The organism is Mesorhizobium tamadayense (genome assembly GCF_003863365.1).
In the GTDB taxonomy this organism is placed as follows: domain Bacteria; phylum Pseudomonadota; class Alphaproteobacteria; order Rhizobiales; family Rhizobiaceae; genus Mesorhizobium; species Mesorhizobium tamadayense.
Genome location: NZ_RQXT01000021.1, coordinates 1 through 57671 on the forward strand (window position 1 = coordinate 1; position 57671 = coordinate 57671).

The 57671-nt window shown below is 59.1% G+C and carries 50 protein-coding genes and 10 pseudogenes (1 of these 60 running past the window's edge); 35 read left to right on the forward strand and 25 right to left on the reverse strand.

Annotated features, from left to right (window positions below):
• Positions 1-329: 329 nt before the first annotated feature.
• From ltrA to EH240_RS17690, 4 genes are all read right to left on the reverse strand, one after another.
• The gene (gene ltrA, locus EH240_RS17680; protein ID WP_206075285.1) at positions 330-1652 is read right to left on the reverse strand and encodes a group II intron reverse transcriptase/maturase; all 1323 of its coding nucleotides are present in this window, start codon (positions 1650-1652) and stop codon (positions 330-332) included.
• 724 nt (positions 1653-2376) lie between these two features.
• A complete protein-coding gene (locus EH240_RS40100; RefSeq protein WP_167484070.1) occupies positions 2377-2604 on the reverse strand; it encodes a GNAT family N-acetyltransferase in 228 nt (75 codons plus the stop codon).
• On the reverse strand, positions 2502-2813 hold the full coding sequence (locus EH240_RS39055; protein WP_245436159.1) for a hypothetical protein: 312 nt from the start codon (positions 2811-2813) through the stop codon (positions 2502-2504). Before EH240_RS39055 ends, EH240_RS40100 begins: the two co-directional genes overlap by 103 nt.
• Positions 2814-3178: 365 nt before the next feature.
• Complete coding sequence (locus EH240_RS17690; RefSeq protein WP_125000528.1) at positions 3179-4312, reverse strand: CaiB/BaiF CoA transferase family protein; 1134 nt, start codon at positions 4310-4312, stop codon at positions 3179-3181.
• A 406-nt stretch (positions 4313-4718) separates the two neighbouring features.
• On the opposite strand from EH240_RS17690, the gene EH240_RS17695 reads away from it, so the two are divergent.
• Together EH240_RS17695 and EH240_RS17705 are read left to right on the forward strand one after the other, a co-directional pair.
• Positions 4719-5975 carry a CaiB/BaiF CoA transferase family protein gene (locus tag EH240_RS17695; RefSeq protein ID WP_281035136.1) on the forward strand — a complete coding sequence of 419 codons (1257 nt, stop codon included), beginning with the start codon at positions 4719-4721 and terminating at the stop codon, positions 5973-5975.
• 653 nt (positions 5976-6628) lie between these two features.
• A pseudogene (locus EH240_RS17705) lies at positions 6629-7258 on the forward strand (transposase); the annotation flags it as partial.
• Between the two features lie 327 nt (positions 7259-7585).
• Here EH240_RS17705 and EH240_RS17710 read toward each other — a convergent pair.
• Positions 7586-8271: pseudogene (locus EH240_RS17710) on the reverse strand (IS256 family transposase); the annotation flags it as partial.
• 47 nt (positions 8272-8318) lie between these two features.
• On the opposite strand from EH240_RS17710, the gene EH240_RS17715 reads away from it, so the two are divergent.
• Complete coding sequence (locus EH240_RS17715) at positions 8319-8594, forward strand: ATP-binding protein (protein ID WP_281035133.1); 276 nt, start codon at positions 8319-8321, stop codon at positions 8592-8594.
• 114 nt (positions 8595-8708) lie between these two features.
• Here EH240_RS17715 and EH240_RS17720 read toward each other — a convergent pair whose 3' ends face one another.
• The gene (locus EH240_RS17720) at positions 8709-10061 is read right to left on the reverse strand and encodes an aspartate aminotransferase family protein (protein WP_167484058.1); all 1353 of its coding nucleotides are present in this window, start codon (positions 10059-10061) and stop codon (positions 8709-8711) included.
• Between the two features lie 365 nt (positions 10062-10426).
• Here EH240_RS17720 and EH240_RS17725 point away from each other — a divergent pair, with 365 nt between their 5' ends.
• The 11 genes and pseudogenes from EH240_RS17725 to EH240_RS40105 all read left to right on the forward strand — a co-directional run.
• Entirely contained in the window at positions 10427-11746 is a 1320-nt protein-coding gene (locus EH240_RS17725; protein ID WP_167484059.1) for an aspartate aminotransferase family protein, read from the forward strand.
• An 84-nt stretch (positions 11747-11830) separates the two neighbouring features.
• Positions 11831-12766, forward strand: coding sequence for a zinc-dependent alcohol dehydrogenase (locus tag EH240_RS17730; RefSeq protein WP_167484060.1), 936 nt, complete (start codon positions 11831-11833; stop codon positions 12764-12766).
• Positions 12767-13535: 769 nt separating this feature from the next.
• Positions 13536-14603 carry a KpsF/GutQ family sugar-phosphate isomerase gene (locus EH240_RS17735; RefSeq protein WP_125000546.1) on the forward strand — a complete coding sequence of 356 codons (1068 nt, stop codon included), beginning with the start codon at positions 13536-13538 and terminating at the stop codon, positions 14601-14603.
• Positions 14604-14676: 73 nt separating this feature from the next.
• Positions 14677-15939: a sialidase family protein gene (locus EH240_RS17740; RefSeq protein WP_125000549.1), complete on the forward strand. Its 1263-nt coding sequence runs from the start codon at positions 14677-14679 to the stop codon at positions 15937-15939.
• Positions 15940-15966: 27 nt separating this feature from the next.
• Positions 15967-16782, forward strand: coding sequence for a 3-deoxy-manno-octulosonate cytidylyltransferase (gene kdsB / locus EH240_RS17745; protein ID WP_125000552.1), 816 nt, complete (start codon positions 15967-15969; stop codon positions 16780-16782).
• A gap of 56 nt (positions 16783-16838) precedes the next feature.
• A complete protein-coding gene (locus EH240_RS17750; protein WP_125000555.1) occupies positions 16839-17534 on the forward strand; it encodes a histidine phosphatase family protein in 696 nt (231 codons plus the stop codon).
• A gap of 304 nt (positions 17535-17838) precedes the next feature.
• Positions 17839-18337, forward strand: a pseudogene (locus EH240_RS17755) (IS6 family transposase); the annotation flags it as partial.
• A gap of 571 nt (positions 18338-18908) precedes the next feature.
• The gene (blsG, locus tag EH240_RS17760; protein ID WP_245436162.1) at positions 18909-20198 is read left to right on the forward strand and encodes an arginine 2,3-aminomutase; all 1290 of its coding nucleotides are present in this window, start codon (positions 18909-18911) and stop codon (positions 20196-20198) included.
• 537 nt (positions 20199-20735) lie between these two features.
• Entirely contained in the window at positions 20736-21626 is an 891-nt protein-coding gene (locus EH240_RS17770; RefSeq protein ID WP_125000558.1) for a dimethylarginine dimethylaminohydrolase family protein, read from the forward strand.
• A 51-nt stretch (positions 21627-21677) separates the two neighbouring features.
• A pseudogene (locus EH240_RS39875) lies at positions 21678-22024 on the forward strand (aspartate aminotransferase family protein); the annotation flags it as partial.
• Between the two features lie 249 nt (positions 22025-22273).
• Positions 22274-22591, forward strand: a pseudogene (locus EH240_RS40105) (IS1634 family transposase); the annotation flags it as partial.
• Positions 22592-22808: 217 nt separating this feature from the next.
• On the opposite strand, the pseudogene EH240_RS17785 reads toward EH240_RS40105, so the two are convergent.
• From EH240_RS17785 to EH240_RS17805, 4 genes and pseudogenes are all read right to left on the reverse strand, one after another.
• A pseudogene (locus EH240_RS17785) lies at positions 22809-23370 on the reverse strand (IS630 family transposase); the annotation flags it as partial.
• Between the two features lie 435 nt (positions 23371-23805).
• The gene (locus tag EH240_RS17790; RefSeq protein WP_125000561.1) at positions 23806-25446 is read right to left on the reverse strand and encodes a N,N-dimethylformamidase beta subunit family domain-containing protein; all 1641 of its coding nucleotides are present in this window, start codon (positions 25444-25446) and stop codon (positions 23806-23808) included.
• A gap of 192 nt (positions 25447-25638) precedes the next feature.
• A pseudogene (locus EH240_RS17800) lies at positions 25639-25954 on the reverse strand (acetyl-CoA C-acetyltransferase); the annotation flags it as partial.
• Positions 25955-26093: 139 nt separating this feature from the next.
• Positions 26094-26832 (reverse strand): annotated as a pseudogene (locus tag EH240_RS17805) (CoA transferase subunit A).
• Between the two features lie 103 nt (positions 26833-26935).
• Here EH240_RS17805 and EH240_RS17810 point away from each other — a divergent pair.
• Both EH240_RS17810 and EH240_RS39065 read left to right on the forward strand, forming a co-directional pair.
• A complete protein-coding gene (locus EH240_RS17810; protein ID WP_206075280.1) occupies positions 26936-27481 on the forward strand; it encodes a LuxR family transcriptional regulator in 546 nt (181 codons plus the stop codon).
• 170 nt (positions 27482-27651) lie between these two features.
• Positions 27652-27783, forward strand: a pseudogene (locus tag EH240_RS39065) (IS630 family transposase); the annotation flags it as partial.
• A 748-nt stretch (positions 27784-28531) separates the two neighbouring features.
• Here the strand turns inward: EH240_RS39065 and EH240_RS39665 are convergent.
• On the reverse strand, positions 28532-28666 hold the full coding sequence (locus EH240_RS39665) for a hypothetical protein (protein ID WP_281035134.1): 135 nt from the start codon (positions 28664-28666) through the stop codon (positions 28532-28534).
• Positions 28663-28995: a hypothetical protein gene (locus EH240_RS38015; protein WP_167484056.1), complete on the reverse strand. Its 333-nt coding sequence runs from the start codon at positions 28993-28995 to the stop codon at positions 28663-28665. The genes EH240_RS39665 and EH240_RS38015 overlap by 4 nt, the downstream gene beginning before the upstream one ends.
• On the opposite strand from EH240_RS38015, the gene EH240_RS17815 reads away from it, so the two are divergent.
• Positions 28927-29499 (forward strand): GNAT family N-acetyltransferase, encoded by a 573-nt coding sequence (locus tag EH240_RS17815; RefSeq protein WP_125000566.1) that lies wholly within the window; start codon positions 28927-28929, stop codon positions 29497-29499. The two genes, EH240_RS38015 and EH240_RS17815, sit on opposite strands and share 69 nt — an antisense overlap.
• A gap of 517 nt (positions 29500-30016) precedes the next feature.
• Positions 30017-30622: pseudogene (locus EH240_RS17820) on the forward strand (plasmid pRiA4b ORF-3 family protein).
• Here the strand turns inward: EH240_RS17820 and EH240_RS17825 are convergent.
• Positions 30521-31558 carry an alpha/beta fold hydrolase gene (locus tag EH240_RS17825; protein WP_125000569.1) on the reverse strand — a complete coding sequence of 346 codons (1038 nt, stop codon included), beginning with the start codon at positions 31556-31558 and terminating at the stop codon, positions 30521-30523. The pseudogene EH240_RS17820 and the gene EH240_RS17825 sit on opposite strands and share 102 nt — an antisense overlap.
• The gene (locus tag EH240_RS17830; RefSeq protein ID WP_125000572.1) at positions 31548-33161 is read right to left on the reverse strand and encodes an RcgA family putative transporter; all 1614 of its coding nucleotides are present in this window, start codon (positions 33159-33161) and stop codon (positions 31548-31550) included. Before EH240_RS17830 ends, EH240_RS17825 begins: the two co-directional genes overlap by 11 nt.
• Before the next feature lie 23 nt (positions 33162-33184).
• Here EH240_RS17830 and EH240_RS17835 point away from each other — a divergent pair, with 23 nt between their 5' ends.
• Positions 33185-33640, forward strand: a complete 456-nt coding sequence (locus EH240_RS17835) for a hypothetical protein (protein ID WP_125000575.1) — start codon at positions 33185-33187, stop codon at positions 33638-33640.
• On the opposite strand, the gene EH240_RS38020 is transcribed toward EH240_RS17835, so the two are convergent.
• The 3 genes from EH240_RS38020 to EH240_RS17845 are packed head-to-tail and all read right to left on the reverse strand — an operon-like array spanning position 33637 to position 34956.
• A complete protein-coding gene (locus tag EH240_RS38020; protein ID WP_167484062.1) occupies positions 33637-33801 on the reverse strand; it encodes a hypothetical protein in 165 nt (54 codons plus the stop codon). The genes EH240_RS17835 and EH240_RS38020 overlap by 4 nt on opposite strands.
• Positions 33798-34349 (reverse strand): thermonuclease family protein, encoded by a 552-nt coding sequence (locus EH240_RS17840; protein ID WP_125000578.1) that lies wholly within the window; start codon positions 34347-34349, stop codon positions 33798-33800. The genes EH240_RS38020 and EH240_RS17840 overlap by 4 nt, the downstream gene beginning before the upstream one ends.
• Entirely contained in the window at positions 34336-34956 is a 621-nt protein-coding gene (locus EH240_RS17845; protein ID WP_125000581.1) for a cystatin family protein, read from the reverse strand. Before EH240_RS17845 ends, EH240_RS17840 begins: the two co-directional genes overlap by 14 nt.
• A gap of 88 nt (positions 34957-35044) precedes the next feature.
• On the opposite strand from EH240_RS17845, the gene EH240_RS17850 reads away from it, so the two are divergent.
• The 12 genes from EH240_RS17850 (at position 35045) to EH240_RS17905 (ending at position 48120) form a co-directional block, all read left to right on the forward strand.
• Positions 35045-35722: a lytic transglycosylase domain-containing protein gene (locus EH240_RS17850; RefSeq protein WP_125000584.1), complete on the forward strand. Its 678-nt coding sequence runs from the start codon at positions 35045-35047 to the stop codon at positions 35720-35722.
• Between the two features lie 18 nt (positions 35723-35740).
• Positions 35741-36055, forward strand: coding sequence for a TrbC/VirB2 family type IV secretion system protein (locus EH240_RS17855; protein WP_095488712.1), 315 nt, complete (start codon positions 35741-35743; stop codon positions 36053-36055).
• A gap of 3 nt (positions 36056-36058) precedes the next feature.
• Complete coding sequence (locus EH240_RS17860; protein WP_095488713.1) at positions 36059-36352, forward strand: VirB3 family type IV secretion system protein; 294 nt, start codon at positions 36059-36061, stop codon at positions 36350-36352.
• On the forward strand, positions 36349-38751 hold the full coding sequence (locus EH240_RS17865; protein WP_125000587.1) for a VirB4 family type IV secretion/conjugal transfer ATPase: 2403 nt from the start codon (positions 36349-36351) through the stop codon (positions 38749-38751). Before EH240_RS17860 ends, EH240_RS17865 begins: the two co-directional genes overlap by 4 nt.
• Positions 38735-39895, forward strand: a complete 1161-nt coding sequence (locus EH240_RS17870) for a transglycosylase SLT domain-containing protein (protein WP_125000590.1) — start codon at positions 38735-38737, stop codon at positions 39893-39895. Before EH240_RS17865 ends, EH240_RS17870 begins: the two co-directional genes overlap by 17 nt.
• An 11-nt stretch (positions 39896-39906) precedes the next feature.
• Positions 39907-40641, forward strand: a complete 735-nt coding sequence (locus tag EH240_RS17875) for a type IV secretion system protein (RefSeq protein WP_167484063.1) — start codon at positions 39907-39909, stop codon at positions 40639-40641.
• 35 nt (positions 40642-40676) lie between these two features.
• Entirely contained in the window at positions 40677-41858 is a 1182-nt protein-coding gene (locus tag EH240_RS17880) for a TrbL/VirB6 family protein (RefSeq protein ID WP_245436170.1), read from the forward strand.
• A gap of 81 nt (positions 41859-41939) precedes the next feature.
• Positions 41940-42650 carry a VirB8 family type IV secretion system protein gene (locus EH240_RS17885; RefSeq protein WP_125000599.1) on the forward strand — a complete coding sequence of 237 codons (711 nt, stop codon included), beginning with the start codon at positions 41940-41942 and terminating at the stop codon, positions 42648-42650.
• The gene (locus tag EH240_RS17890; protein WP_167484064.1) at positions 42647-43450 is read left to right on the forward strand and encodes a TrbG/VirB9 family P-type conjugative transfer protein; all 804 of its coding nucleotides are present in this window, start codon (positions 42647-42649) and stop codon (positions 43448-43450) included. Before EH240_RS17885 ends, EH240_RS17890 begins: the two co-directional genes overlap by 4 nt.
• A complete protein-coding gene (gene virB10 / locus EH240_RS17895) occupies positions 43451-44923 on the forward strand; it encodes a type IV secretion system protein VirB10 (RefSeq protein ID WP_125000619.1) in 1473 nt (490 codons plus the stop codon).
• Positions 44920-45942: a P-type DNA transfer ATPase VirB11 gene (gene virB11, locus EH240_RS17900; RefSeq protein ID WP_125000622.1), complete on the forward strand. Its 1023-nt coding sequence runs from the start codon at positions 44920-44922 to the stop codon at positions 45940-45942. Before virB10 ends, virB11 begins: the two co-directional genes overlap by 4 nt.
• Before the next feature lie 12 nt (positions 45943-45954).
• The gene (locus EH240_RS17905; RefSeq protein WP_125000625.1) at positions 45955-48120 is read left to right on the forward strand and encodes a type IV secretory system conjugative DNA transfer family protein; all 2166 of its coding nucleotides are present in this window, start codon (positions 45955-45957) and stop codon (positions 48118-48120) included.
• Between the two features lie 166 nt (positions 48121-48286).
• Here the strand turns inward: EH240_RS17905 and EH240_RS17910 are convergent, their stop codons facing one another.
• Positions 48287-49153 (reverse strand): LysR family transcriptional regulator, encoded by an 867-nt coding sequence (locus EH240_RS17910; protein ID WP_125000628.1) that lies wholly within the window; start codon positions 49151-49153, stop codon positions 48287-48289.
• A 180-nt stretch (positions 49154-49333) separates the two neighbouring features.
• Here EH240_RS17910 and EH240_RS17915 point away from each other — a divergent pair, with 180 nt between their 5' ends.
• Complete coding sequence (locus tag EH240_RS17915; protein ID WP_125000631.1) at positions 49334-50338, forward strand: NADP-dependent oxidoreductase; 1005 nt, start codon at positions 49334-49336, stop codon at positions 50336-50338.
• A gap of 274 nt (positions 50339-50612) precedes the next feature.
• On the opposite strand, the gene EH240_RS17920 is transcribed toward EH240_RS17915, so the two are convergent.
• From EH240_RS17920 to EH240_RS17935, 4 genes are all read right to left on the reverse strand, one after another.
• Positions 50613-52547, reverse strand: coding sequence for a relaxase/mobilization nuclease domain-containing protein (locus tag EH240_RS17920; RefSeq protein ID WP_167484065.1), 1935 nt, complete (start codon positions 52545-52547; stop codon positions 50613-50615).
• Positions 52548-52867: 320 nt separating this feature from the next.
• Positions 52868-53275, reverse strand: a complete 408-nt coding sequence (locus EH240_RS17925) for a MobC domain-containing protein (protein WP_206075282.1) — start codon at positions 53273-53275, stop codon at positions 52868-52870.
• A gap of 503 nt (positions 53276-53778) precedes the next feature.
• Entirely contained in the window at positions 53779-54186 is a 408-nt protein-coding gene (locus EH240_RS17930; RefSeq protein WP_125000641.1) for a hypothetical protein, read from the reverse strand.
• Positions 54183-54962 (reverse strand): nucleotide-binding protein, encoded by a 780-nt coding sequence (locus tag EH240_RS17935; RefSeq protein WP_342634091.1) that lies wholly within the window; start codon positions 54960-54962, stop codon positions 54183-54185. The genes EH240_RS17930 and EH240_RS17935 overlap by 4 nt, the downstream gene beginning before the upstream one ends.
• Here EH240_RS17935 and EH240_RS38025 point away from each other — a divergent pair.
• Together EH240_RS38025 and EH240_RS17940 are read left to right on the forward strand one after the other, a co-directional pair.
• Positions 54951-55151, forward strand: a complete 201-nt coding sequence (locus EH240_RS38025) for a hypothetical protein (RefSeq protein ID WP_167484067.1) — start codon at positions 54951-54953, stop codon at positions 55149-55151. The genes EH240_RS17935 and EH240_RS38025 overlap by 12 nt on opposite strands.
• Before the next feature lie 10 nt (positions 55152-55161).
• A complete protein-coding gene (locus tag EH240_RS17940; RefSeq protein ID WP_245436163.1) occupies positions 55162-55590 on the forward strand; it encodes a hypothetical protein in 429 nt (142 codons plus the stop codon).
• Between the two features lie 288 nt (positions 55591-55878).
• On the opposite strand, the gene EH240_RS17945 is transcribed toward EH240_RS17940, so the two are convergent.
• Genes EH240_RS17945 through EH240_RS17955 form a run of 3 tightly spaced genes read right to left on the reverse strand, consistent with a single transcriptional unit; the run spans position 55879 to position 57198 of the window.
• Positions 55879-56226, reverse strand: a complete 348-nt coding sequence (locus EH240_RS17945) for a hypothetical protein (RefSeq protein WP_125000648.1) — start codon at positions 56224-56226, stop codon at positions 55879-55881.
• Between the two features lie 26 nt (positions 56227-56252).
• Entirely contained in the window at positions 56253-56567 is a 315-nt protein-coding gene (locus tag EH240_RS17950; RefSeq protein ID WP_125000651.1) for a single-stranded DNA-binding protein, read from the reverse strand.
• 55 nt (positions 56568-56622) lie between these two features.
• A complete protein-coding gene (locus EH240_RS17955) occupies positions 56623-57198 on the reverse strand; it encodes a hypothetical protein (RefSeq protein WP_245436164.1) in 576 nt (191 codons plus the stop codon).
• 103 nt (positions 57199-57301) lie between these two features.
• On the opposite strand from EH240_RS17955, the gene EH240_RS17960 reads away from it, so the two are divergent.
• Positions 57302-57671, forward strand: the 5' portion of a protein-coding gene (locus tag EH240_RS17960) for a helix-turn-helix domain-containing protein (protein ID WP_125000656.1). Its footprint extends 188 nt past the window's final position; only the first 370 of its 558 coding nucleotides appear in the window; it begins with the start codon at positions 57302-57304; its stop codon lies off the right edge, out of view.

Genomic DNA, 57671 nt, shown 5'->3' on the forward strand with positions numbered 1-57671 from the left:
GTGTCCCTATGCCGAGGAGTTCGCCCTGGCACACGCCCGAATACGCGCCGCGGCTCTGTGACGCCGCAGAACCTGAACCCTTCCCGCCAACAACACAGGATACATTGCAGAACCCACGGCCGCCGCACACCGCGGCGCCGGCTGCGCTCGTCTTCGAACGCGGGACCTCGAAGCCGGCGTCCGGACCGGCCAAAACGCGGCTTAATGGCGGGTGCGGGTAGAGTCGAGGAAAGGCGCGGTGGCTAGCCCTTGCGGGTATCGCTCCGTTTCCCTTCCCCGCTCATCAAACTGGACGTGCCGATTTCCGGCATCCAGCTTTCCGACTGGCTTCATCGCGAGGCCCGCGGCGGCGGTCCAAGATGCACGCTCCGAAGACGCAACACCCCAAGCTCTCCGAAGACCTTTGCATCGGAGAACCTGTTGCTGCCATGTCCTTGCACCTTGTGCCGTTTGCATAGGAATGCGCGTACCCGGTCGTAGACGTGGCTGTCGACCGCCCGATAGGCAGGCAGACGTGTTCCGTAGCCGAAGTAACCGGACCAGCCGCGCAGAAGTCTGTTTAGCCGGCCGCGCACCTCGGGCCACGGTTCTTTGTTGCCTCTCACCAGGAGATCGCCGATCTTAGTCTTGATCCGTTGCACGCTCTTCTTGGACGGGCTCGCACCCAAGTACCAGTGGCCGTCTTTGCGGAAGCGATGCGGGCCGAAGCTGTAACCAAGGAAGTCAAATCGTTCCGTGCGGGCATCTTTCAGCGAGGTTTTCTCCTCGTTGAGCGTCAGCCCAAGTTTTGTCATCACCGCACGCGTCCACGCCAGCGCCTCACCCGCGTGTCCGCGGCTGAGGATGACGAAGTCATCGGCATAGGAGACGACATGCGCACGGAACGCTTCGCCGCGTCCGGTGAGTCGCCAATGTTTCAGGAAGCGGTTCATGTAAATGACCGAGAGCAACGGGCTTGCGACCCCGCCTTGCGGCGTTCCGCATGTGCTGCTCTTGCCACCGTTCATGTACCGTTTCCCGTCACCGTCCCGCTCTTCAATCGGCGCTTTCAGCCACAGCTTTATCAGCCGCAGCACATGCCGGTCGACGATGCGTCGGGCCACCGATTTGAGGAGGTCCGAATGCGGGATCGTGTCGAAGTATTTCGACAAATCGGCGTCTACAACGTCCGTATAGCCCCGACAGATTAGCCGGTGCACTTCCTTGATGGCGTCGGTCCCACTACGTCCGGGCCGGTAGCCATAGGCACTGTCCTCGAAGTCCGCCTCGAATACCGGTTCCAGCACCAGCTTGGCGGCGGCCTCAACCACCCGATCCCGGATAGTCGGGATGCCGAGCGGGCGCTCACCGCCCCCCGGCTTCGGGATCATCACCCGCCGCACCGGCTGTGGCCGGTAGGTCTTCGAAACGAGTTCCTCGCGCAGGCCCGCCAGCCATGCCTCCACGCCCTCCACCTCGATCTGCGCAAAGGTTACCCCGTCCACGCCCGGCGCACCCGCATTGGCGCGGGCCAGTGCATAGGCATGGCGCAAGATGTCTTCGCGGCAGATCTTGTCGTACAGCACGTAGAAGCGGAAAGCGGGCTCCGCCTTCGCCTTACGATAGAGCTTTCTCTGCAGGGTCCTGATCTTATCGGGTGTTTCGAGGCTCATCGCCAATCACCCCTCCTCTCCAACTTCAAAAGCACACCAGAAGTCAGGGTCCTTTCCTCCGCCGGCATTACCCGGCCTCAACGGTCGTACGACCCTGTCCGACTCCCGCCCGGTCCATCACCAACAGTGATGTCGAAGCCGCGACCTCCGACCGGACGGGTCTCCCCCGATTACCCGCATCACCTTTCCAACGTGCCGTGCCCACTACCCCGGCGGATCGAACGGGTGCCCATGTCGATAGCTTCCCCGCTCATGCTGCCTTCCCCATCTCTCAGCCGGGTCGGCATCCGCTACTTCACTTTCGAGGCCTGCTCAGGCTTCACTCGCGTTACGGCCCGCTGGATCGCTCAGCCGCCCAAGGCGGCCTTTGTCACGAGGCTTCAACCCAACCAGTTACCCGGCCAAGCCGCTCGTCAGCTACCAGACCTATCGACAATTATCTGGGTGGAACCTTCCTCCACTGGTGTTACGCGCCGTCGGGGCGCACTGAGAGAAACGGGCTAGATCAAAGAACTGCTCAAGACACGGGTTCTCGGGACAATTTCGTTCATCGCGACCCCGCTGCCTCATGTGTTGAGAGAAGGAGATTTCGTTCAAGTCCTAAGGGCGAACAGACGGGGGCCGGTGGCCGCGCCATAGCAGCGACTTCGCCTGCGCTTGCTAGATGGGGTAACGGGCCGCCAAGTCGGCCGCTCACTTTGCTACGGCGCTTTGAGTTGCACGCTCAGCTTGCGGCTTGGTTGGAAGGAAGATGGTCGTCAATACGCCGGAATTCCGACCCGTTGTCGGAGATCCATCTGGCGATCAGCGCTCGCGCTGCCATTTCCCCGCCGGCGCCGACCGGACCGATTACATAGCCGTGGCCGAAGCGCCGGAGGAAGGACCATGCGGCGATCTCCCCGTTCTGCTCCCGGATAAGCCCCTGCCGATTTTCTTCCGCGCTCTCAGCAATCCGGCGCGTCGAAAACCCACCGCCCGCTCATCGAGCGCAATCACAGCGGCGAGGTCAGTTTCCTGCATGGACTTAAAGCTGGCGCCTTCCAGCAGTTGCGCGGATGCCGGCACGGCATTTGCCGCCTGGTGCTGGCGTACCGCGCCGATAGGTTTGTAGCCGAACTTTTCGTAGATTGGCAGGCCCTCCACAGTTGCATTGAGAAGCATCGTCCGGTCGCCAGCATCCCGCGAGCAGCCTCCATCAGCGACCGGCCGAGTCCGCGCCGTTGCATTGAAGGTGAAACGATCAACATGCCGAACCTGGCATAATGCTGGCCGAAGGGCCACCAGATGATGGTGCCGACCACGAATCACGCTCCATGGCCGCGAGCCCACGGCCGAGCTTCAGAGCGAAGCTCCAGTCCTGTCGCCGATGTGGCCAGCTCACTGTCGTGGAAAGGACCTGAGCTGCTGCAAGGTTCTTTTCTTCCAGCCGCACTATGGCGATGGCGGATACGGACACATCCCTCATCCTAAAAGCTATCGAGAGGAAGGAGTAAGGGAGGCAGACTGCGACTAATCAATTCTGGCGGTCATTTACTCTCTCCAGGGAGCGCGGTCGCGCTTGATTTACAACGGGACAGAATTTCTTGAGTGTGCTCACCGAGTTGAGGGGGGGGAATCCGAATGCCGGTTTTGTAACAGTCGAATCGTAGCGGTTGGTTCACGTGCCATTCACCGCCTTTTTCGAGGCCAATCCGGACAAATAGGTCTCGTGTGCGCAGCTGTGGATCTCTTGCCACATCATTCAGGTCATGCACATGCCCCCAAGGAATTTCGACAGCGTCGAAAAGATCTGCCCACGCGGCTTGTGTTTGCTTTGCGATCGCGGCTGCAAGTTGCGCGCGATAGTCGGCCGCGTGTTCCACGCGGTCCTGATGGCTTGCCGAGGCGAGATGTGCCACACCAGTACTTTGACACAAAGCCTGCCAGTAGTGATCTTCGTTAGCGATGCTCAGCGTAATCATCTTATTGTCTGCACAAACGAACGTCCCATAAGCTGGTTCCTCCTCGTACACCTCCGCCATTGATCTTCCGTTTAAGGTCGCGTAGTGAGACGCGGTCATCCATGATACCAAGCTATCGGTCATAGCCAGATCGATGTAGCAGCCGTGCCCGGTTCGCTCTCGCGCCAGTAGAGCCGAGACCACACCAAATGCCGCAAGTGTACCCGAGGCGAGATCGGCGACGGGCAATTGAAATGGTTTCTCAATGAGTCCAGTTCGAAGCTGCTGAAATAGAACCCCGGCTAAGCCTTGGCAGGAGAGGTCGTGAACCGGGCGCCTGCGATAAGGGCCATTCTGACCGAAGCCGGTCAACGAGAGATATATCAGACGGCGATTCTTCGGGCTGAGCTCAGCGTAACTCAACCCGAGGTTTTTCATTACGTCGGGCCTGTAGCCTTCGATGAGGACATCCGCAGTTCTGCTCAATTCGAATAGCGATCTCTGGCCGGCCGCTGACTTGAGATCGAGGACAACACTTCGCTTGTTGCGGCTCAGCGAGGAAAAGAGGCTTTTGAGCTTGCGAGCTGGATCACCACCGTTGGGCCTCTCGATAAGAGTGACATCTGCGCCTAAGTCTGCCAGCAGCAGGGTTGCATACGGACCAGGATATTGTTCCGCGAGACTGAGAACTCTCACTCCCTCAAGTGGTGATCCAATCATGAGAACCTCCAGACAATCTTAACAACACTGAGCACAGCATTTTCAGGGCACCACGCAATGTAACGAGGTGGATCTTAGTGGATTCAATGTGACAACAGTGATAAGAGTTCGTGAAGAAAAGTTCTGCGACGCTGACGACATTGCGGCTCCTCGTCGCCATGGCAACGAGAGTCGCCTGAATGTCTTTCAGACCGGGCGACGTAGCAAAGAATTCAATGAAGCTTCACATCCGTGACGCCCAATTCAAGTTATTAGAGGAGTTCAGTTTTCAAGTAGCCGCGTCCTCAACGGTTCGGATACGAACGCGCGGCACCAATGCGCGCCTCGGCAGGCGCGTCGTGTCATCAAGATTCGAGCTCGCGACGCAATGCAGGAGAGAGTTATGGCCGGTAAAGGAGCGAAAGCTATGGCGGGGAGCCGAGCGAAAGGATCACAGGACGGTGACGTGCGTCCACTGACGGGAATTCGCGTCTTGGCATTCACGCACTATGCGGCAGGGCCAATCGCGGCGCAGTATCTTGGTTCTCTTGGGGCGGAGGTCGTCAAGATTGAGGCTCCGACCGGTGACTATCAGCGTAACGGTATCAAGGAGCCCACGGCGGCGGCGGACGCACCCAGTCCCTACTTCCTGGGCTTAAATCGCAACCAGCGTTCACTGTCAATTGATCTGAAGAGGCCGGAGGCGCAGCCGGTCATTCGCGACATGATCTCCCAGGCGGATGTCATTCTCGAGAATTTCCGGCCTGGCGTCTTGGAGCGGATGGGCCTGTGCCGCAGCGAACTTATTGCGGAGCATCCCAGTCTCGTCTATTGCTCGATCGCGGCCTACGATCCGGCCGGTCCCAGCCGCGAAACGCCGGGGCAGGATCTCATCATCCAAGCCCTGTCGGGCATTGCTAGCCTCGGCGGGGCGGCCGATGGTCCCCCCATCCCCGCCGGTGCCTACATTGTTGATACCTATACGGCATCGCAGGCGGTTATCGGCATTCAGGCGGCGTTGCGCCAGCGCGACCATACTGGGCTTGGTCAATGGGTGCGCGTGGACATGATGTCGTGCGCGCTTCACCTGTTGGCATCGGAAACCAGCTATGCGCTGAACGCTAAGGACCAGGCAAGTCGAGGCAGAAATGGCATTAGTCACAGTCACCAGCCAGCGCCTTATGGCATCTATTCGACCTTGGACGGTGCGATTGCTGTTGTGGCATACCCCGAAGCTCTTCCCGATATTGCCACCGCGTTGGGCCTCAGCGACCAGATCATACCGCTGGTGAAGGGGAAGGGCCCTTGGACAAGCCGCGACCAGATCGCCGGTATTCTGTCAGACCGGCTGTGTCAGCTAACAAGCGAGGATGCGCTAGCGCGCCTCGCATCCACAGGAATCCTGTTGGCCCCCGTACGGAGCATCGATCAGGCGCTGGCGGATCCCGCTGTGGCTGGCGAACTAGTTCGCGAGGTCGAGCACAGCTATGGGGGCCGGTACCGCGTGATACTAGAGCCCCTGAAGCTATCCGCTTCGTCGCTCGTCTTCAATCGCCCTGCGCCCGATTTGGGCGAGCATACGGTTGAAGTTCTGCGGGAGACTGGCATCGATCAAGAACGCATTGATGCGCTGATCGCCGGCGGCGTAATTCGTGTCTCCTCCAGGCCTCAGGATCGGAAATAGCGATGCAAACCGAGAAGCAGTATGAACTAGACGTCGGCATTGCGCGACGCGCGATCACGTACCTGTTACCAGGCGGTCGTCTCGTCGCGCGGTCGAATGCAAGCGGAAGCAGTACCTTCTTCGGGGTCGACACACCGTTGCCGCATGATGGGGCTTCGCCGGCGAACTCTCCAGAGTGAAACGCACGCTAGGGGCTTGGCTCGGAGGCAAAACAGCCTAGTCGGAATGGTTCGTCCACGTCCCGGCGGGATGTCTCGACGCGCCTCAGGGCAGGCGCATGTGAGCTTGCTGTCTCAGGGCATGACGCTGGTCGCCCGGCTGAACAGGCCCACTTGCGTGCGACGCTAACGGCGGTACGCTTGAAGCCGATGTTCTCTCTCAGCGTTCCCCAGGAGCGCAGGTCGCATTCGGCGCAGGTGCGCGTCAGGATCACGGTTGGCTGATTCATAGCCCGCGGATCTGGTTGGATAGCTCGGTCGCGATCCTGGCACGGTTGTGTGCGTCAATTTCTTGTGTGGATGCCAGCCGTTTTGCAAGGAAGAACCTGAAGCATTGGACATGTGATCGAGTGCGGTCATGTGTCAGGCCTTGATTTGCGGCCGTTCCATGTGCCGCGGGCCGGTATGGTGATGCGCGGATCAGGTCCAAATCAGCAAAGCGCGGTTGATGATGTGCAAGTCCGGCGGCTTCAGACGATCACCGGCGTCAATGCCATCGTCGCGAGCGGTATCATCGCCGCCATCGGCGATATCCGGCGGTTCCGCGAACCGCAGAAGCTGGTGAGCTACTTCGGCCTCAATCCTCGTGTGCGTCAATCCGGTCTTGGCTTGGCGCAATATGGCCGGATCAGCAAACATGGGCGTTCCCATGCCCGCGCCATGCTGGTCGAGGCCGCGTGGGCGGCGGCGAAGGCGCCTGGACCGCTCAGGGCTTTCTTCCTGCGCATCCGCAACAAGCGCGGCCATCAGGTCGCAGCCGTGGCGCTCGCCCGCAAGCTCGCCGTGTTGATCTGGCATCTGCTGACAAAGGAGCAGGACTACTTCTGGGCTCGCCCGGCGCTGGTGGCGGCAAAGCAGAGGCAGCTGGCTCTCAAGGCTGGCGCGCCGGGCGAGCGCGGTGTCGGTCGCCGCGGTTCGGCTTACGCCTACAACGTGAAGGAGTTGCGAAACAGCGAGAAAGCCGCGGCCGAGAATGCCGAACGTGCCTACGAGCTGATGGTTCGGCATTGGCGGTCACGAGGGCCGAAGCGGCGCACGGACGCCATAAACGAGGAACGACTATAACGGCTGCGCGGCGGCGCTCTCATCCTCTCACGCCGCTCTTTGCCACGTGGTCGTCCGTGCCAGGCGAACATAGCATAAGCAAATAACCCGGTGCGACAATCATCGCCCGGTCCGCTCCAGAATGGCGCCGTGCTCGACGCAGTCAAGGCGTGGCCTGGAAACCTCGCAGCCGGTCGTGGCGCCATCGCACCGGCCAGCCTTGACTGCGTCTCGACACGCTCGCATGGGAAATCCTGTGGGCCGGGACGAAGAAACACGCTCACCTGAGCCGAACAACGAAACGCACAGGAGTCGAGAAAGCCGAAATCACGCTTGTCGATGTCATCCGAGGTGCTTATGGTGCTGGCGCGGCAGGTAAAAGAAGGTCAGCGTGCATTCGATGGTCTCCTCCACCCAGCTCGTCAGGCGCGGATAGCGGCCCGACCATTTGGCAAGCCTGCGGCGAGATCGGCCTTGGCCTCGGCGAGATCGCGCCGGTCATAGAGCCAGCGCAGTTCCTGCAGGCAGTCGTCGCCGTGTTTGCGCGGCAGGTGATCGAGCGCGTTTCTGAGGAAGTGCACGTAGCAGCGCTGCCAGGCGGCTTCCGGGATCGCCTCGCCGATCGCCGCGACCAGGCCGGCATGGTCGTCGGAGACGACCAACTCGACGCCCTTGAGGCCGCGTGCCTTCAGTGAGACAAGAAAGTCTTTCCAGGCCGAGCGGCTCTCGCGATTTGCCATTTCCACAGCCAGGATCTGGCGCCGGCCGTCCCAGTCGATGCCGACAGCAATCAGCACCGCCTGGCTCGTGACGATGCCGGCTTCACGCACCTTCTCATAGCGCGCCTCGAGGATGAGGTAAGGAAACGGCTCTTGAAGGGGGCGCCTGGCAAAGGCAGCGAGGCTCTCGTCCAGCCGCTTGTTGATGGCCGAGATCGACGAGGCCGAGAAGGCATGACCGCACAGTTCCTCGGTGATCGCCTTGACCTTCCTGGTCGACACACCCTGCACATACATCTCCGCAAGCGTCGCCATGGGTTAGCCTGCGCTTCGGTAGTCAAGCGGCGCGGCTCGATGATTCCGTGCTCTATCTGCGCGTGCCGCGCCTGTTCGAGGACCTTGCCCTTGCCTGGCTCGACGGCCGCATTCCCCGCCTCATTGACAAGCTCACCCGCGTGCAACTGCTAGTCCTCGACGACTTCGGAACCGACTCCCTCACCGACCAGCAGCGTTTCCATCTGTTCGAAATCGATCGCCGCGAAGGTCCCACGTCGCCGACGCCATACAGGATCGTCAACGCCCACCGCATCGTCCTCCAGGGCGATACCATGCGAAAGCAAAAGCAGCCTCCCTCTTAACCGGCGCCGCGGAAACTCGGCCTGAGATCGCGCGCGTATTGCCATTGCTTCAAAGGACTCAATCCCTCTCGGGCCCAACGGTCGATAGCTTAAGATGCCCCACTGGGTCTCTTATCACAATGCTTCGACCATCTTGGTGGCTTCACGAACGGACGTCACCATTTCGTCGATATGGTCCTTAGACATAGGAGTGGACAGGCAGAGCTGGCAGGTCGGCGAGACGATCACATTTCTGTCCTGTAGAGCCCGAATGAGTATCTCCATTTTTCTTTGCTGCTCCGCCGCTGCGTAGGCCTCACGGTAGCCTTCAGGAGCTTCGGCCCGCAAGTGTATACGGAACATCGATCCCATGCCCGTCACGGAATATGGCAGACGTTCCCGATGAAACATCTCGATAAGCGAAGAGCGGGCATATTCGCCCAAATCATCGAAAAGTTGAAAACTCTGCTCCGACAGAGATTGCATTGTGGCAATGCCTGCCGCCATTGACATCGGATTGGCACTAAAGGTGCCGGCCTGAGGGACGAGAGGCTTACCATTCGTCGAATCAAAGGGAAGCATGTATCGCGCTGGGCCTCCGACCGCGCCGATTGGCAGGCCGCCACCAATGATCTTGGCAAACGCGCAGAGATCCGCTTCGAACCCAAATCGAGTTATGCCGCCGCGAAAAGATAGCCGGAAGCTCATCACTTCGTCAGAGATCAGAACGATGCCGTAGCGGGCTGTGATTTCGCGCAGAAACGCAAGATAGGAGAGGCTTATTGGAACCAACCCAGCACGTTGCGGAAGTACGTCTATTAGAACCGCAGCTAGCTTGTCCCTGTTCCGTTCAAGAATTTCCCGGGTTGCTTCGACGTCATTGAATGGCAAGACTACTGTGTCGTCAGCAACGGCCTGAGAGTTCCCGGCAGAATAAGGTATCGCGTTCGGTGCCGACCGCGATCCCCAGTTCGCCGGCGCGGAATCGAGGCTGACTTCAACCGGATCATAACTCCCATGAAAAGCACCTTCGAGCTTAGCAATTTTCACCCTTCCCGTTAAGGCACGTGCTGCCTTAATAGTATACATGACCGCTTCAGTTCCTGAATTCACGAAGCGTACCTGGTCAAAATAGGGAACCCTGCCACAAAGCAGTTCGGCTAATTCAACTTCCAGCTCCGTTGGGCCACTGAAGCTTACGCCCAATTCTAACTGATGATGAAGTCTGTCCAACACTGGGCGAAAGCCGTGGCCGTGAATCAGGGCGGTAAAGTTATTCATAAAATCGAGATAGGTGTTCCCGTTAACATCGAGTAGATGAACCCCTGTGCCTTCAGCAAAATATACCGGGTGAGGGCGCTGGAACAGAGATAGACGAGCATTTCCTCCGGTAATAACGCGCTGACCCCTTCCGAATAGTTCGGCCGAACGGTGCAGCCCCTGGAATGTCGAATTCGATGTTTTATCAATATCCGTTGTTGTCGACATGGGATTACTTGTAGCTCGCTTGCTTAGGATCGCGTTCCTGAGAACACAAGAACTAACAGTGGCACGACATTGAGCAAAAGCGCCCCCCAGCGGCGGCGCTAAGCCACACGACCGGAGCCGATCTCTTTCGCAGTCACGATCCATACCTAGCGCCCCAAGAGCCAGTGGTCACGTTAAAGTTTTCTTGCATCATTGCGAACAAGAACTTCACACATGACCGCCACGGGGTGATGTAAGGTGTGAAAACTCATCTGGGTTCCTGCGTCGCCGCAATGACAGGTACACCTGCGCAGGCAACATTCTGTTGCGCCAGTATATCGGATAGATCGGCGCAAAGCGCTGAGCCAATGTCGTTGGGAGGCAAAATGAGCAATTCGTTTACTCGGTCCGAGGCTCTCCTCCTGAGAGCGCGTGCTGTCATCCCAGGAGGTGTCTCGAGCGGAAATCGAGCCAACTGGACTCCATTTCCCCTCTACTACGCTCGAGGTGATGGTGCTCGAGTGTGGGATGTGGATGGCAACGAATACATTGACTACGTGTTGGGCAGGGGACCACTGATCCTTGGTCACGGAGAGCCAGACGTCACAGATGCAATATACCACCAACTTAAAGTAAGCCAATTTTTTGCAGGCCAGATCGAAGGGGAGATAGAGCTTGCGGAGTTGATTTGCTCGCTTGTGAAGAACGTCGAAATGGTCAGGTTCTGCAACTCTGGCTCAGAGGCAATACATGCGTGCATTCGACTGGCTCGGTCGGCAACGGGTCGGGAGAAAGTCATCAGATTCATTGGCCACTATCATGGATGGTATGATGGCATTGCGTGGGGATTTTCGGGCGTGAGCGCCAAACCTGACGCTCCACCTCTGCCCCTGCCCATGTCTCTTGGCCAGCCCTCCTCTGATGCCGCGAATATAGTAGCCGTTGAGTGGAATGACCCGGAAGCAGTAGCAAACGCCTTTAAGAATTGTCGTGGAGAAATCGCCGCAATCATTACCGAGCCGATTATGTTCAACGGATTCTGGAGCAATATCCAACCGATCGAAGGATTCCTCACATTTCTTCGCGAACAATGCGACGCCAACGGCGCGCTGTTGGTTTTCGACGAGGTCCAAACCGGCTTTCGAGTTTCGCTCGGAGGAGCTGTAGAGCACTTCGGCGTGGCCGCGGATCTAAGCGCGTTTGCGAAGGCACTAAGCGGAGGCGTCTGTCTCGCTGCCTTTGCTGGCCGAAGGGAGCTTATGAAGCGCCTAGTTGAAACCAATACCGTGCACACTGGCACCTATAATGCCTACCCGCCGGCCGTGATGGGAGCGTTGAGGCATCTGACCCTCCTAGCGGTGAACGCCGGCGCAAAGCTCCAGCGTATACATCACCATGCAGCATTACTGGAGCGGGGCCTTAGAGATTTAGCAAGCCACACTCAGCTACCCCTTCTTGTTCGGTCGAGTCCAGGCGCAGTCACGACAGCCTTCCGAGTTGCGCCCACGCAAGTAATCGACCATCGCTCCGCAGCCGAAGGTCTGGATCTCGGCCTCCAGCGCGCATGGCACCTCGCATTGCAGGATCAGGGCATCCGGATCACGCCAGAGGGCCTCTGGTACATGTCCGCAGCGCACTCGGCCAACGACATAGCAACCACTCTCGATGCTGCGCAGGATGCGCTTCAAAGCCTCTCGTCGCGATAACATTGGGGACGCATTATGCCCGTACTACACAACCGTGTCGCTCGCCTCATTTCTCCGCGTCGTTTGATCCTCACGTGCGACGCAGTGAGCGAAGACCTCCCCCAGGATTTCGTACGAATCCGAATCGAATTCTGTGGGGTCTGCGGGACAGATAGATCGTTCTATCTGGGCCACCGCGATGAAGGCTATCCGATCAGTCTCGGCCACGAGCACTGCGGCACCGTTGTCGCCGTCGGAGACCAGGTCACGCCCTATCGGGTCGGAGATTTTGTGGCGATAGATCCGAATTTTCGATGCGGTTCCTGCGTTTATTGCAGGACAGGCGCCGGTCATCTGTGCGAGAGCTCGACGGTTAATTGGTATTCAAATCGGGGTTATGCTAATTTCATAGACATAAAAGCCTCATACCTTCTTAAGCTTCCAGAATACAGATCCCGCCATCTAGGCGCATTGGTCGAGCCATTATCCGTTGCGATTCATGCGGCAGACATCTCCAAATGCACGCTAGCTAGCGAGGCTACGCTTGTACTTGGCGTCGGTGGTATCGGCACGTTACTGGTATTCAATCTACTTGAAACACAGGATGGTGAAATCTGGATCTATGACAAGGAGCGCCACAAGACGGCTGCCTTGAAGGAACTTTATCCGAGCCGGATTAAGATATTAGATAGCGCCGATGACCGAGTTTTCAAAGTGATTTTCGAAACAACTGGCAGTTCGGATGGGTTCCTTCACGGGTGCGCTCTATTAGCGAAGCTCGGCAGGCTGATTGTCGTGAGTCGGTACCATTCCGATGAGCCTGCTATCCCCGATAGGCTCTCATGGAAGCAGCCTAACATCTACTTTGTCCATCTGAATGGACATGGTGATTCCTTTGCCAGAGCAGCTGCTTTGATAAAAAGGAAGTGGGAACCGGATCACGACTACCTGCTCAGCTTCCACCCCCTCAGCAGTATCGACGATGTATTCACAAAATACGAATATCTCCCCGCGAATAAAAAGATAATCTCTATGGAATGAGCATTGGTCATCATAGCGCATCGTCATCGAATCTGCGGCAAAAAATTTAGACGCGACCATAACGGCTGCGTGGCGGCACCCGTCGAGCTACACCACGCCCCAGAACGCCACCTTTGTCTTTGTCTCAGCTCAACAGACGATGCCATCGGTTGCGCTCTGCGCGTAGAGCAACCCAAGCAAACCGATCCTGCTGGACGGCGGCCATCCGCACCATTTCTTTGCTGTATTGAGTAGACGATCAGAACACGCAGACGAACATTGAGGTGTCTAGTCGCACAAAGAAATGGCCGTGCGAGATTAGCAGGCCGCAATGTCAGTGAGCAAGGGTCGGAATTCTGCTCGGGCCAGCCAATGAAGCAATAGACCGTTGCAAACTTGTGAATTGCTCGTTTCGTCAAAACGATACATTGGCCATATCTGCGAAACGCAGGTCTCTCGCTCCTAGTGCCAAGCTGAGAGTGAAGTGTCTACGGTTGGGCACCGTTCTCTTTCTGAGCTCCCTCTACAAACTCGGCAAAGGAAGGAACTGTGAGATCAGATGCATCCACGTCGCTTCCATTCGCAACGGAACGAACCGACGAGTGCCAGGTCGTCAATGCCTCTTGCGATCTGCCGGGCGAAGTTCCTCGAGAGGCGACAATGCTCCCGTTACGAAACTGCAGCATTTAATTAATCAAAAGATCATCCTATTTTCTGATTGATCGCCCATACTGCCGCCATTCGACCTCACGGCGAGAGACAAAAATTGTCGCTTAGATTGGAGGCTGCCATGACGGCAATTGTTAACCCCAGGTGTACAGTCCTGCGTCCGCACGGAGAGGCAGCTCAGACAAGCATCGAATGTGCCGGGGACCATATCAGCAGCAAAATAGTCATGCTTGAGCGGGCAAGAGCAATCATCCGCCAAGAGGCGGTCGCGTTGGAGCGCCTTTCAGACCGGATCGACGAGAGTATCTGCATGCTTGCGGACCACATCCTTTCTTCAACAGGAATTGTCCTAGTGTGCGGCGTCGGCAAGTCGCGACTGGTGGGAGAAAAGATCTCCGCGACTCTCGCATCGACTGGCACTCGATCGATCATGCTCGACGCGGTCGACGCCTTGCATGGAGATCTTGGGCGGGTGCGAGCCGGGGACGTGATTCTTGCTCTCTCCAACTCTGGAGAGACTGCTGAACTTATGCCGCTCATCCGCGCTGTCCGCCAGCTTCCGGTCATCGTTGCCGCGATCACGGGACGCGCCATGTCGTCGCTGGCACAGGCTGCGGATGTCGTGATCGACATCGGGTCAATCCAGGAAGCATGTGCACTTGGGCTTGCTCCGACTACCTCGACGACAGCGATGGCGGCAATGGGGGATGCCCTGGCACTTATCCTGCAGGAGCGGCGGGGGTTCACGCGTCAGGATTTCGCTCGTCTTCACCCTGGTGGAAGTCTCGGATGGGAACTGACGCGAGTGCGCGACCTAATGTGGCCGCTTGAAGCAATTCCTGTCTTCGGGCCAGATACACCACTGTCACTCGCGCTCTTGTCGATGTGCCGCGCCCCCCGAAGGTTAGGCGTCGGCGCAGTGCTCAGCGGGCGAAGCAAGGTCGTCGGGCTTTTGCTTGGGGAGTCCATCGGCCGATTAGTCGACGGCGGCGCAACTCCCGACCTGAATGATCCGGTGAGGCGGCACATGCAGCCGCCGCTCACTGCAATTTCCGTGCACGCATTGCTCGACCAAGCCGCGCAGCTCTTTCGTCAGCACGAAATCGAGTTGCTGCCTGTGCAAGATGATCAGGAACGGTTCGTCGGGTTAATTTGCCGCCAGGACGTCCTTAAGCGACCTGAGTTATGAAGCCTTATACAGTGACAATCCTTCAAGGGACGGTCTGGCGTGGGCCGCAGTCATGCATCACAGCAGGACGTCGATGACGCGCGCCTTGGCGGATGACTTCGAGATCGTCTACCGATCCGAGCGGCCTCAAGATGTCTACTGCTACACGCCGGGCATTGTCGTCACGGTGGGCCGCAGAGTGATAGCGACCTTTGATCTCGGCGGTGACGGGACCAGGGACCTTCTCGGACCGAAGGGATCTCGCGACCGTGGTACGCGCTTCGGAATGGGCATGGTCTATGTGTCCGACGATCGCGGGCGTTCCTGGGCCGAGCGATGCAGGTTTCCGTTCTGGCATGCCCGCCCGTTCGAGGCTGGGGGCCGGCTCTACATCCTTGGTCATGCCGGCGACCTCATGATCATAGCCTCCGACGATGAAGGGGAGACGTGGAGCGCGCCGGTCGCACTAACCTCAAATATGAAATGGCACGGCTCGTCCTGCAATGTCCACTACACCAAAGAGTATCTCTACCTCGCCTTGGACGAGCGGCGCGATCTTGCAATCGAAGGATGGAATACAGCCGGTTTGGCACCGCGGGTGTTACGCGCGAGAATCGACCACGATCTCCTTGATCCCACGAACTGGACTATCTCGGAGTCCTTTGCGTTCAACGAGATAGCCTCGTCCAGCGATTTCGATTTGTTTGGAATCCCTTTCTATAGCACCCCAGCGCGAGGTCCGGCTCAGCTCGGAGCGGGACGCCTGTGTGCACCGATGGGCTGGCTTGAACCGAATATCGTTCGGTTCCACGATCCCGCACATCTGTGGCACGATCCGGCCGGGCGGACATTGCACCTCTTTTTGCGCACGAACACGGGCGGAACGGGCTATGCCGCCGTGGCGAAAGTCATCGAGCAGCCTGATGGTCGCCTGACCACGGCATTAGAATGCATGCCGTCAGGGAAAAGAGCGCTCTTCGTTCCATTTCCGGGAGGCCATCTCAAATTCTTTTTAGTTTATGATGATAAGACGCGGCTCTACTGGCTGCTGAGTTCACAAGCGACCGACTCCATGGTGCACCTTACTCACATCCCGGAGGTGCGCTACAATTTGCCGAATAATGAACGCCATAGGCTGCAACTTCACTTCTCCAGAAACTGCCTCGACTGGTGCTTTGCCGGACTTGTCGCCGCGGGTCGGATCGAGCGTCACGCACGGAGCTACGCGAGCATGGCGGTCGACGGGAATGATCTTCTCGTGGTGTGCCGGTCAGGGGATGACGAGGGGAGGGATTCTCAATACACAAACCTGATCACGTTCCATCGGGTCAAAGAATTCCGCAACCTCGTCTATTGAACTTTTGTTTTCTGAAAGTGGGGGAAAATGCCCAGTGCTTCGAGCCCAATCGCTATCATCATCCCGGCCCGCTACGGGTCGAGCCGCCTCCTCGGCAAGCCGCTCGCGAGGATCACTGGCCGGACGATGATCAATCGTGTCTGGTCTTTGGCCTGTGCCGCAGTTGGCGCTGATGTCGTCTGCGTTGCCACTGACGATGAGCGCATCGCCGAGCATGTTCGAAGCTTTGGCGGTGACGTGGTGATAACCCCAAAGGAATGTACAAACGGTACCGAGCGGGTGCTGACCGCAGCGGAGATGCTCGCCACGACGCCTGCAGTCGTGGTGAATCTCCAGGGTGACGCAGTCCTCACGCCGCCCTGGGTCATCACCGCTCTGGTCGATGAAATGCGCCGAGACCCGACAGTCGAGATTGCGACTGCCGCGGTCCGAATGGACCAGCGGAGTTATGAAGCCCTGCGGACAGCCAAAGGGCGCGGCGAGGTCGGCGGCACGACAGTGACCTTCGACCGGCGCGGCAACGCACTCTACTTCTCGAAATCCATCATCCCGTTCATGCGCAATGATGGACAAGGTAATGATACGGATCCGCTGCCTATCTTTCGTCATATCGGGCTCTACGCGTACCGCTATGAGGCCCTGTGCCGGTATATCAGTTTCGCATCCGGTCCCCTCGAGCGTTCTGAGAAGCTTGAGCAATTGCGCGCGCTCGAGCATGGGATCCCTGTCCGCGTGGTCAAAGTCGACTATTGCGGCAGGACTCACTGGGCTGTCGACAGTCCGGATGATTTGAAGCGCGTTGAGGCGATCATCGCGGAAGAAGGCGATCTCGTTGCGGCTTGATGCACCTCGCCAGCCCCGATCGGCGGGAGGATCTGCAAATACAAGGCGATTAATCCATGAAGCTTATTCTCAGCCGCCACGGCAACACGTTTCAGCCCGGCGAAAAGGTCGCGTGGGTCGGCCGCAGAACCGACCTCGCGCTCACAGCAGAGGGCTGCCGCCAGGCCGAGCATCTCGGCAACGCCCTGTGCCAGTCGGGTGCTAAGCTCGGTGGGCTTTATTGCGGACCCCTGCGGCGCACGCGTCAGTATGCCGAGATCATCGTGGAGCGGATCGGTGGCGCGCCCGTACCGATTGTCGATTCGAGGCTAGCCGAGATAGATTATGGTGCATGGGAGGGTTTGAGCAGCCAGGAAATCATAACTCAATTCGGGAGGGAGGAATTCGAGGGATGGGAACGCAGCGGCGCGTGGCCGGAATCACCTGGTTGGAGCCCTTCCGAGGCCACGTTGGCACATGGCGTCACGACATTTATGGAGCACGTCACCCGAACGGGAGAGGATAGTGCGATCCTCGCTGTGACCAGCAGCGGCGTAATGCGCTACTTCCTGCGGCTTGTCGGCAATACACTCAAGGCAAAAATGGAAGGTCAGGGTGGCAAGGTCACCACAGGTCATATCTGCGTTGTTGAGGTACGGCACGGAAACTGCCACATCCAGGCATGGAATATTGTACCAAGTTCGGATTGTTTGTCAGAGCTATTGAGTGACGTGCCCCGCAGGAGATCAACCGATACTATATCCAGCCCTTGAGCCTCATGCGCGTAGACCCCTTCGGGTGCAAATCGAATTGAACGCTGCTTTTTGGGTTAGCGACAGGGGAGTGAAGTTGTCTGCCATAGCGCGTTTCCGAATCCGCACCTAAGCCGTTAGTCGTCACGACAAGCCTATGTCTCCCTAGATCGGGGCAACTATTACGCGTGCGCTTCGCGGCGAATTCGGCCGCGAGATCCCTCTTCCGGCGAATAGAAGGGTGTAACTTTGCAGCAGGCCAGTAGTCCGACGGAAGAGGTGGTCGTGGTCAAGGGCACGATTACTGCGAATTGTGGGCGGCGGCCGCAAGCAGCACAGCCGAAACGATGTCTGGCATCTGGACGAGGTCGTCATCACCATCGCTGGCAGGAAACATGGGTTGTGGCGCGCCGTCGACCAGGATGGCTATGTGCTCGACGAGATCGTCCAGAACCGCCGCAACACCAGGCGGCCAAGTGCTTGCTGACGCGGCTGCTGAAGAAGCAAGGCGTCGTGCCGAAACGCATGATCACCGACAAGCTGCACTCCTATGGAGCAGCCAGGCGACAGGTGATGCCGGAGACGTCGAGCATCGGTCGCACAAGGGATTGAACAACCGGGCGGACAATGCACATGTGCCCCTGCGAAAACGGGAATGGATGATGCAAGGCTTCCCCGATCACCAGGAGCACTGCAGCGCTTCGTTTGGATCTTCTCGGCTCTGCGCAATCTCTTCGTCCGGCCCCTCAAAACGCTCCGCTCTCGCTACCCATACTCACCGCCTGCAAGCCATGGCGGAATGGAAAGCCGTGGCCGCGGTCAGCTGGCATCAGCGGCCGCAGGTCTCAACGCGTTTTATGCGCACAACGGGACAGCGCCGCGCAGCGTTATTTCTCGCCCTTGCCGACAAACCTGACCTCGCCCATGCGGTCGCCCTCCGCGATCGCCACCGCACGCTTCTTGTTGGGCTATGTCAAACACGGCAAATGCTTCGATATCTCCTCGGATGGCCCGCCCCCGGTGCATGACGATCGGCTTGGCCCACCCGAGCGACCCGAGCCTTTCAACGCACGAAAGGGCGGGCCACAGCGCGGAGCCCGCTTGTTACAGAACCAATGTTCGATCAAGCGGAATGGCGGCATGTAAGTAAGAGATAAACCGCAGTGAATATTACGCAATCAGTAACTTTTGTTAAACCGCCTATAAGCATTTGTTATGAATGAAAAACAAAGTAAAAACATAATATAACATCACGACGCTATATTTTGTTAAATTTTGCATTGACAGAATTGCCATCACACAATTAATTAGGGCTTAGGTCCTTTGGGCATGGCGGACATACAGATAGGCTGCGAGTGGATTTTGACCTAGATCCTTAAGAGAATGAACTGAGAAATGGTCCTCTCCTTTGCAAAAACAGGATCGCGCACGATCTCGATAAAAGGACTATCAGATGCGACGTCGCCTGCTATCTATATTGCGGAGAAGTGCAACAGAATTACCATGACAACGGTAGTGCTTCTTGGAGCAATTACGCCCATCGCGAGCGTCAAACTTCTGAAATTGCGGAGTGTCCCTACAATGTTGTTGACGAAAGAAAATTTCACCGACGCCATTTGGAACGACTGGAAGTTCCATATGCGCAATCTAATCAGGACGAAGGACAAGCTCGCGCAATGGATTGCCCTAAGCGATCAGGATGTCACAGCGATTGATGCGGTCAAAGGCACCTACCGGTGGATGGTGACTCCCTACTATGCGTCATTGATGTCGAAGGCGGATGACAAATGTCCGATTCGCCTGCAAGCCATACCTCATGCGGATGAAATGAATACTGATGTTGGCTCGGACATTGATCCCGTTGGGGACGCGATATTCATTAAGACGCGACGCGTTATACACAAATACCCGAATAGGGTCGTTTTCTTGATTTCAGATACCTGTCCTGTTTATTGCCGTTTTTGTACAAGGAAATACCATACGTCTAACGAGAAAGGAACGTACTATAACACGGATTATGATGCCGCATACGAACCTGATTTCGAGTATATCGCCCGGCACCAGGAAATATCCGATGTTCTACTAACAGGTGGCGATCCGCTCGTACTGAGTGATGGTAAGCTGGAAGAAATAATAAGCAGATTGCGATCTATACCGCACGTCAAGATAATCAGAATCGGATCCCGTTACCCGGTGTTTTTGCCTCAGAGAATTACCGATGAGCTATGCAGCATGCTGGATAAGTATCGGCCCATATGGCTTAGCACGCATTTCAATCACCCGATAGAAGTGTCTGCAGAGGCTGCCGAAGCCTGCGACCGTCTCCTTCGGCACGGTATTCCCGTGCAAAATCAGACGGTCCTATTGAAGGGTATTAATGACAGTCTTGAGACTCTCAAGGCGCTCTTTCGCAGCCTTATCGAAATACGGGTGAGGCCGTACTATCTCTACCATTGCGATCGTGTCACTGGCGTTTCCCATTTCGTGACTGGTCTCGAGCAAGGCCAAGAGATTGTCGATAAGCTTGTCGGGTTCGAAACCGGTTTTTCCGTTCCGAGCTATGTGGTTACTACAAAACTTGGAAAGATTCCCGCCCAAAGGCCCTATCTATTTCGGCGCGGCAATCGAATTTATGTGAGGAACTATAATATGGAAGAGGACGATATAACCGGTTACCTCATCTGAATAAGTCTCGTGGCTGATGACTGGTCTATCCCGTCTTATGCATAATAGCGTGTTGGAAAGGCTGGCGAATGTAAGCTTAAGCGGTTGATTTGGCGTGGGAACGGGTTGCTTGGGCCAACCCTTCCACCAGATATCGCGAGATCCTATGAGGCGTGGATAGCGACCTGCGCTGGACGACGGCCAAGTACTCTTCTTCCAGCCTGCCCGCTATGTAGCGCAACGTCGCTCCTGCGCCGCCGATCCCGATCCCAGGCTGGTATTTCGCGTCAGGAAAATCGGCGGCCACTCCGGCACCTCGCATGGGGTCGCCAGGGCTGAGGACCAGGCATTTTCGGTTGGCTTGGATTCTCGACCAGCTCAATCACGCGAACTGAGCCTCTTGAATATCGAAGAAACAAAGAAGGCGTTCAAGAGCTACCCGATCGGCTAATTCCACATCGGCATCGCCGACTGACAGACTGCTGATCTCCATTTTTATCGCTCAGGCCGGGACCACGTTCACATAGACCGGCTTTAAGCAATCCATCAGGAGGAAACATGCTGGAGACCAGTCCGCGCCCGGTACGCCAGACAGACGGCCGGGAGTTCGTGCGTAGCGAACACGGTGTTCTTCAGGAGGTCGCGCTCTGTCGCCCCACCTACTACGACTGGGCCGCCGAGAACGCGATTGCTGAGCAGTCAAAGTCTTCAGGCGCGTCGGTCGATGTGGACGCCGCCATTTCCCAACACCAGGAACTGGTCGCGGCCCTCAAGGGGGAGGGGGTGACATGCCACTTCCTCGAGCCCGATGAACATTTGCCGATGCAGACGTTCGCCCGCGATAGCGGGATCATGACTCCGTGGGGCATGCTAATCGCCCAGATGGCCCGCCCGGAACGGCGCGGCGAATGGGGCGCTATCGAAGATCTCGCCTCCCATCTTGAGCTGCCTATCTGGAAACGCGTTACGGCGGCTCCGGTCGAGGGTGGCGATGTCCAGGTCCTCAGAGAGGGGGAGATTATCATCGGTGTGAACGAGGTCCGGACCTTCTCAAAAGGCGCGGACCAGGTCGCGCGCTGGGTGGAGGGCGAGGGCTGGAGTGTGCGCAAGATACGCGTTCCAGCCCATTTCCTCCATCTCGATGTGCTTTTCACTGTGCTGAACGAGCGGCTTGCGCTATGCGCAACCGAAATTCTGGATGCTGCTGATGTCGCTTGGCTCTCACAGAGGTACGAATTGATCCATGTGGGCTACAGCGATGTGATGCGGATGGGCTGCAACGTTGCCGCACTCGGCAACGACGTTGTCCTGTCTGCCAAACAGCAGCCCGAGATCAACGCGCGTATTCGGGCCAACGGGCTTAAGGTACTGGAGCCGGATCTCCAACAGTTCGTGCTCGAAGGGGGCTCGACACACTGTCTAACCATGCCGCTGAGACGAGGTTTGTGATCCCTACTGTCGCAGCGGCTGTCTATGGCAAGATAACGAAGTGAGCGCTGATATTTCGGCCAGAACATGCGTAGGGTCTATTTCGGCCTATCCGGCTCCGCCGCAAACGAGACCAAAATTAAGCTCGTCTGGTACTGCAATAACATTCTCGGCCGCGCTGAAAAGAAAAAGGGCACCTCGCCGCATCGCGGTTATCACGGTCGGGAGCTGGTCACTGGTAGCCTGACGGCCCTTCCGTTCTTTCATAAGTTTTTCGACCTGCCTTTGAACCTGGTGCGCTTTACAACGACCCCGCACTACTATAGCCAGGCGCATGAGGGCGAACTGAGGAAGCCTTCTCCAAGCGCAGCGCCGACGAGCTTGAAACACTTATTCTTGCTGAGGGCCCAGATACGGTGTAAGCGGTGCGCCAAGGCACCTCCCAATATCGTCTTGCCCGACTTGAACAGTTGGAGGTGAACGGATGGCGAACGCTGTCCGTTAAGTTATTGAATTCACTTGCCTTGATTTTTCAGCGCGAAAATGTGTGGTAACAACATTTGATCTGCTAGCCGTATGTTGTATGGATTCTGCGGCATTCATTCGCTAACAACGCTGGGATGTTTGTCGTTGAGAGAGTCGCGCGCGGCCACCGCTATCTTTAGCTCGTGGAAAGTGTCCGACGGCAAAACCGTTCGCCAGCGCACGATAAAGGCGCTGGCCGCAAGGATGCGCTGGTTGCCAGCGGCGAACTTGACAGATTGGCGGCCTCGATCGCGCGCCATGGCGAACGCAGCCTCATCCTGTCCGACATTGACGCGGGGCGGATTGCCTCTCGCCGCATTGGCGGTCCGCTGTTGTTCGGGCAGCTGTGGGAGCGGCTCGGGATCGGCGAGGTGCTGGAAGGGCGCCAGTTCGGCTTTGCGGTGGAACGGGCGGTGTTCGTTGGCACGCTGCATTGGCTGTTCGTCTCGGGCTCGGACCGAGGGGGCACTCGCATATCACAATGCCTTCCGCGCCACTAACGGCGTCGGCATCCGGGACGATGTTCGTTCGCGGTTCATGACTGGCTGCATGTTCCTCTACCGACGCTTCGCCGACACCCTCGCGGGGGCCGACGCACGGCTCGAGGGCCGATGTGGATCGCTACTCCTTCATCGCAATGGACTTGCACCATCTACTCCTTGCCAGTCTCCCGGCGCACTAGAGCGCGTCCTGTTTAACCGGTTCATATCCTGCGGCTTTGAAGTAGTTGGCACATTCGGCTGAGAGTGAAGAGGTCGACGACCGCGCCGACCGCGCCCCACAAAGCCTTGATGGTTCTCTCGGCCTTGCTCGCAGCAGCGCGCCTTGAGTTTGGCGAAGGCGTTCTCAATCAGATTGAAGTCGGGACTGTAAGGCGGCAGGTAGAGCAGGCTCGCGCCTGCGGCCTCAATCGCGTCGCGCACGCCGGCGGCCTTGTGGGCGGGCAGGTTGTCCATGACGACTACGTCGCCCTTCGACAATGTCGGGACCAGCACCTGCTCGACATAGGCCAGGAACACGTTGCCGTTCATGGCGCCGTCGTAGACGAAGGGCGCAGTCATGCCCGTCAGCCGCAGCGCCCCGGTGAAGGTCGTGGTCTTCCAGTGGCCATGCGGTACGCCGGCTCGGCAGCGCTCGCCGCGCGGCGCTCTGCCACGCAGCCGGGCATCATTGTGGAGAGGCCGGTCTCATCGATAAACACGAGCTTCGCCGGATCGAGGTCGAGCTGACCGTCGAACCAACGTATGAGGCGAAAGAGGTAAGTGAAGGCAGCAACTCGATCCCGAGTGATCAGCCGAACCCGTTTAGTAACGGACGTCAAAGTCCGTCTAATCTCTTGTGATGCGACTATAGTAGGACGCCGGGGGCGATCACTCCGGGTTGCCATAACGGGTGACGTAGTGGAGTTCGCGCAGGGCGGGGATGAGGAGGGGGATGTTGCGGGTCGCGCTTCAGAGGATCTATGCGCGCGTTGTGATTGATGTAACTGGTTGCACAAAACCGGCTGCACATACTATTGGGAGACATGCATCAGCGATATCGGCCAGCAAGTTGTCAGCCATTGTACATGCCCTCGGCGCGATCGACCAACCGCCGGAGCAGGCTGGACAGATAGAACAGATGCGATTGTCGCCGGGCGTCTGTGTCTTGAGCGGCGGTCTGTGCTTTCGACACGTCAGGCCTTTCCGAGGTAACGATCAAGGACATTGCGGGTGACGCGTTCGATCATCGGGTCCTGTCTTAGCAGGCCGGCCACCCATTCGCAGCTCCCAGCGTGGAACACCTCCCCCTTGCCACGCGGGAAGTTGACGATCATGCCATTGCCGCGCTTGACCTTCTCGAGATTGGCGTCGCTTGCCTCGCCGAACAGCGTCTCGGCGGTGAAGCGGCCATCATGGTCGGTCAGGAACTGGTCCTCGATCGGGATATCGGCGCTTTCCTCGACCTGGGATGCCATGCCGACGGCAAGCACTTGCAAGCCGTCCGGCGCGCCGCTGGTGGCGGTCGGGTAGGGCAGGCCGCCGCGGATCTCGAAGTCGAGTCCGTCGACTTCGTAGCCATAGACATGACTCTCGGCGCCGAGCAGGTCGCCATAGTAGATGCCGGTGCCGGCGAAGGCCCAGTGCTCGGGCCGGTAGACCGGGAAGCCGCGCACGCCGCGCGGCGCGCAGCCGCCCCAGCCGGCATAGACGCCTCTGGTCGCGTTGAGGCCGAAGGTGGCGCTGCCGGGTCGGCCGATCTCGGGCGCTTCCCAGGAATTGGTGGCGCGGGTGACGTCGTCGCCGCGATAGGCGGGGTCCTCGGCACGGGCTCGGTATTTGTAGCAGACCTGGCGACGGCCTTCGTCTTCCAGCCGCGTCTGCCACATGAAATTGCCGGCAAAGCGCGCCGCATGGCCGCCGCGCTCGACATAATTGTCGACGGCATCGCGCATTTCCCAGGTCCAGTATTCGTCATGGCCGACGAAGACGGCGCAGTCGTAGCCGTCGAGAATCTCGGGCGAAAAATGCAGGTCGTGCTGGCTTGCGAGATCAACTTCATAGCCGGCCCGTTCGGCGAAACGGAAGAAGTGGCTGTCGTAGCTTGCCCAGCCCGACGAGGCGTATTTCTTCGAATGGCCGGTGGCGAGCGCCCATTCCATATGCGGATAACGCGGCACGGTCTTTGGCTGCACGGCGACCTCCAGCGGCACGCGCGGCGCATCCTTGGGGAGCACGACGAAGCCACGGCACCACGGGCGCTGTGTCGACACGATGGGTGAATACTGGTTGCGGTCCGGCCCGGTGACGCCCTGATAGTGGTTGGAGCCGCCCCAGGTATTGTAGGCAAGCCAAGTGCCCGTCGCCGCCACCTGCAGCACACGGCCAGGCTTCTTGCCGGGCTGGGGAGAGACAATGAAAAGATGGTGGCTGTGGATTGGCTTGCCGTCGCGGCCTTCCGCAGTCAGCGTTAGCCGATAGGCACCGGACGGCCAGTCGTCGCCAACGCGAAATTCAAACGAGGCTTCCCAGCCACAGCCGTCGACCGAGCATTGGTCGGGGCTGTCCTGCCAGAGCGCCGCGATGCCCGATTTCTCGAACACTTTCGTTTCGGTGCCGCCATCGCGGACGATCGCCATTTTGAATGCCGGAGCTGTCGAACTGACACGCAGCGTCGCGGTCTCACCCGCGCGATAGGAAAAGCGGTCGCTGTAGCACCAGATCTCGCCGCGCTCGCCGTCCATGCCGGGCCACTCGTAATAGTGGCCGCGCACCGCGTGCCGGCGCTGTTCCGGCGTCAATCCGAAATCGGGGAATTCCATGGTCAGTCTAGTCATCGTCTTACTCCGGCAGCGAGGTATTTCTTGAGGAAGGTGCGGGTGCGTTCTTTCTGCGGCGCGCGGAACATGTCGCCCGGCGGGCCTTCTTCCGCCAGCACGCCGCCATCCATGAACAGCGTGCCTTAGCACATTTAAAGTCTGGATTTGATCATCTTTTCTATGACCAACAAGCGTAGAACTTGCTGTGCTTCATAACCCTTCAAGACATATGGCGACACCCATGCCACCACCGATGCACAGGGTTGCGAGACCCTTTGCCACGCCGCGCCGCCTCATTCAAACAGCAGGGTATTGAGTACGCTCGCGCCGGACGCGCCCATCGGATGGCCGACGGCAATGACCCCGCCGTTGACGTTGACGATCATGGTATTCCAGCGGAGGTCCTTGTTGACGGTGCAGGCCTCGCCGCAAAAGGCTTCGTTGGCCTCTACCAACTCGATATCGCCGATCGCCCAGCCGACCTTTTCCAGCGCTATGCGGGCGCGGGGATCGGTCCTGTGCCCAACCACACGCATCCCTTCAGGAATGTGGTTGGCGACGAGAGTGGGAATGCCGAAGCCGAGGTTGACGTAGGTCCCGCCTTCAAGTTCGCGAGCCGCCCGCGCAGCCATCTGGTTTCGATCCCAAGCCATGTGTTCCCTCCCTTACGCTGCTACGCGTGTCGTGCGATGTTCGATGCGCTTCTCGTGTTCGCCCTGGATCAGGCGATGCACGTAAATCCCGGGCAGGTGAATCTGATCGGGATCGAGGCTGCCGACCGGCACAATCTCTTCGACCTAGGCGACGCAAATCTTGCCGCAGGTTACTGCCGGCGGATTGAAGTTGCGAGCCGTCTTGCGAAAGACTAGGTTGCCTGTCGTGTCCGCTTCCAGGCTTTGACATTGCGAGGTCAGCAATGATGCCAGTCTCGAGGACATAGGTCTCGTCGTTGAACGCCTTATGCTCCTTACCTTCGGCCACGACCGTGCCGACGCCGGTTTTGGTATAGAACCCTGCGATACCGGCGCCGCCAGCACGCATGCGTCCGGCAAGCGTGCCCCGCGGATTAAATTCCAGCTCGAGCTCGCCGCTGAGATACTGCCGCATGAACTCGGCATTCTCACCGACATAGGGGAGATCATCTTTTGATCTGCTTCGTCTTCAGCAGCACGCCAAGCCCGAAATCGTCGACGCCGCAGTTGTTCGAGACGACCGCCAGGTCCCTGGTCCCTGCCTGGCCCGCGCTGATCAAAAGTTCCGGAATGCCGCTTAGACCAAACCCGCCGGCAGCAATCGTCATGCCGTCACGCAGCGCCCCTCCAGCGCATTTGCTGCACTGGAAAAAACCGTATCATCGTGTCCTCCACTTTGCGATGCCCGCGCCGTTTCGGCGAGACCTCTCATATCGCGGCAACTTTGCGGATTGCGCATGAGGCGACCATCCGTAAGAATACGTAGGTCCATACGTGGAGGACTTATTATGCCGAGATCGGCCAGAGCGCGAAACTTGGGCAATCTTGATCGCATCGGCTTCCTGCATGCGCCCGACGCGACGCTGGTGCTTTCTAATCGCGTCATCCTGCGGGCAAGCCATCGCGTCCAATCCGTCTTTGGCTGGTCGATCCGCGAGGTTGAGGGACAGTCGATGAGAATACTGTACCCCGGTCAAACCGATTACGAGGTGATCGGCGAAAAAGCCCGCCGCTCCATGCAGTCCGATCCCGTCTACCGCGATGCCCGCTTCATGCGCCGAAAGGACGGAGAGGTGGTTTGGATGGAGGCGTATGGTGCCGCGCTTGATCAGCACGATCCACAAGAATTGGCGATCTGGTCTTATCGCCCGGTCGCGGCAGAACATAGCCATGGTCACGGCCTGACCGCCGCAGAGGCGCGGATTGCCCGCTATCTTGTTAACGGCTTCACCAGCAAGGAAATGGCCCGGTCCATTGGTTGTTCCCCAAGGACTGTAGAAGTCCATCGCGCAAACATGATCGCAAAGGTCGGGGTGCGCAACACGTCGGAACTGGTGGCGCGGCTGCTTCCCGCCCGATAGACGCAAGGTCGGTGCACTCACGGTCATGTGGCGCGCTGCTACCTCAGTTTCCTTACCGCTCAATCAATGTGATAGCACCGGCAGGCGCAGCCCGATGCCAATTGCCCAAGGATCGTCAGCAAGATCGGCAAGGCTCCCCCGCAGTACCGGGACGTCGACGACGAGTGACACCAATGCTGCTTGATGGCCCTATGAATGGTTCTGCCTTCCTCGCCTATGCGAAGCAGGTTCTCGCACCCGAGCTTAGCCCAGGTGACATCGTGGTCATGGACAACCTGCCGGCCCACAGGATCAGCGGCGTGACAAGGAGCCGCGCGCCAACCTTCTCGATCGCCCCGCGCACGTCATCATCACCTCCTCGCAAATCACCGGGACAGAGAATCAGACAGGTCCTATCGCGTGAAGGTCCTCACGCGAATCTGCGTTCATCAAAGATGCTCTAGTACTTAACAAGGTTATTGCAGAAATTTCTTAAAACTTTCATCCAAGGAACTCGCATTCTGCGAGATCATGGCCGTACGTTATTGCAGGCGCCGCTCAGTTGTGAGTTCCGGCTCGGAAAAAGGACGCTTCTCATGCATATCCTAGAGACGCCACGGCTAATCCTAAGGCCGCCGTCGCATAGCGACGAACTTCTTCTACATGGACTCTATTAGCGATCCTTTTTCGTGGCAAACGCCGCTGGCACGGAATCTGCCCGACAATTCTCCGGCTTGCGCGGATGGGTGAGAATACCATGAAATTAATATACTACCTCCATTTTGCAGCCTCCAAAATAGGTATATGGGAAAGGTCGGCATGGCAGCAGTCTAATTTTCTTTCGATTGCTTTCGCTTGAGAAAGTAAAAGCCGAGAGTTTACTCGTTTCAGCCTACACCGATTCTCCTGACCCGTACCTGAATGGGAGCAGCCACGAAGCTCTAATTCGAGATCAAGGATTTTTGTCCAAGTCCACTCCCTCCAAATATCATCCCGAACCCCTGATGCTGATCACCTCACCGCTGTGCCTCTGGGCGCCGTTCAAAAGCGCGCCGGGCGCGAGCTCCAACTTCAAACGCTCCGCTCTTCGGCCGAAATCTTGCGCAACCAGTCGCGCAGCCGGTTGTCGTTCCACGTCAGGTAGTATCCTCCCAGGGCGTCCAACTCGTGGTCGGTGATCGTGATGAGCTCGTCCTCTCGGATCACCAGCCGGTGCCCACGACAACGCCCTGATCATTCTGGGCGGCTTGCTTCAGCATGGTGTCTGCACGACGTGCGCTCAGCAACTGCAAGAGAGCTTGCTGCGTCGGAGAATTGACGATGAGAAGCGATTTCACCATCCGCGACGGCTCGAGATGGATGCGGGAATATCTGACCGACCCTGCATCGGCTGCGGCCGCTGCTTCAAGGTCTGCTCGCGCGAAGTTATGCACCTTTATGGTATTCGCCGGAAAGAATTTATCGAAATGACGCCGATCCGCACCGAACGTCTGATACTGCGCAACTGGCAGGACCGCGACCGCGAGCTCTTCCACCGGATCAGTTCCGACGAGCGCGTCATGAAATTCTTTCCATTCCGCCGCGACCGCCCCCAGTCAGACGCCAGGATGGACGAAATGCGGGACGTCATTGACCGGGATGGATTCGGCTGGTCGGCTGTCGAGATTGCGGCTTCCGGCGAGTGCATCGGCTTCGTTGGGCTAGGTTTCGCCGACATGGAACCTGTGGTGCCGGCCGGCGCCGTCGAGATAGGCTGGCGACTGGCGCCTGAATACTGGGGCAAAGGCTATGTCACCGAGGCGGCGGAAGCTTGGCTCGCCTACGGCTTTGAAACGCTCGGCCTTGACGAGATCATGTCCTTCGCCGTGTGGAACAATCTTCGCTCGACGGCGGTGATGGAACGTCTTGGCATGAGCCACGATCTTTCCAGCGACTTTGACCATCCCTGCGTTCCGCACACGCATCCGCAACTCAAGCGCCACGCACTCTACAGGCTCTCACGCAAGGACTGGCAGGCGAGAAGAAGGGCGGCCCCATAGCCGTGCATCCCTCTTTGAAAGTCAGAGTACTATAGGTTCTTCTGGACTCAATCGATGCGGATCGTCACGAACCACAAACCTCTTGCTTGCGTTGAACCACTTCACCTGGGCGTCGACTGGTGCCGCGACCGCGGGCGGTGGCCGCTGAAAGAAGCTGGGCACGATAGACTTTCCGGAAAGAAAACGGCTCGTCGTCATCTCGATGCCGACGCGGCTTGCGATGGTCTTTGTACCTGCTCATGTTCTCTCGGCTGGCGTAGGAGGGAGGCGTTGCGCGGGACGGCTGGCTGATTAACAATCGGGGTTGTTTCGCGGCGGCGTTCCTACCCGCGAAATGTCGTCGCATCCATCGCCACATTCGTCGCGCCGTAATTGCCGCCCCCCTTGCCCACGCCATTCACGCGCGGCATGCTTGCCACGTGCTCGACCCTTTCGCTCCCGACAGCTACCCTCGTGCGCGCAGAGGCCCCACATTATCGGAATTGAACCGAGGATTAGCCGTACCCTCGAGCTGCCGATGGCGCTCAACCTTGCCCAACTCCACGAGGTGCTCCAGGCCTCCTTTGGTTGGACCGATAGCCATTTGCGCCAGTTCAACATCGGCGGCATCATCTATGGCGCGCCGGAGTTCGACGAGGACGGCTTCACCGCCAATCGCATCTTCGAGGCAACCGAGTTACGGATGGTCGATTCGTTTTGCCTAGGATCCCGACGAGCAGCCCATCACGATCCTCTATGAGTACGACTTCGGCGACAACTGGCGCCATCTGCTCCGTCTGGAACGCCTTCCGCGCGAGGCAGGCGCAATTATCCTCTCTGCATTGCAGCTGGCCGGTCAGGGCCGCCAGAGGACGTCGGCGGCCCGCACGGCTATGCCGAGTTCCTCGAAGCATGGCGCGACAGCGGTCACGAAGAGCATAAGGCCATGCGCCGGTGGGCCGGCCGCAAATTTCATCCCGAACTGCGACCTCGACGCCATAAACAACGCGATGGCCAAGGCAGTGCGCGCCGCACGAGGAAACTACCGCTTCCGCCGCCAACCCAGGGGAGAGTTGTCCACACACGACAGAAACCGTTTCACGCTCAAACCGGCCAACAAAATGTAAGGCGGCATGGCAAGTGAATAGTGACCACAGTTCAATGCCAAAATAGTTAGCCTGGCTCCGGCGTTCTCCAGCCTCTGCATGAACCTCGCCGAGAGCGCCGGCAACACCACTTTGTCTCTCTTGGCCAACACGATGTGAAGATCGAGATCAGGCCGTGCCAGACTATGTGCGTAATTCTCTAAGTTAAGTGGGGCCCAGGCCCTTCTGAGATCGGTCGGCTCAATCTCAGGCTCAAGGCTATCGCGTATCGATCGTGTCGCGCGGCCCGTCCAGACCATGTCCGCTAGACTCCCCGCCGTCAGGAACAGCGAGGCTTTTGACACGGCCTGGTCGCGCGCAGCAATCAACCCCGCGACCCAGGACCCTAAACTCATACCAAGAACCGAAATCTCTCTATAGCCTTCGCTTTTCAACCAACGTATGAGCTTTCGCCCATCCAATACTGCCTGCCTTATGGACTGGATCGTTCGCCCGAGGTTGGGGCTAAGCATATAATCGGCGTGGCCGGAGCCAGGACGGCTGCGCTCGAAGTGATAGGGCATGGCAATCTCGACAACGGTGATACCACGCCGCGAGAAAAAACTGGCAATCCGACGGTTCCGCGCGCTTGCATTCCAATGGTGAAAGATCACCATCGCCCGATCGAACGACCCGCTTTCTGTGACTTTCGCCCACACAACATTGTTCGGTGCGATATCAGTCGCAATGTCCGACGGAAATTTTAGCCAACCATCTTTCCATTCAAAACGCTCATCGCTCTCACTCGGCTCATCGAAAAAGGCTGGATCAGCCACGGCCTGGTCGGCAAGGACACAAAATTCCTCGATGCTTGCAATCTTCCCCGCGCCCGGAAAGGCGCGGTCCGCGTCAAGGATGAAATCCGTTGGTTTCTTCCCTTCCTCACCGCGTCGCGCCCGCCGCTCATCCCAATGATCAAGCCAACTATGATACACTCTGATTGTTTTCCAACTTACTCGCTTGCCATCGCCCCAGCCCTGGATCAAACAGACCGAATATTGCGAACAGCACTCCAACTCCCAGAAGGATCGAAAAGCCAGCAAATGCATCGATCAGCAAGTAGCCAGCCACGAGTAACGCTACGATCGCTGACATCCTCCACAAGGATATACGAAACCGACGTTCGACACCTAAACGGATGGAGCCGTACAGAAATACAACACAGGTCGAAATAGCGATAAGAAGGCTACTGTAATGGGTAGGTCTACGGTAGCTGATCCCGGCGCTCACGTCGTTGCCGCCATAGAAGGCTGAAGACATATCGCCGACCAACCAAGCCACGATATTTTCTCCACGCGATGTCAGGTAAGCACTCTGGAGCTTCATGACTATCGCGATCAGAACCCCCAAAACAGTACAGCGAAAAATCCCATGCATCACCCTGAGACCGACTTCGTTGAGCTCACGTTGATAATCCGCCTCCGTCCCACTTTTCGAGGCCCCGCCAATTCTCCAAAGGTCATGAACAACCGTGTAAAGCAAAATGAGACCCACAAAGAAAAGATAAAAGCACAGGCACATATAGAGGTAAGCTAGCCCGGTGAACACGACCTCTTCCGGCACCGATATGAGTTCAGGGCGCACAATCGCCAACTTGCCCCAGTCCGTCGCATAATTGCCACCGCCCTTGATCAGCGGGAGCAAACACACGCCGATCCACTGAAAAAGACCGGCGAACAGCACACAAATCAAAAAAACCGCCCAATATGAATGCGAAGAAGCTTCTACGCTGCGGGCCCAGGCATCGTCGCTTTCCATCTTATTGCCATTCCCCACAAGCTTTGGGCGGCCTTCATCTTTCCAAAAGGTCACTAGCTCGGTCACGAAGGCAAAAAACAGCGGCAAAAATACCATGAAGACGAATGTCCAATTCGCTGTCCAAAGAAACCCAACCTGCTTGACGACGCCATCCGCCCGGCCATATGTCACGCTGTGAATCCCGGTAATATACGACAAAAACCCAAGAGCGGTGACACCCGCAAACACCGACGCCGGTAAATTCAGGGGAGATCCGTGACTAAAAAACGCCTCCGATTTCCTCGCCAAACTAAAACGCCGCCTCTGCCCCTTGGCGTCAGTATCCCGTTTTAGCTCTGCCGGAGAGGCTGTGTCCTCATCGGAGGTCGCAGCCAGTGCTGTATCTGGAATCTCGTGTGCAACACTGCTTCCGGCTCTCTTCCATTCTCGTCTCTTGGCCGATAACCGCGATTGCGCCGCACTAAGCTCCATCTGCCATTCGCTGGTTGCCACCGGATCATCGCACCCAAAAACCCTCGCCAGCCAACGGATGTTAGCAGCGCTGATTCCCTTCTCGTTCTCTTGAAACCAAAGCTGCACTGTTCGCAGATCGACTCCAATCCGGTTGGAATCAATTTGTGAAATCGCTTCTGCAAGAAGCTCAGGCGTCCATGGGCCTGCAGGAAATCCATCTTTGCCCAATGGCCGACCCGCACCCGCAGCGGCCAATCGTTTGAACAATTCCTTGAAATCACTCCCGTCTCTCGGCGGCGGGAGAAATAATTTTCCATTCTTAAACAACTACTTGCAGGCTCTGGTTTCGCTTGGTTTCGCTAGTCTTCGTATCCTATCGTGCCATCGTCCCTGATCAACGTATTTCTCAACTCGGTGCAACGGGCGAGCGGGCGGGGCGCGGATCACTCGGAGCAGGGAAAATGGCTGTTGAACTGGCGGGCTGCAACGAAGAAGCGCAGGAGACGGACGCAGTCGCGGCTCTGATCGCGGCGCACCGCCAAGCCATGGCAAAGGTGGAGAGTCTCGGGAACCGTTTGATGCAAGCCGAAGAGGCCGAGGCGGCGCTGATCGGACCACGGCTTGACGCCGTGATGGCGGAGGAGGCGGTTGTCCGCCGCCAGGCAGCGATGGCGCCGGTTGCCGATGTTTGCGAGCTGAAGATGAAGGCCGCACATTTCGAGCGGCTCATGAACGACGGTTGGTGCGACGTGGATTCGGACGACCTGCATGAGCTGCTGCGATCTTTCGTCGACTTGCCGATCTAAGAAAAGAGGGCGGACATCCAAGACGCGAACGCGTGCCATGCGGCATAGGTCAGCGCCGGCACCGCGATGATGGCGATGAATCCGACGGCGCCGGCTATTGCACCGTCCGTGCGGCCCTCGACAGGGTAGTAGTAGCGGCTCGATTCATGTTCGTGGTTCAACGGTCCTGCTCCTTTGGCCGTTTCAGCAGAAGTCCAATGGGATGTTGAAACTTCATCGCCCACAGACCATCAGCTTTCATCTTCGCGTTGACCTCGGCCACGAGGTAGTTGCCGCTAACGGCGTTGCGTTTCGCGTCGGTGGCGGCGAACGCGTAACCGGCCGCGATGAGGGCGGTCCCAAGGTCGATCGTATTGCCGCCGAGTTTCGCCCCGCACACGACAAAAGTCGCATTGTCCAGAGCCAAGGCGATAGGCTGACAAGTTACGGCCGCTGTCGAAAAAAGGGCGGCCAGGTGGGCGAGCGAGACGTTGCCGCAATCGAGCTCCTTGCCATTGGCATCCAGGGCGATCGTGCCCCGCAAGCATGATTGCACACCATAAAGCCGGTAGAGCTTGCCATCGTCGCGCCACGTATCTCCGGTCAGCAGTTCGACGCTTTTCGACACCAGGAAGGGAGCGGCCGTCGCGCTTGCTGGCGCGGCGCCTTCGGCGCTTACGGCGTGAGCGGTCGCGAGTGTGATGAGCGCGGCGAGGCTAGTTCGCTTCATCGGCCTGGAACCGCTTGCCGAGATCGGAGGCATGTTCGAGATCCGGCCGCAGGGACTTGCCGTCCTTGTTGCGGCCGATCGCAGCCATGTCAAAGAAGACCATGGAATCGTCGTCATAGGAGACCGCATAAGGGTCGTTGGCATTGCCAGCCCCGACGAGCGCAAAACACGAAACCGCGTCTGGAACGCCGGATTGGCTTTTGAGGACCAGCGTCTTGCACAACAAGACGGATGCGCGGGTGTTATAGACGGGGTCGTCATAGTCCCGCACGGCCTTCGTGCAATCCCACTCCTCAGCCTTGTAGGTGATCTTGGGCTTCGGACAGGCCGCGAGGCCCCGCAGCCTATAGGTGACGCCGTTGATGACGCGTTCGGTCGCGGACTTGATCTCCACCGGCTTGGTTAGCGCTGTTACGTCGCGCTGAAAAAGGCCTCCGCGTGCGTCGTAGCGCTCGTAGACGAAGGTCTTTTCGCCAGGTTTGGCGAACTTCTGCAGATACGCGGTCGACGGCTGCTCGAACGGATGCGGCTCGTTCGTGCCCAGATCGGCGGCGCCTAGGACGGTGCTGTGGAGCAACAATGCCGCGAGGAAGACAAACTGCTTCATCGGAAAAATGGCCTCGACCACGCTTCTCATATTGACACTTTACTTTGGCTCCATGTACCCATAGTAAAATGTCAAAATCGGTAGCGCAATGAAAAACCGGATCGCGCTTGCGCTTTCTTTCTCAGCCGTCATGGCGCCATTCGGCGCACATGCGGATAACACGACCTCGACGCGCATCGCGGCAGCGTTTGCTCTGCCGGCCCGCCCAGCGGTTTCGACCTTTTCCGATGCTGATCACGGATCGACGATTGGCGGCGGGTGTGCGCCGGCAGATCGCGGGCGGGCCGCGGCCTTGGTGCGCCAGGTCGCCGAAGAAGAGGGCTTCGATCCCGATCTGACCGAAGCGGTTGCCTGGGCGGAAAGCGACATGGGCGGCAATCAAGGGCCGTCTCGCGCGGGCGCTCTCGGCATCATGCAGCTCATGCCGGCGACAGCGTCGCGTCTTGGTGTGGCCGACAGATGCGACGCGAAAGCCAATATCCGTGCCGGCGTCCGCTATCTGAAGGCGCTTTATGACGAGTTCCATGATCCGCTGTTGATGTTGGCGGCCTACAATGCAGGCGAGCAGAACGTTTACAAAGCCAACGGCATCCCGGTGAACGACGAGACCACGAAATACGTGGTCAAGGTGCTCAATCGCTGGAAGCTCGGCAAGCTGATCAAGGCTCCCCTTCCCACCCCTATTGACGATCATCGCGCAGGCGCGACCGACCCGGTCGATGGCGTCGCCTGGCAAGATGGTCACGTCATGGATTTTGGCGACTGAAAAAGGAGTGAGACGAGGATGGATTATAAAAAGGCGGGCAGGTTCGCCCTGCAGTTTACGGCCGCCGCGGCGATCGGAACGGCGTTGGCGCCGGCGAGCGCATACGCGCAGTCGGCTGCCCCGGTCGAGGGCGTGCTGGAATGGTTTGTCGGTGTCCTGCAGGGCAGCATTGCTCGATCTTTCGGGATCATAGCAGTTTGCTTTCTCGGCTTCCTTGCCATGACCGGCAGGCTGGTGTGGATGATGGCGCTTTCGATCATCATCGGCATCGCTCTGGTCTTCGGTGCTGCAGCTCTGGTCGATTCCATCCGGTCCACCGCTGGAGGCGCGTGACCGATGGAGGACGAAGAGGTCTATGTCGAGCCGGTCAGCCTGCCCCTGACGCGCCCACCGATGAAATGGGGTGTGCGCTACGAGGTGTTCGCGCTTAACGGCATGGCTGCCGTCATCGGATTCATCGCGACCAGCAGCTTCACGCTCGGCCTCGGTCTATTCAGTGCGACCCATCTGATCAGCGCCTATCTGTGCCAGCGCGACCCGTACATCTTCCACATAGTCGAACGCCGACTGTCGAAACGGGACGCGGTGGCGAACTCGGGCTTTTGGGGCGCGAGGAGCTATTCACCGTGACCGTGAACGCCGACCTGAAATTCGCGAAAGCGCGCAAACGGGAAAAGCCGGTCGAGGCCCATGTCCCCTATTTGCGTCACGTCGACGACAATTTGGTGGTCACCAAAAGCGGCTTTCTACTCGGCGTCATCCAACTTGGCGGCCTGCCCTTCCAGACCATGGATCAGGCAGAGCTCAACAGCCGCCTGTTCAATCGCAACACGACATTCCGCAACCTGTCGACGTCCCGTTTTGCCGCCTATGCGACCATCATCCGGCGTCACGTGACACCGGAGATTGAAGGGGATTTCGAAAACCCGTTCGTGGCCGAGCTCGATGCCCGCTACATGGACGAGTTGGGCTCGAAGAACCTGTTCGTCAACGAGGCCTTTTTGACGCTGATCCGCCGCCCGATGGTCGGGCGTGTCGGCTGGGTCGACAAGGCGCTCAATGCGTTGCGCATCAGCACGGCCGGCGAAGAGACACGTGATGAGGCCATGGCCGAACTGCACGATGTTCTCAATAGCGTGGTGAAAGACTTTTCGGCCTATGGCGCGCGGCTCCTGGGCGTGGTGACGCGGCGCGACAGTGTTTTTTCCGAACCTGCCGAATTCATCGCCAAGATCCTTGCCGGCGGCGCGGACATCGAAATGCCGCTGCCGCGCATGAGTTTGGCAACTGCCTGCGCAACGCGGCAAATCTTTTTCGGCAAATCCGCTCTGGAGATCAGGGGGGCGCAGACAAGCAAGATTGGCGCCATGGTGTCGATCAAGGAATACCCGCCCTTCACGGCACCCGGCTCGCTGGATGGCCTGTTGCGGCTGCCGCATGAATTCATCCTGACGCAGTCGTTCGCGATTGAAGATCGCGTTACGGCCATGCGCCGCATCAACACCATCTCGAACCAGGTCAGCGGTTCGGATGAGGCCGGAACCACGGTCGAGGATTTAGTGCACGCTGGCGCCGACAAGCTTGCAGGTGGCGAGGTCATTTTCGGGCAGCACCACATGACGGTGATGGCGCTGGCTGCCGACATCCCAGGGCTCAACCGAACCTTGTCCGACATCACCGCCGAACTGTCGCGCATGTCGATCGTCCCGGTGCGGGAAACGCTCAACACCGAACTTGCGTTTTGGGCACAGCTGCCCGGCAATTTCAGCTACATTGCGCGCCGCGCCCTGATCTCGTCGCTGAACTTTGCCGGGCTGTTCTCGGGCCACAATTTTCCCTCAGGCCAGCGTGAGGGACTGCACTGGAGGCGGCCGATCGCGCTCCTCGAGACGACAAGCCAGACAGCCTATTATTTCAACTTTCACGTTCACGACGTGGGTCACTTCACCGTTTTCGGACCGACCGGTTCGGGCAAGACGGTCGTGCTGTCATTCCTGATGGCGCAGGCGATGCGGATTTCGCCGCGACCCCGCTCAGTCTACTTCGACTACATGCGGGGCGCCGAGCTCTTCATCCGCGCGCTCGGCGGCCGCTACGAAGTCATGGAGCCGATGCAGGCCACCGGCTTTGCGCCGCTCCAGCTGGACGACACGGCAGAAAACCGCACGTTTCTCGAGGGGCTGCTGCGCTACATCCTCACCCCTGACGACGGTTCGCTCGACGTGGCCGAAATGCGCGTGATCAACACGGCCGTCGACAAGGTCTACAAGATCCCGCGCCAACAGCGCACGTTCGAGCTGCTGCCGGAAGTGCTGCGCGGCTCGCTGGCGCCGGGGATGAACGATCTCGCGGCGCGCATTGAACCGTGGCTCGATCCTGGCGACAAGGGCTGGCTCTTCAACAACCCCGTCGATCTCGTCGATTTCTCGAAGCCGGTGGTCGGGTTCGACATGACAAAAATCCTGGCCGACAAAAAATTGCGCTCGGCCGCCCTGCTTTACATCTTCCATCGGCTCGAAGAGATCATCGACGGCACGCCGCTTCTCATGTTCCTCGATGAAGGCTGGAAGCTGCTCGATGACGACGTGTTTGCCGCCTTCATCAACGAGACGCTGAAAACGATCCGCCGGCGCAACGGTGTCGTCGGCTTTGGCACGCAGACGGCCGAGGATGTGGTCAACTCGTCGATCTCGTCCTCGCTGATCGAGCAGACGAAAACCAACATCTTTTTCCCCAATCCGAAGGCGAGCAAGGACTCCTACATGGCGCGCTTCTCGCTGACGGCGAAGGAGTTCGAGTTCGTGCGCCGCACCGCCAAGGAAACGCGCACCTTCCTGGTCAAGCATGACAGCGATTCCATCGTGGCCAAGCTCGACCTGTCGGGCATGCCCGACCTCATCAAGGTGCTGTCGACCAACGAAGCCAACATCAAGGAATGCGAACGGCTGCGCGAGATTTACGGGCAAGAGCCGGAAGCGTGGCTGCCATACCTTTGCGGATGGGAGAGCGAGCATGAAGAAGCGGCTTAGCAGCGTGATCGCCGCGGCCGCGATCATGCCTGGGCAGATCACGGCTCTCCCGGCGCTGGCCCAGATCGCCGTCATCGACGGTTCCAACCTGGACAAGCGCGCGCAGGACGAAGAGCACAGCACGAAATCGCAAGAAACCAAACTCGACGAGAAGGAGAAGAAAAAGAGCCTCGTTTGCACCTATACGAACAAGTACAGGTCACAAATGTTCAGCCGCTCCCCTGGCGAGGCGCTGAGCCGCGACGCCGAAAACGCAAAGCTCATCCGTTACTATGCGCAAAAATATGGCGTTCCGGAGGGCCTGGCGCTGTCGGTCGCCTACCAGGAATCCCGCTTGGACAGCTGTGCCGGCTCGCACACCGGCGTCAAGGGCGTGATGCAACTGACAAAGGGAACGGGCAGGCAACTCGGCTTCGATCGCGACATCAATGAGCAAAACATCGAGGGTGGCGTCAAATATCTCGGCAAAGGCGTCGCACAATGCGGCGCCAGCAATTACAGCTGCCTGGCGAGCTTCTATAACGGCTCGAATGCCGCCGAACAGGCTGAGTGGGCTTCGGGCGTCGGCCGATGGCACGGCACCTTCGACAATTACGTCTCCAGCGGAGAGGCGCCGGCGGCGTCCCCGCCGGCGATCAGCATCGTGACCTCTAGCGGACCGGGCGGCGCCGCTCAAAGCGGCGCTCTCGATTCCCTCTCCAAAGCCGCAGCCGACCTCGACACCAGCTCCGCACAGATGACGGCCAATTCCTCGCAGATCGACGCGCTCGCCGGCGGCGTCGGACAAGTTGGCGAATACAAGGATGCCTGGGAGCTCAACTCGTCCGCTCGAAGTCTCAATGCCGGCGTGACCGGCCAATATATCAACCAGGCCTCGGATTTCACCGCCCTGCTCGGACAGTTCCTGTCGTTGAACAACGTCGGGGCCTCCCAGACCGCGCGGATCATTGCCGCGCCGCAAGAAGGATCCCCAAATCCATTTTCATGCGACCCGGCCGAGCTGCAACGGCTGCGGCTCGATCGCAGCCAATGGCTGCCCTGTGCCAGCCGGAGCGCCGAGAGCGGTTCGGGAACCACGCCGTCCGTGCAGATCAACGCCGATCCGACCGGCGCGGCTCGCGCGATCGAAGCAATCCAGGAATAGGAGGTCTGAGAGTGAGAAAAATCACTTTCGCGGCATGTGTAACACTTCTGTCCAGCGTCGCTCATGCGCAGATCGCCGTCATCGACAATGCGAATTTGGACATTGCCCGCCAGAATGCGGACAACACCAATTCAATCATGGGCTCCAACAAGGACATCCTCGAGAAGAGCAATCAGATCCTGCAAGCCCTGACGGGCAGCCGCAACGGCTCTCTCGGCATCGGCCAAATGGGCCTAGGCGGCAACATGTCGATTGCGCAGGCGCCGAGCTTCGGCTCGATCCTCAATGGCGGCTCCCTCTCCTTCGGCGGGCTGTCGCCGGAAATCCAGAAGATCGCCGGAGCGGTGATCAACGGCCTGCAGCTGGTCAAACAGCTCCAGCAAATCACCGGCAACGGCAGCAGTGCCGTCAACACGGCCTATAGCGGCAGCGTCAACGTCGCATCGCTGTTGAGCGCCCTCACCTCCCAAGCTTCTCAAGGGGTCGCGCAACGCGAACAGTCGTTGCAGTCGGCCAGCGGCCAGATCGGACAGTCCGATGACGTCAAAGGTTCGGTCGATCAGAACACGCGCATTCAGCTCGAGAACGCGCGTGCGGTCAACGAGCTCATCGGCGTCCAGAATGGCGCCGTCGCCGCGCTCAACGAGGAAATGAAGACCCGGCTGTTGCGGCAAAGCCAGGTGCAGAAGCTGATGACGCCGGCGCAAGTCAATCCGTTCCAGAACTTCGGCACAAGCGGGAACTGATCGTTGTCGTCAAAAGCGAAAAGGATGCCAGCTTGGTGGCGGCGGGTCGGCGTGGCCGTCGCGGTCGCGATTGTCATGGTGAGCGGTTGCGCCCGGCCAGCTCGCGAGCTCAAGGCGCCCTGCGCGCCCCTGGCTTATGTGGGCGATGCGAGCTGCGGGCCCTTGAAGCCGGTCAACGCCCCGCCCTTCGATCGTGTTGTCGAGGATGGATGAACGGCCTGGCGACAAGCATTCTGGGAGGCATCGACGACGTCGGAAAGGGCTTTGTTTCCAGCGTCTACATGCAGCTTGGCTACGCGCTGGGGAATGTCTACGCGCTCATGCTCACCATTTACATAATTTGGTGGGGCTATTCGATCCTCAGCGGCCGCGAGACGATCTCTCCAATCGAGTCGGCATACCGCCTCGGTCGCGCGGTGGCCATCTATCTGTTGCTGAATGGATGGGGCACGTTTTCCGAGACGATCTACAAGCTCGTGCAGGCGGTGCCCAGCGAAATCGGCAAGATCATCGTCGGTGCCGTCTCGCGCGCCACAGGCAACCAGCTGTCGGATCAGGATGCGATCCCGGCCCTGATCGACAATCTCTACCGCGGTGCCCAGGATGTTGCCAATCAGGTCTACAGCGGCACTTTTTACGACATATTCGGCGCGCTTCTTTCCACCATCGTGCTTCTGGCCGCCATCATCTTCTCGGCGCTTGCGATCGCCGCAATCATCGCAGCCAAGATCATGCTGTTCATCACCTTGGCGCTGGCGCCGGTCTGGATTATCCTTTGGCTCTACCGGTGGTCAACGCGGATGAGCGAGGGCTTCATCTCGCTGACCACCTATCTTATCATCCAGCAAATCCTCATATACGGCTTCCTGGGCTTTTATTTTTCGCTGGTCAATCTTGCCTTGAACACTGCCACCTCGGGAGGCGCCAGCGTCGACAACAAGATGTCGATGGTCCTGCCGCTCGTCCTGGTCACGATCATCGGCATCTATGTGCTCATGCAAATCCCGGCGATCGCCTCGATCCTGAACGGCGGCGGCTATCTGAGCACAGTTGGCGCATACCGCTCTTATGGCAATGTGCCTGGCAATGTCGCCCGCTATTCCGGCGCGCGGTTTGTCGCAAACCGGTGGCAGCGGCTGAGATCATCCCGCACCAGCGAGGCGGCTCGCTCATCCATTCAGCAAGCGGCGCGCGATAACGCGAGGCCATTGGCATAGACGCGCAGGCAACCGCCTGAGAAGTGCTGCTTGAGTGCCGCAGCGGGAGTTTGGCAATGAGGCTAAAGTAAAGTGACAAAAATGCAGGCAAGCATCCCCGCCGAGCCCGGCAGACTCGTTGACGAGCGCTACTATCAGGCCGGCGCGACATGGGAGGACGACACGCATAGGTCTCTGAGACGTTCGCGCACGCTGGCCTGGCTTGTCAGTGGCGTCGCGAGTGTCGTTGCGGGCCTGTCGTTGCTGACGCTCGTGCTCATCCTTCCGCTCAAGCAATTCGAGCCCTATGTGATCGAGGTCGACAAGACGACCGGATATCTCGAGGTTGCGCGCGCGCTGAAACCCGGCGATCTGTCGCAGAATGAAGCGGTGACGGCCGCCAATATCGTCCGCTATATCCGCGCCCGCGAAACCTATGACGCGCGCGAGATCAAGCAGAACTACGATCTTTCGCAGCTTTATTCGACGGGAACGGCGTCCAGGGATTTGACTTGGGCTTACACGCCGTCCAACGCGCAATCCCTCGACAAGCTCTACGGGCGCAACGTCACCATTTCCGTCGACGTCAAGTCGGTTTCACTGCTCAACACCACGACCGCTTCGGTGCGGTTCTCGACCACGACGCGTCGCGAGAATTCTTCCACGACCGACAATTGGGTGGCCGTGGTCAAGTTCCGCTACACGACGACGCCGATCAAGAACGAATGGCGCTTCGACAATCCGCTTGGCTTCCAGGTGATCGAATACCGTCGCGACCAGGAATCCGCACCGACGGCGGGGAGCGCGCAATGAAGACCCACCTCGGCGCCGCCCTGTCGCTGCTGATTTTGCTTGGCTCGGCCAGCTCAGCTGCCGCGCGCGATCATCGTATCCGCTACGTGCCTTTCGACAACGACGATGTGACGACGGTCAACGCCGCGCTCGGCGTCTCCACGATGATCGAGCTCAGCCCATCCGAGGTCATCGAAACGGTTTCGGCCGGCGACACGAAAGGCTGGTCGATCGTGCCTAAACGCGGCTCGCGCTTTCTCTTCATCAAGCCGCTCGAACGGGACGCCTGGACGAACGTCAACGTCGTCACCGACCGGCGCGTCTATTCGTTGCTGCTCAAAGCCACCGACAGCGACCGCGACCGCGCATCGTTCCAGGTCCGGTTCAGATACGCTGATGAGGATCAAGACGCGCGTTTGCTTGCCCAGGCCCAGCAAAGCGCTGCCGATCCCGACCTCAAGAACCTCAACTATGCCGATCTCAACTACAATTACGTCTATGTCGGCGATGACAGCCTGAAGCCGCGCGTTGCTTTCGACGACGGCACCAAGATGTTCCTGGAGTTCACCGGCGACATCCCGGCCATCTTCGTCGTCGACGAAAAAGGTCAGGAATCGCTGGTCAATCAGCGCACCCAGGGAAAATACACGATCGTCGACAAGATCGGCCGGCAATTCACGCTGAGGGCCGACGGCAAAACGCTCTGCCTCTACAATCGAGCCCGGCCGTCGAAGACGGATCCTGTCTCCGCCGTATACGGGCCGAGGAAGCTGGTGCGCGGGGCCGGCCCCTTCTCCGTCCCGACCGCGAGGGGACGATAGATGGGCAACATCGACTATAACGAGCTTGATGGCGGGCCGACCGTCGCCAGACGCTATGCCGGAGTGGGCACGAAACTCGCCATGGTCGCCGCAGGGCTGATCGTGGCGATCGCGCTGATCTGGATCAACTGGCCTCGCGAGCCGCGCTCTCGCGATACGGCCTCGGATGCGAGCGACAAATTCAACCCGCCTGAATTTCGCCCGCCGGCGCTGGCCGAGACGCCACAAGCGGCCGACAACACAATCGACCAGATCGTTGTTCCGCCGCCCGCGGAAGGCGAAGCCAACAAGCAACAGGCCGACAACGTCGATCAGACGGTTGAGCAGGGCGCTGATCTCGATGCGCAGCGGCGCGCCATCGAAGCCCAATTGGCGGCCGAGCAGGCGCGCCGCAAAGCCGAAGAGGAAGAGGCCCGCCGCAAGCAAGCGGCTGACGAGGAGGCCCACCGGAAGGCCGAGGAGGCTGAGCGCCAAAAGGCAATGTGGGAGCGCCTGCGGTCGAACCAGATGATTACGAGTGAGGAACCAAACTCGGCCGCCGGGCACGATCAGCCGGCCCAGGCGCAGATCGCCGCCGACGGTCAGCTTGTCCCGGTGCCGGGCGCCGACAACGATCCGAACAAGGCTTTCCTCGCGCAATCGGAAACACATTCGAACGCGATGGCGAAGGCGCGGGTTTTCCGCCGCACCGATGCTTTGATCCCCGAAGGCACGATGATCCTCGGATTTCTGGAAACCGCCATCAACACCGATCTGCCCGGCATGGTTCGCGCGGTGGCGCGCGAAGACGTCTATTCGCTCGACGGCCGTCGCATTCTGATCCCGAAGGGGTCTCGGCTGACCGGCGAATATCGTTCGGGGATTGCGCGCGGGCAAAAGCGTGTGTTCATCGTCTGGAACCGCGTCATCCGTTCCGACGGCGTCTCGGTCGACATCGCCTCGCCTGGCGCCGACCGTCTCGGACGGGGCGGTCTCGGCGGCCGCGTCGATACGCATTGGCTTGAACGCTACGGCAATGCGATCATGCTTTCGGTCGTTGGCGGCGTTTCGGAGTACCTGTCCTCCCTAGCCGATAATGGCAGCGACAGCCAGCAACAGCAGGTGACGACCGTTGACCCGGTGACAGGGCAGACCGTCACGACCACCTATGGCGGCTCCGGTTCGCAACGCGACGCCCGCAGCATCGCCTTCGACAAATCATCCACGGCGCTGCAGCAGCTGGCACAAGAAGCGTTCCGCGACACACAAAACATCCCGCCGACGATTTATGTCGACCAGGGCACGCCGATCGTCGTCTTCGTGCGCCGGGATCTGGATTTTTCCGAGCTCTATGCGGATCCGGTAGAAGAGGAGCTGGCTCGACTGAAGCGCGGCGGCAAGCCGGCAAAGGCGGTCGATCCGACGCCGCTCTTCATGGCGCCGAAGTCGGGGGCTGATCCCTATTATCCAGGCTACGGGACTCCGGTGAGATGAATGTGCAGCCTGTGCCGAACCCTTGGGCGCGCGCACCGGTGCTGCGCGCCGAACTGGAACCGATCTGGCCCTACATGGAGGAAGAATCGGTTTCGGAAATCGCCATCAACCGACCCGGCGAAATTTTCATCGAGCGCCTGGGTGCAAAGGAGATGGAGCACGTCGTCAAACGCGAGCTCACCAGAAACTGGATCCGCTCGGTCTCGGTCGGCGTCGCTTCGGCCACCAACCAGGTCGTCAACGAAGTCACGCCTGCCTTGTCGGCAGCTCTCCCCTCAGGCGAGCGTTTTCAATGCGTGCTGCCGCCGGCCGCACCCGATGGCGGCGCGATCTCCATTCGCAAGCAGGTCATCATGGACATGACCCTTGGCGACTACGCCAAGATGGGCGCCTTCGAACAGACCGAGATGGGCAATGGCCTGGCGCTCTCGGCCGAAGAAAAGCAGCTCGCCGAGATGCTCAACGACACCTCGCCGTTGGAATTTCTGCAATACGCGGTGCGCAATCGCATTTCGCTCGTTGTCTCCGGCGGCACGTCGACCGGCAAGACAACCTTCCTCAATGCGTTGCTGAAGATCATCCCCTCTCATGAGCGCATAATAACCATCGAGGATACGCGCGAGCTCAGGCCGGCGACGGGCAATACCGTGACGCTGCTTGCCTCGAAAGGCGACCAAGGCCTTGCCAGGGTTACGCCGCAACAGCTGCTCGAGGCGTCATTGCGGATGCGGCCCGACCGGCTGCTGCTCGGCGAGCTGCGCGGTGCCGAGACATTTTCCTTCCTGCAAGCCATCAACACCGGCCATCCGGGTTCGCTGACGACCGTTCACGCCAACTCGGCCCGCTCGGCCTACGAGCGCCTGGCCCTCATGGTCATCCAAAGCAATGTCGGGCTCTCTCGCAACGAGATCCTCGACTATCTGCGCGAGGTAATCCCGGTCGTCGTGCAGATGGTGCGCGGCGACGGCGGACGCCGATCGATCAGCGAAATCAAGTTCACGAAGGCGCAGACGATGTGACGGGGGCGCATTATGGAAAAGATCGCCGGCAGGATTTTTCTGGCCTTGATGGCTGTGGCGCTGGGCGCGTTGCTGTTTGTGGTCGCATACGCGGCGACGGACTGGTACAGGACCGGATCGCATTTTCTCTTCGACAGCATCAATGCGGACCCGCGGCCAGTCTTCAGCTACGCCTGGACGGACCTGAAAGCTGGAAGTTTCGACCGGCTTCAATATGCCGGTGCGGCGGCCGTATTCGGCTTCGTCCTGCCGCTCGCCGTCGCATTCTTGATGCGGCCGCCCAAGCGCAACGACGCAAAATTCATGTCGATGGCCGACGTTCGCCGAGCCGGCCTGCTGAAGCCGAGGGGGATCTTCATCGGACGCGCCGGCGGCAGACTGGTCAAAGTCTTTGCCCCCCACCGCGATCGGCGCACGGGCAAATTGCGCCTGACGCGCCCCAGAGTTCGCGGTGGCAAGAAACTTTGGATCGACGGCGATGACGTCGGCGGCTTCGTCATTGGACCGCCAAGGTCGGGCAAGGGCGCGGCGCTGATCATTCCGAACGCGCTGATGTGGCCCCATTCGCTGGTCGTGCTCGATCTGCGCGGCGAGACCTATGAAGCTACGGCCGGCCACCGGGCCACCTTCAGTCAGGTCGTCCGCTTCGCGCCGGCCGACCGCGACGGCAACACCGCCTTCTATAATCCGATGGATTTTATTTCGCTCGATTCGGCTCAGCGGGACATCGACCTACGCAACATGGCGGCCGCGCTCTTTCCGCGTCCACCTGCCAACGCCGACCCTTATTGGGTCAACGATGCCCGCCTCCTCTTCACCGGCATTGCCTCTTACGTCATGGAGTCCCCGCGGATCGCCGACGAGAACCGCAGCTTCGCCACCATCCTCAAGATCATGAACGGCGCCGACGAGCCGATCCTGGAGTTCCTCGCGAGCCTGCGCGACACCCGCCGGCATGAAGTGTCCGATTTTACGCTGCAGACGCTTCTGCCTTATGCGGATATGGCGGAGAAGCAGTTTTCCGGTCTCTATGCCGGCGTGCGCACCGGCATGGCGCCCTTCCTGAACGAGCGATTGATGCGGGCCACCTCGCGCAGCTCCTTCGACATCCGCAATCTCAAGAGCGAGCGGGTCTCGCTCTATCTCGATTTTCGGCGCGAGCAGATGGCTTCGCTGGGCCCGCTGTTCAATGTGCTCATCACGCAGATGATGAACTTCATGTCCGAATCCATGCCACGCCCCGGCGAGCACCAGGTGCTTGTCCTGCTCGATGAATTTCAGAACCTCGGCAAGCTTGAGAAGGTCACGGACATGGCGACCGTCCTTGGCGGCCACGGCGTGCCGATGTGGTTTTTCGTGCAGTCGCTCAAATCGGTCGACGAGATCTACCGGAAAGAAAGCCGCGAAACGCTTATCAACGCTGCGCGGGTCCAAATCTTCTTCGGCGCCCAGGAGACCGACGATCTGCGCTACGTCTCGGAGCAGATAGGCGAAACGTCCGAACCCCAGAAGGACGTCACCAGGACGCAGGCCAGCCTCTTCGACACCTATTACACGCGCTCCGTTCACAGCAAGCAAGTGCGTCGGCCGCTGATGCGTCCGGACGAAATTCGCACCATGGACAAGAGCAAGGTCGTCATTCTGCCGCGCGGCGAAAATGCAATCCTTGCGACCCGGAATTTCTATTTCGCTGATCGGGAGCTCTCCAAGCGGGCTTTCATGGCGCTCCCGGAAAGGGCGAACTCAAAGCAAGCCAAACCCGCCGCTGCCGCCGCTCCCCTCCCCTCCCCGTCCGTCCAGTCGATCGTGCCAGTCGGGCCTCGTTACCGCTCCGGCATCACACACTCGCGGCTGCAGCGCGGTGCGACCTTCGCTGCAAAAACCGGACGTGCCGAGCGGCCAGTCGCTCGCCGTCGCTTGCCGGCCGCGCAAAAGAATGAGCTTGAGGCGACCCGTATCCCGTCGGCAACGGCGGCGCCCGTTGCGCCACAGGCCATCGACTTTTCGGCTTTGGCCGCCCGGGCGGCGTCGACCAGGATCTCGCCGCAAAAACAGGCCGTTATTGCGGCCATTCTCGCCGAGGCTAAATCTTTCCGTCCGCAGTCGACCGAGCCCGAGACGTTCGACCGCAATTTAAGCGTGGTCGCGGAAGCCTTGCCGGACGTGGTGGACGAGTAATTCCGCCTGACCAGTGGGGCTCGTCTAGGCGGTGTCGCTGAGACATGCCCAAAGGTCTACTAATCTGCAATCTTGGCCGGCACCCCCCTCTCCGGAATGCCGAGGATATCCGCTGCCGCGTCCCGAAGTAGGTACCAAGGAAAGATGCTGGCCGCCGTCTAGGTGATCAACTCCCGAAAATCTCAGTCAAGTAGTCAATGAACACTCGAACCTTCTGCGGCGTGTGCCGCCGTTGCGGATAAAAGGCGTAAATTGGCTGGTCCACGGGTTCGTAGTTTGGCAGCAGCTGCACCAGGCGGTTTTCTGCAAGATCCTTTGCAATCATAAAATCCGCTAGCAAGGAATAGCCGTAGCCTGTCAAGCACGCATTCTTCACGGCGCGGGCGGAATTCATTGTAAAGTGTTGCCCTATTTCAAAATAGACAATTTCTCCTAAATATCTAAACTGGTGTATTCTGCCCCATTCTCCGCTTATTTGCGTGACCGATGGATAGCGTCTGATTTCGTCGAATGATTTTGGCATACCAAACCTTTCGCAAAACGCGGGAGAGGCGACAAACAATATTTTTTGTGAAGAAATCCTCTGGGCGACCATCGACGAATCCCGTAACGGGCCGACCCGAATTGCAACATCGTAATGTTCTTCGATAAGATCAACGAAGCGGTTGCCAAGCTCAAGGGAGATGGCCAGCTGGGGAAACCTTTGCAAAAACTCAGGCAGCGCCGGCGCTAGGCATTCGTTGCCAAAAGCCGTAACGCACGATACACGCAATTGCCCGCGCGGAGTGTCGTGGCGCTCTCGGACCACGCTTCGCACGTTATCCAGTTCCTCAAGTATGCCAGAACTCTTTTGCACAAACTCAAGACCAGCGTCAGTTAGGTCGAGTTGACGGGTCGTGCGGTTGAACAGACGGACCCCTAAATCGGCCTCCAGCTCGCCCATAATCCGGCTCACTGACGGCGCGGAAAGCCTCAACTCCCTGCTTGCTGCGGTAAAACTGCCGAGGCGCGCGACTTCGATGGCGATGCGCATTGCCGTGATTATGTCCACCGTCCCACTCTTGCAAAATGCAAAACAATGTCTCTCAGAGCGGGCGTATTATCACGAAATGCAATCTATTCCATAAGAGGAAAAGCAGTTCGGTGGATGAGGGGTTTCGAGGGGCGGAGCCCGCCCCCAAACTCGGACGTGCGTGCTCGTGAGGAGGCCCCCATGATCAGAAATCCTAGCTGGGTACTACGGAGTTATCCCTCGGGAATGCCGACGGTCGGCAACTGGATGTTGGAAGATCGCCCGATCCCAGAAGCCACAAAAGGAGAGTTGCTAGCCAAAACGTTGTGGCTTTCCGTGGATCCGTACATGCGCGGAAGGATCAGTCAGGCGAAAAACTACGCCACTGGCTTTGGAGTGGGGGATCTGATGTCAGGGGGTGGGGTCGGGGAAGTGATCAAATCTGAATCCCCTGATTTCAAGCCCGGTGACATAGTCGTGAGCGACTATTTTGGATGGCAGCCTTTCACCACAATTCCTGCATCTTCAGCCAAACTTGTAGCCGCTACCGACGCCCCAGTGGAAGCCTCGCTCAGCTTTCTGGGAATGCCCGGTCTGACAGCGTATTTTGCGCTACTCAAGACCGGCGATCCGAAAGAAGGGGAAACAGTCTTGATCTCGGCGGCCTCTGGTGGGGTAGGGCAGATCGCTGGGCAAATCGCGCGGATCAAAGGACTCGACCCAGTCGCAGTTGCCGGCACGGATGCAAAACTGGAATGGTGCAAACAGCTTGGATACCGCGAATGTGTCAACCACCGAACGTCGGCTGACTTGGTGGCCGACGTCGCGGCTGCATGCCCAAACGGAGTAGACTTGTTCATCGACAATACTGCGGGACCTATCCATGATGCGGCGATGCTAAATCTCAACACCTTCGGTCGAGTTGTCGTTGTCGGAACGGTCGCTCTAGCTGATCGATTTGATCAACCCGATATCGGTTTGCGGCATCTCAGGAAAACCCTGATCGCCCGCGCTCGGATCGAGGGGTTCTTGCTTGATGACCATGAAAGCGAATTTGAGACAGCAAAGGCCGACCTATTATCCTGGTTTAAGCAGGGCCTTTTCGAAACCAGAGAAGACGTCATTGAAGGGATTGAAGCAGTTCCGTATGCCTTTGTCCGCATGATGAATGGAGAGAATTTCGGCAAACAGTTAGTGAAATTGTAAAAATCAATCGTTTCTAACCATAAAGGGCCAGCATTTGCCGCCGATGCTTTTCATGCCCTTGCAGACGAGCTACGGTGCCGGTCGACGACCTACGCGTCCACCGGGCCAAATGCGCTTGAAGATCGCCCAGCTCTCAAGCCGGCGCTGCGACGCTCCAGAGGGCTTACCAGTGTCTCGTAAGTAGCACTTCGGAGCCCAAGCTGGGAGCAAACCCCAAGTGAATGAATTCAGGCATGTCTCTGTCTCGCAACGGGCTGCGGTTGCGGCACATGCTTTAGCGCTCGTATTCGTCGTCCTGGCTGCGCTGTGTCTTGCGGTCCTGTTCCTCGGCCTGCCGGCCCTTTTGCTTGGCTGAGTCTCTTTGCTGCTGAACACGCCGTCGCGCCTTCTCGGCCTGCGGTCCCGAGGTCTCGGGCTGACGCGTATCGTCTCGGGCCGGCAAATCGCGGCCGCGCGCCTCCCTTTCAGGCGTTGCCTCGCCGGCTCCACCTGCACCCTTTTGCTGCTCGAACTGGAGGCGGGCCAGTCGATCGTGCATCTTGTCGTTCACGCCATCGCGGTATTGCTCGAAACGGGGTTGCTCAGCATTGGGAAGCGTGTCCCGCATCTGATCCAACGCCTGGTTCACACGTGCCATTTTCTGCCGCATTTCCAAAGGTGTCTGCGCCATTTCGGTAGCTCCTATCAGCCTGGTCAATTCTTTCATGCCGGGATGGGACAAGAACGACGAGGTCCGCCCCGGTCCCCCGCCATCTTTGGAGACGCCAGCGGCAGGCTTCTCGCCTCCCCTGCGCGTATGAATCGGGAGGACATTCTTGCCGATCGCCTCGGCTGCAGTCAGCGCTTTGCCAGTGATGCCAGCCGACCGCATCACGGCGGCCGTCTGCTGCCACACGCCGGCGATCGCTCCGCCATTGGCGACGAGCAATCCACTGTCCATTCGACGCTGTCGCTTATCCTCCACGCGCGCGACCGTCTTGTCACTCACCTGGTAGCGCGGATCGTGCTGCGCGCGCTTGTAGGCGCCCGCATGTTCCTTCGTATACGGTCGGCTCATTGCGTGATCGTACCGGCGGGTTGCGACCATCGCTATGCCGTGTTCGCGCGCCTTCTCGGCGTACGCTTCGCGCCAGGCATGGAGATCCGCCTTGTAGAATGTCAGCCGCTCGCCGTCGGCCGAGCGCGCCTGCACCATGGCGTGGATATGGACGTGCTTGGTCTCGGCATGATGTGCGAGCACGAATTTGTGCCCGGGCGCGCGCTCTTCGAGGACCGCACGGGCGGCCGCCATGATGGCTTGCGCATCCGTACCAGCCCGGGCGGAGAAAAGCAGGTGATAGGCATTGCGCCGCTCCCGGCCGGAAAGTTGTGGCCGCCATTCCTCAAAAATCGCCGCGGCCGCCTTCGTTGGCTGTTTGCTGGAAACCGCCTGTCCGTTCGCGTGGCAAACGTGCTGGTGCGATCGAATAAATTTTTGCAGAAAATATTGCGCCTTACGCTCGTTGCCGACGGCAGCCGTCACTTCCGCTGCCGCGCGGATACCGGCCTTCCCCATGGCTTCGCGCAAGCCGGCTTCGATATTGTCGAGCGCTTTGCCGCGCGAATTTGCACGCCCGGCCGCTAGAATCTTGGCAAGCGGTCCGGCGCGTTGGTCGGTGTGGCCATAAACGTCGACGCTGTCGCCCGTGCGAGCATAGACGAACGGCTTCGATCCGAAGGCCGTGTTCAACGCCTCGCCAATCGCTTCGTCCGTGACGTCGCCGGCGAGCTCGAACCGCACCTCGATGAAATTCGTATTCTCAAGCTGCGCCCGGAATGTCTCCGTGAATTGGTGCAGGAAGCCGCGACGGTCCTGGGCATTGGCAAGCCTCTGTCCGCTATCGGTGAAGATCTCGATGTCGCGCTTCTCGCCCTGTTCATTGGCGCGTGTGCCGATATAGGCGAGCAGGGCGCCGGCCTGCTTACCATTGGCCGCGCTCGAAAGGAGCTTGAACACGGCAGGCTGCGCGCCGGCGGCGTAGGCCGCCCGCGCCGCAACCGCCCTCGCCTGACGCGTCGGCCGCGCGAAGTGTCGAGTGGACGGGAGCGCGCCCGACCTTCCGCCACCCCCGCCACGGCGCCGCCATTCTTCTTCCTCTTGCTTAACGAAAGCGCCGAGTGCGAGGTGGAAAATGGCTATCGCCCCTTTTGCGTCGCTGGATGAACGCAAGCTCCCACTGGCGCCTTGCGGCCGAGCAGACAGCGGTATCGTGGTGGCGGCCCCTCCTCGGCCTGCGGACGAAACCGGGGCCGCTGCGACGCCGGGACCCGCTCCTGAGTGCTTCGCGCTCGACCATTGCCCGCCGGCGTGGGGCGGAGACGAACGGTCCGGGGTGACGCCACTCGCACGGGTGTTCATCGCTTGACGATCGGCCGTCTCCCGGCCAGCCGCTTGCAAAGGCTTATCCTCCTCGAGGTCCTCGATATTGCCAGCGCCTGGCATGCGCAAATAGCGTTCGATCTCGGTAGCATATCCAGCAAGACGGCCACTCATGCCTTGACCTCGCTTCGCTTGCTCGGCCGGGCAATCATCGCCTTCAATTCTTCGCGGAACCGGCGCACGAGTTCGCCAACGGCGATCAAGGCGCGCTCGAGGTCTTCGTCATACGGCACCCGGCCCTCGTTCATCGCGCGGACTGCCTGATTGAAATTCACCCCGACACGGCGAAGCTGGTCGGTTGCCTCCTCAATGGCGGGTCGCACCTCCCCGGTCGCTGCCGGCAGAAAGCCCGCCTCGGACCTCACAAGGCGGCGAACGACTTCGCTGACCGTCACCGACTCCCCATCAGCGATGGTGCGCAGCCGCTCCAGTTCGACGCTTGAGAACCGCACATGCAGGACTTCGCCATAGCGCCGGGATGCGTTCTGCGTTTCTGTTTGGCCGTTGTTGGGTCTCATCTTCAAGCCCGCTTGCGGGCGCTAAGGCCCTTGGGCCGCGCCGTCCTTTTTTCGTGTGTAACACAAAAAAGGCTATCCTGCCAAAGATAAAAAACCCATCATCCAAAAATATCTTTGACGCGATATCCTCAACCAACCCAGATTTCATTTCGCAACAAGCTATACATGTTAGCGGGGAAACATGCCGACTTAGAGACATCTTGCATTTATACCTTATCGACAAGCCAACTTGGCGACATGTTTCTGTCCAAACACGTTACCTTGCTGCGGAATCATCATGCTAACATGGAGACAGATCGCAAGGAGCAGAGAACATGAGCTCGTGCGATCGGGATCGCCGCGACCCCCGTGCGTTAGTAAGGCGGATTAGCTGAGGCATGCGACCGGGGCCGGCGGGCACGGCTGATCTGCGCCGGGCCAAGCATCGATGGCGCGGCCTCGCCGATGGGCCTCGGGCGTTCTCTGCAACCCTCACCGCGGCGGATGCCGCAGGGCGGGCTGACCTAATCGTTCGGGAGCTTGTGCTTATGGATCCTGATGTAGTCCTGCACCGCCTGGCGCAGCAACTCGGTCATGCTGTGGCCGTTGCTGATCGCGAGCAGCTTGAATTGGCGCTGTTCGCCGGCCGTAAGGTAATAGCCGCAGCGCACCATTTCCTCTTCGCGAATCTTCTTGCCGGCAACCGGATCCTTCCTCTGGCCCTGTCGCAGCATTTTGCGGAAGTCCGGCGGTGACGCCGGCTCGGCTTCGGCCTCCGATGCCGCCGCGGATGCGGCGGCAAGCGGCTGAGAGGCGGGATCGGACTTGGGAGCGATGAACATGCTCGGAAGCGCCGGCGGCTCAGTGGAGATCGCTCGCATCATGCGAGCCTTCTTGTCGTCTTGTGACTCCGGTGGGCTTTTGTCCGTCATGCCGCCTGCCTCATTGCTTCGGTGAAGGTCTTCAGGACGTCGTCGAAGACCCCTTCACTTTCGGCAATCGCCTTCGCGTCAGGCTGATCTGGGCTGTAGAGTGTCTGGCCGCTTTGCAGGTCCCGATAGGCGACACGGTTGTGCAGCGCATGGTCGGCGATCGGCGTGCCGTTCGCCTGAATAATTGCGCGCAGTTCGCTCAAGGCTCTCGCCTTCGCATCGATGATGGTCTGTTTTGTCAGGACAAACACGGCTGGCAGCGGCCGCCCGCGTGTTTCGACCGCGAGCGGAATGTAGTGATCGGTGATCTGGATTGCGGCGGTCACATCGTCGAGCGCGAAGAAGATTGGCACCACGACGATATCGGAAGCAAATAGCCCGGCCATGAGATTGTCGTTCGTGGTGCCTTCGGTGTCGATCAGCACCACGCTACGGTCGCCATTGTGCAGCTCTGCCGCCTCCAGGATCTCGCGCGGCGTCGTGGCGCTGACCAGCTGGAGTGTCTCGGGACGATTGCCGGCCTCCTTGAGCATCTGAGCCCACCGGCTCATGTTCTGGCGAACGTCGCCGTCGATGAGTGTCACCGCGTAGCCGCGCTTAAGGGCGACGGATGCCAGCGCGCGCAGCAGGGTCGATTTGCCAGTGCCACCTTTGGCGATAGCGGCAGATATGATCATAGCTCGGGGGACCTTCGATGAACCGCTTTTGTGCCAACCGCCTGCCCGGCAATTGTCATAACTGAACCCAAAGTGTAGTGTCAATTTATGAGCGATCATCCGGACAGGACAGTGATGTTCAGGGCAGCTTTGGCCGAGATCTCGACGCGCGACGGCTGCGAGGCCGCGCTTGATGCGGCAGCCGCCACGCTGGCGCATTACAGCGCACTCGCCTCCGTCGGCATGATGCGCCAGCGCGAGCTGATCTTGATGGTGCCGAACAGTAAGGTGTGCGGAAAAGATGATTAGGGCGGTATTGGTGGCCGTAGCGGCGGCGGCGAGCCTCGGCGCCGCCGCGCCAGGTGATCAGTCCAAGGTGACCGGCAATCCGATGTGGCCCGCGGGACTGCGATGGGATTGCGCCACGGCAGCAAAAATCGTGTGTGAACGCGACGGCTCCTGCAAGGTCGCAAAAGGGGATGCTTCATTCCTGCTCAACTACGACAACAACAATATCGAGTTTGCGAGCGGCGATGTCCGCATCAAGCGGCATTATCAGCAAACGGTGCAGGCAAGCCCTCTCCAAAGCGAGGTCAAGGTGGAGCTTGCCGACAACCGCGTCATCTGGCTGACGGCGGTGGACGCCAGTCGCACCTATTCCGACGCCTGGGTGGGTGCCCTCACTGAATTGAAGGGTGGCGCCGTCCTTTTGGAATCCCAAGGCGTCTATTGCACCCCACACAAGTGAGCGCCGCGAGCCGGACCCGCGCCAGGCGGACGGCTTCTGTAGAGCCGGAACCGCCAGCGGCCCGTTATCTCCGGCCTCCGCCGTCCCTACGGCGCTATTTGAGGCGCGCTCCGGCTCCGGCTCTTTGGGCATGAGAATTGCGGCGACACAAAAGAAGATCCTTCGATGGACCCGATTGCGGGTCGAAGGGTTTGGTGCCACCAGCGGCGATCACTGCAGGAAGGGTTTCGAGGGGGTTGCTGATCGACCCGGGAACTGAGCCGAAACCAGACGTTGGCATGCAGGCGATCATTGAAGCTGCATCGCTTGCCAGCCATCCGGTCCCCTGGAGAATGCGACCAGGCCATCACCTTCGCCTTTCCAGGAAGTGCGAAGCTTGTACTTCACGGCGCATTGCACGCCGGGTCCCATGATGTTCTTCGAGCACTCTCCGATGCGCAACGTCGCTTGATCAGTATTTTTCGCTCGCCGGAAAGCGTCCAAAGCCTCGGCCGGCGATGGAATCTCAAGGCCGGCCGCGGCCAGTTTCGCACACAGTGCCGGCTCGGACGCAATCGCCGCGGAGAACTGGCCTTGAGTCGCATAGAATGCGAGCGTGCCGCCTATGCCGACCAATGTTCCGGATGCCGCCGCCATGATAAGGGCCCCCGCATTGAACATGTTTACGGCTTCGGAAAAACGTTGAACGTCGACGCGATAAGGTCCGTCGTATAGACGGTTTCGCCGTTGCGTTTGAAAGAGTTGTTGCTGATGCGGCCTTCGACCAAGACGACATCGCCGGGCTTTGCGTTCTCCGCCACCCAGGCGGCTTGCTTCTCCTCCAGGACCGTCACCTGGACCCAATCAGTGGCTTCCTTGACATGGCCTTGTTCGTCACGCCAATTGCGATTGGTGGCAATGTTGACCCTGGTGCTTTTGTCGAAGGGCGCTACCGACCCGACATTGCCATGAATGGTGAACCTGTTGACGCTTTTCATCGGGGTAACTCCCTCATTTCGTGCAACTAATTTAGCCAGCCGGAGTGACTCGAGCTTACGGTCTGCTAAGGTTGAACCAGGTGCGCTGCCGCAGCCCGTTCGCGTCGTCGTAGTCGATGTAGTAAGGCTTCGCGCGGCGCGGGCGTTGAATGTCGTAATAGGTGGTCGTTCGATCGTTATGTGCTCCGCTGGAGACATGAGTAAGCTGGACCGGCACGGTGCGGTCGCCGAGCTGAATGGTTTCCGTCGGACTTCCGTCGGCCTGACCGTGCCGCGCTCCAAAGCTGGCAGGCTGACCGAGATTGCCGGCCGCGATTCGGCACATGCTGGCTTGGCCTTGTCCCGGCCGGTCGCTGGCCGGCGCGTAAGGCGTCCACCCCTGCGGGCACGCCTCGTACGGGTCGTAGCCGGCGCCGGACGAATTGGTCTGCGGGCAAGTCGGCCACGAAAACCCGGGCAAGCCCATGGCGTCGATCAGCCGATCTATCGGCGGATGACAAGAGGGCGTGCCCTGCCAGTCACCAGACAGACAAAGCAGGACCTGACACCCCCACTCGGATGCCAATGTTTGGGACGGAACAGATGCGGTGCCCGCGATAGCGGCAGCGCCCACAACGAGACATTTGAGCATGGTGATGGCTCTTTTCCTCTGAGAGTTTTTGACACTTTACTATGGTTTTTGGCCCGGGAAAAGGGCAGACCGAACAGGCGGGTTCGTGCGAATACATAGATTCATGCTGCCAAACGAAGCGGGCGAGGTGAACAACCCGCTTCGGGACAATATCGCGTGGTTCCTCGAAGCCGAGCGCGAGAAGCGAGAGCTTCTCCATCAACACATGGCGGAACTGTTCAAGACGTCGCCGGGTCAAGGGCTGGCATACCGTACCTACATTCGCACCATGAGAAAACAAAACAACGTGACATTGCGCACGGTCGAACAGATGGCCCGGGCGCTCGAGGTGTCGATCGCGACAATTCTGGTCGGCGGCGCCAAGCTGCAACCCTGGGCGCACGAGCTCACCGAAAAATCGATCCGCGCGCGCCTTGCCGACATCATCAACAGCGAGCGTGAGCGCCGCAATCTGCTCCGCTATCAAATGGCGG

Coding starts and splice junctions, on each gene's coding strand:
- ltrA (WP_206075285.1), bottom strand. CDS start 1,652: ATGAGCCTCGAAACACCCGATAAGATCAGGACCCTGCAGAGAAAGCTC.
- EH240_RS39055 (WP_245436159.1), bottom strand. CDS start 2,813: ATGCTTCTCAATGCAACTGTGGAGGGCCTGCCAATCTACGAAAAGTTC.
- EH240_RS17690 (WP_125000528.1), bottom strand. CDS start 4,312: ATGATTGGATCACCACTTGAGGGAGTGAGAGTTCTCAGTCTCGCGGAA.
- EH240_RS17695 (WP_281035136.1), top strand. CDS start 4,719: ATGGCGGGGAGCCGAGCGAAAGGATCACAGGACGGTGACGTGCGTCCA.
- EH240_RS17720 (WP_167484058.1), bottom strand. CDS start 10,061: ATGTCGACAACAACGGATATTGATAAAACATCGAATTCGACATTCCAG.
- EH240_RS17725 (WP_167484059.1), top strand. CDS start 10,427: ATGAGCAATTCGTTTACTCGGTCCGAGGCTCTCCTCCTGAGAGCGCGT.
- EH240_RS17735 (WP_125000546.1), top strand. CDS start 13,536: ATGACGGCAATTGTTAACCCCAGGTGTACAGTCCTGCGTCCGCACGGA.
- EH240_RS17740 (WP_125000549.1), top strand. CDS start 14,677: ATGACGCGCGCCTTGGCGGATGACTTCGAGATCGTCTACCGATCCGAG.
- kdsB (WP_125000552.1), top strand. CDS start 15,967: ATGCCCAGTGCTTCGAGCCCAATCGCTATCATCATCCCGGCCCGCTAC.
- EH240_RS17750 (WP_125000555.1), top strand. CDS start 16,839: ATGAAGCTTATTCTCAGCCGCCACGGCAACACGTTTCAGCCCGGCGAA.
- blsG (WP_245436162.1), top strand. CDS start 18,909: ATGGTCCTCTCCTTTGCAAAAACAGGATCGCGCACGATCTCGATAAAA.
- EH240_RS17770 (WP_125000558.1), top strand. CDS start 20,736: ATGCTGGAGACCAGTCCGCGCCCGGTACGCCAGACAGACGGCCGGGAG.
- EH240_RS17790 (WP_125000561.1), bottom strand. CDS start 25,446: ATGACTAGACTGACCATGGAATTCCCCGATTTCGGATTGACGCCGGAA.
- EH240_RS17815 (WP_125000566.1), top strand. CDS start 28,927: ATGACGCCGATCCGCACCGAACGTCTGATACTGCGCAACTGGCAGGAC.
- EH240_RS17840 (WP_125000578.1), bottom strand. CDS start 34,349: ATGAAGCGAACTAGCCTCGCCGCGCTCATCACACTCGCGACCGCTCAC.
- EH240_RS17845 (WP_125000581.1), bottom strand. CDS start 34,956: ATGAAGCAGTTTGTCTTCCTCGCGGCATTGTTGCTCCACAGCACCGTC.
- EH240_RS17850 (WP_125000584.1), top strand. CDS start 35,045: ATGAAAAACCGGATCGCGCTTGCGCTTTCTTTCTCAGCCGTCATGGCG.
- EH240_RS17855 (WP_095488712.1), top strand. CDS start 35,741: ATGGATTATAAAAAGGCGGGCAGGTTCGCCCTGCAGTTTACGGCCGCC.
- EH240_RS17860 (WP_095488713.1), top strand. CDS start 36,059: ATGGAGGACGAAGAGGTCTATGTCGAGCCGGTCAGCCTGCCCCTGACG.
- EH240_RS17870 (WP_125000590.1), top strand. CDS start 38,735: ATGAAGAAGCGGCTTAGCAGCGTGATCGCCGCGGCCGCGATCATGCCT.
- EH240_RS17885 (WP_125000599.1), top strand. CDS start 41,940: ATGCAGGCAAGCATCCCCGCCGAGCCCGGCAGACTCGTTGACGAGCGC.
- EH240_RS17890 (WP_167484064.1), top strand. CDS start 42,647: ATGAAGACCCACCTCGGCGCCGCCCTGTCGCTGCTGATTTTGCTTGGC.
- virB10 (WP_125000619.1), top strand. CDS start 43,451: ATGGGCAACATCGACTATAACGAGCTTGATGGCGGGCCGACCGTCGCC.
- virB11 (WP_125000622.1), top strand. CDS start 44,920: ATGAATGTGCAGCCTGTGCCGAACCCTTGGGCGCGCGCACCGGTGCTG.
- EH240_RS17905 (WP_125000625.1), top strand. CDS start 45,955: ATGGAAAAGATCGCCGGCAGGATTTTTCTGGCCTTGATGGCTGTGGCG.
- EH240_RS17910 (WP_125000628.1), bottom strand. CDS start 49,153: ATGCGCATCGCCATCGAAGTCGCGCGCCTCGGCAGTTTTACCGCAGCA.
- EH240_RS17915 (WP_125000631.1), top strand. CDS start 49,334: ATGATCAGAAATCCTAGCTGGGTACTACGGAGTTATCCCTCGGGAATG.
- EH240_RS17925 (WP_206075282.1), bottom strand. CDS start 53,275: ATGAGACCCAACAACGGCCAAACAGAAACGCAGAACGCATCCCGGCGC.
- EH240_RS17930 (WP_125000641.1), bottom strand. CDS start 54,186: ATGACGGACAAAAGCCCACCGGAGTCACAAGACGACAAGAAGGCTCGC.
- EH240_RS38025 (WP_167484067.1), top strand. CDS start 54,951: ATGAGCGATCATCCGGACAGGACAGTGATGTTCAGGGCAGCTTTGGCC.
- EH240_RS17935 (WP_342634091.1), bottom strand. CDS start 54,962: ATGATCGCTCATAAATTGACACTACACTTTGGGTTCAGTTATGACAAT.
- EH240_RS17945 (WP_125000648.1), bottom strand. CDS start 56,226: ATGGCGGCGGCATCCGGAACATTGGTCGGCATAGGCGGCACGCTCGCA.
- EH240_RS17950 (WP_125000651.1), bottom strand. CDS start 56,567: ATGAAAAGCGTCAACAGGTTCACCATTCATGGCAATGTCGGGTCGGTA.
- EH240_RS17955 (WP_245436164.1), bottom strand. CDS start 57,198: ATGCTCAAATGTCTCGTTGTGGGCGCTGCCGCTATCGCGGGCACCGCA.